Here is a 45,926-nt window from a genome sequence, read left to right as displayed (position 1 = left end):
AGGTAAACAGCGGCTCTACAATATAAAGACGTTTATAGCTCTTTATAGAAAAAAGCATCCTGTAGAGAGTATACCTACGTTTAAAACCATCTATTCTTATATACGTCAAGGTCTATTGTCTATCAAACCCCATGACTTACCTGTCATGTATCGTTTAAAACCAAGAAAAAACCATCACAGTAACCCTAAAGGCAAAAACAAAAGAATCCTAGGCACCAGCATCACCGATCGTCCACAGGAGGTCTTATCAAGAGAAACATTCGGACACTGGGAAGCTGATCTGGTTAAAGGGAAGAAAACGAAAAATGAACCGGCAATCATTACCTTGGTAGAGAGAAAAACACGCTACGCCATTACTAAGAAAATCAGCGACTATAAAAGTCTCACGGTTAAGGATGCCTTTGAAGAAATTCTAGCAGTTAACCCTGGTCTATTTGCTTCTATCACTTTTGATAATGGTTCAGAGTTCTCATTAATGTCTGAACTCAATACAGATGTTTATTTTTGTCATGCTTACGCATCCTGGGAACGGGGCTCTAATGAAAACTTTAATAAACTATTGAGGGAGTTCATCCCTAAAGGAAAATCCATCCATCTATTTTCAGAAATGGATATCGAACAAGCCGCTCAGGCAATCAATAGAAGGATTAGAGAAGTAATTGGACTACGCTCATCAGAAGAGTATTTTCAACAGTGTAGTATTTAAAATTTTTTCCCCTAGGGGAAAAAGTATAGAGATTTAAGTTCATCGAATCATGAAACAGAAAGTGTTGCATTTAGCTTTACAACTCAAGAATATAGAGAATATATAGAAAAAAATTAGAAACGAAATCTAAATTTTCTTTATCCCCTTTGTTTAGTCATTCTGTCTGGTTAATTTATTGCTGGAGTAGCTACTGAGACCGCCAGATTGTTCGCTCAGCATATCTAAAGGTCTGAGTACGACATTTTAATTCAAAAAGTGCTCACTCAGACATCTGCCGTCCCCGAGTACGACATTTTATTCCAAATACTGCTCACTCAGACATCTGCCGTCCCCGAGTACGACATCATACGCTCATAATAGGAATGCTCGTTCGACTCGTAGATAATTAAAAATGAGTAAACAATAAGAAGGACGACATATTTGTTTCCGTCATAATCTCTACGAGCGAAGTGGCTAAGAACATTTTTTACGACAATAACCTAAGACGAAAAGAGTTCTTCGATGACAATCACTTTCGAGGGACTCTTACATACACTAATTCAGAACTAAAAAAAGACTCCAGAAGCAAGCTTCTGGAGTCTTCCAATTTTAAATCAGTTAATGTTTAAAATTTAAATTATTCAATGATGCTTGTTACAACACCAGCACCAACAGTACGTCCACCTTCACGAATAGTGAATTTAGTACCATCTACAACCGCGATTGGAGCGATTAGAGAAACTGTCATTTCTGTGTTGTCGCCAGGCATAACCATTTCAGTACCTTCTGGTAACTCGATAACACCAGTTACGTCAGTTGTACGGAAAAAGAATTGTGGGCGGTAGTTTGAGAAGAATGGAGTGTGACGTCCACCCTCTTCTTTAGATAGAACATAAACTTCAGCGCTGAACTTTGTATGTGGTGTAATTGAACCTGGTTTAGCTAATACTTGTCCACGTTCGATATCGTCACGTGACATACCACGTAACAATGCACCAATGTTGTCGCCTGCTTCAGCGTAGTCTAATAATTTACGGAACATTTCTACACCAGTAACAGTTGTTTTAGCAGTATCTTTGATACCGATAACTTCAACTTCGTCACCAACAGAAACTTGTCCAGACTCTACACGACCAGTTGCAACTGTTCCACGACCAGTGATTGAGAATACGTCCTCAACTGGCATCATGAATGGACGGTCAGCGTCACGTTCAGGAGCTGGAATGTAGTTGTCTACTTCTTCCATTAATTCAAGAATTTTTTCTTCGTACTCTTCAACGCCTTCTAGAGCTTTAAGAGCTGATCCAGCAACAACAGGAATGTCATCACCTGGGAAGTCGTATTCTGATAATAGGTCACGAACTTCCATTTCAACTAATTCTAGTAACTCTTCATCGTCAACCATATCTACTTTGTTCATGAATACAACAATGTAAGGTACGCCAACTTGACGAGATAGTAAGATGTGCTCACGTGTTTGTGGCATTGGGCCATCAGCAGCAGAAACTACCAAGATAGCTCCGTCCATTTGAGCAGCACCAGTGATCATGTTTTTAACGTAGTCCGCGTGTCCTGGGCAGTCAACGTGTGCATAGTGACGTGTATCAGTTTCGTACTCTACGTGAGATGTAGAAATTGTGATTCCACGCTCTTTCTCTTCTGCAGCTCCATCAATACTGTCGTATGCTTGAGCTTGAGCGTAACCTTTCTTAGCAAGTACAGTAGTAATTGCAGCAGTTAAAGTTGTTTTACCATGGTCAACGTGACCAATAGTACCAATGTTCATATGTTGTTTCGAACGGTCGAATTTTTCTTTAGCCATTTTAAACATTTCCTCCTTAGGGTTTTGTTCTAATTTTTTTAAATAGAAAGAGATTTCCTCTTCTTATTTTTACTCATTCATTATACCGATAGACCGATATAAAATCAATTTATATAGTAGAGCGTTGCGCCCACAATGTTCATTACAATAAGCACTGTGCGCGTGACTTAATGGATACTCTCCAATTAAGCTTTTCCACCATTTTTCTTGATAATTTCTTCAGCAATGCTCTTAGGCACTTGATCATAGTGATCAAATTGCATTGTAAATGTTCCGCGTCCTTGCGTTGCAGAACGTAATGCTGTTGCGTAACCAAACATTTCTGATAAAGGAATGAAACCTTTAACGATTGTTGTGTTACCACGCTGAGTAGATCCTTCGATATTTCCTCGACGTGCAGAGATATGACCCATGATATCACCCATGTAATCTTCAGGAACTGTTACTTCAACAGCCATTAAAGGTTCAAGGATAACCGCACCGGCTTTTTTAGCAGCGTTTTTAAGTGACATAGAAGCCGCAACTTTAAATGCTGTCTCGTTTGAGTCAACATCGTGGTAAGAACCGTCATAAAGTTTTGCTTTAACGTCAACTAACGGATAACCAGCTAACACACCATTTTCAAGTGATGCTTCAAGACCAGATTTAACCGCAGGAATATATTCACGAGGAACAACCCCACCGACGATAGCATCTTCAAATTCAAAGCCTGCTCCTTCTTCATTCGGTTCGAATTCGATCCATACGTGACCGTATTGACCTTTACCACCGGATTGACGAACGAACTTACCTTCAGATTCAACTTTTTCAGTGAATGTTTCACGGTAAGAAACTTGAGGAGCTCCAACGTTAGCTTCAACTTTGAATTCACGTTTCAAACGGTCAACGATGATATCTAAGTGTAATTCACCCATACCAGCGATGATAACTTCGCCTGTTTCGTGATCTGTTTCAGCACGGAAAGTTGGATCTTCTTCAGCTAATTTTTGAAGGGCAAGTCCCATTTTATCTTGGTCAGCTTTAGATTTAGGCTCGATTGCTACTTGAATAACTGGCTCAGGGAATTCCATTGATTCCAGGATAACCGGTGTGTCCAAGTCACATAATGTGTCACCTGTAGACGTATTTTTCAATCCGACTGCAGCAGCGATATCTCCAGAGAACACTTCCGAAATCTCTTGACGAGAGTTTGCGTGCATCTGCAAGATACGACCGACACGTTCACGAGAATCTTTTGTAGCGTTCAAGATGTAAGAACCGGATTCCAATGTACCAGAATACGAACGGAAGAAAGTCAAACGACCAACATACGGGTCTGTCATAACTTTAAAGGCTAAAGCAGCAAAGGGTTGATCATCGCCAGCTTCAACTTTTATTTCTGCTTCCGGATCATTCTGTTCATGTCCAACGATTGCGCGAACATCAAGCGGAGAAGGCAGATAGTCAACAACAGCGTCAAGCAGTAATTGAACACCTTTGTTTTTGAAAGCTGATCCAACGAGGACTGGGTAGAATTCTACGCTTAGCGTTGCTTTACGGATACCGTCTTTCAACTGCTCAGCAGAAATCTCTTCGCCTTCAAGGTATTGCATCATGAGATCTTCATCCATTTCAGCAACAGCTTCAACAAGTTTTGTATGCCATTCTTCAGCTAATTCTCTATAATCTTCAGGGATCTCAACGATTTCCGTTTCAGTTCCTAGATCGTTACTATACATAACAGCATTCATGTCAACTAAGTCAATGATACCTGTGAAGTTATCTTCAGCACCGATTGGTAGTTGAATAGGATGTGCATTGGCTTGCAGACGATCATGTAATGTTTCATTAGCATGTAAAAAGTCTGCTCCAAGTTTATCCATTTTATTTACAAATACAACACGGGGTACGCCATAAGTTGTTGCTTGACGCCATACCGTTTCTGTTTGTGGTTCAACACCTGATTGTGCATCCAGTACAGCTACCGCTCCATCAAGCACACGGAGTGAACGTTCAACTTCAACTGTGAAGTCTACGTGTCCAGGGGTATCGATAATGTTTACACGGTGGTCATTCCACTGAGCTGTTGTAGCAGCTGACGTGATGGTAATTCCACGTTCTTGTTCTTGCTCCATCCAGTCCATTTGTGACGCACCTTCGTGAGTTTCACCAATTTTATGGATTCGGCCAGTGTAATAAAGGATACGCTCGGTCGTTGTTGTTTTACCAGCATCGATATGCGCCATGATTCCTATATTACGTGTTTGTCTTAGAGGAAATTTTCTCTTGGCCACTAATCATTACACCTCTCTTAAATAAATTCACTTCATAATTTCTTATAAAGACGGATATTGTTTCAAATTAATGATTCATACTGACTTTTATACAAAAGCCTAGCTTAATCATCTTACCAACGGTAGTGGGCAAATGCTTTGTTCGCTTCTGCCATACGGTGGACTTCTTCACGTTTACGGACAGCAGCACCAGTATTGTTCGCTGCATCCATAACTTCTTTAGCTAAGCGGTCGACCATGGTATTTTCACCACGAAGACGAGCGTAATTAACTAACCAACGCAGTGCTAATGTTGTACGACGATCAGGACGCACTTCAACAGGCACTTGGTAGTTAGAACCCCCTACACGACGAGCTTTAACTTCTAATACAGGCATAATATTTTTAAGTGCTTGTTCAAACACTTCCATCGGATCATTACCTGTTTGTTCTTTAATTTGATCAAATGCATCATACAAAATCGAAGATGCTTTCCCACGTTTACCATCAACCATCAAACGGTTAATCAAACGGGAAACCAATTTACTATTGTACATTGGATCTGGTAAAACATCACGTTTTGCAACAGGACCTTTACGAGGCATTCAAATTCCTCCTTTCAAGAGATAGTTATTTCATAAATTATATTATTTTGGTCGTTTAGTACCGTATTTAGAACGGCTTTGTTTACGATCAGTTACTCCAGCAGTATCAAGTGCACCACGAACGATGTGGTAACGTACACCCGGCAAGTCTTTTACTTTACCGCCACGGATAAGTACAACACTGTGTTCTTGCAAGTTGTGTCCTTCTCCTGGGATGTATGCTGTAACTTCGATCATGTTTGACAAGCGTACACGAGCATATTTACGTAACGCTGAGTTAGGTTTTTTAGGTGTCATTGTTCCAACACGCGTACAAACACCACGTTTTTGTGGAGAATATACCGTTGTTTGCTTACGTTTCTGAGTGTTATAACCTTTATTCAAAGCTGGTGACTCAGATTTACTTTCTCTTGATTTACGAGGTTTACGGATCAATTGATTCATTGTAGGCATTTAATGTGTCCTCCCTTCATTTTTTGCTTATATTACTTATGCATTTCTAGACCCACACATCCAGGTGGTTCATTTAAAAGTAAAAAGAATGTTCGCACACAAAATGCGAATTTCTATACCTTTTTTTAAATACCTGAACATATAGTTATATTTGGCTATTGTGTGCCAGTCAGAACGACTGTTAAAGCTTATGAATTGAGTATCATTAGACAGTAATCTGTACACAAAAGCACCTATAGCATAATATCACGAGTAATTTTTATAGTCAACAGTATACTTGAATTTTTTTAAAATAAACAGAAGCAGAGAGCAGCAAATGCTGCTCCGTCCTTCTATTTAACCTTTTTATTGTTTCGTATTTTCTGCCTGACTTTTTTCATCATTGATACTATAGACATTTTCACTTACAACGCCAACTTTTTTGGGCTCCATGTCATTATAAACTTTCATGCCTGTTCCTGCTGGAATAGACTTACCAATAATAACATTCTCTTTCAATCCGATTAACGGATCATTTTTCCCTCTAATAGCAGCATCTGTAAGAACACGTGTCGTCTCTTGGAACGAAGCAGCGGACAAGAAACTATTTGTTTCAAGCGATGCTTTTGTTATTCCCAATAGTACTGGACGTGCTGTCGCTGGGTTTCCACCAGACAATAGTGTCTTTTTGTTTGCTTGTTTGAAGTCATCGATATCGATAAGGCTACCTGGTAGAATACTTGTGTTACCTGGATCAAGTACTCTAACTTTTTGTAGCATTTGTCTTACCATTACCTCAATATGCTTATCACCGATTTCTACACCTTGTGAACGGTAGGCATACTGTACTTCTTTAAGAAGATAGTTTTGAAGTTTGATAACGTCACTAACAGCTAATAGTTGCTTCGGATCGATAGACCCTTCATTAAAGGCATCTCCACGCTCTACAAAGCTTCCTTCTTCAACACGCATACGCGCATTGATTGGTAGTGTGTAGGTACGTGTATCTGTTGCACCTTTAACGGTTACTTCTTTAATTCTTTCGCCAGGTTTTTCATCAATACCTATAACTTCCCCAGTGACCTCAGTGATCACGGCTTGTCCTTTAGGATGTCTGGCTTCGAATATTTCCTGAACACGTGGAAGACCTTGAGTAATATCATCTCCGGCTACCCCACCTGTATGGAACGTACGCATTGTCAACTGGGTACCAGGCTCTCCGATAGATTGCGCTGCAATTGTTCCAACAGCTTCTCCAACTTCAACTTCACGGCCTGTTGCCAAGTTACGTCCATAACACTTCTTACATACGCCGTGTTTAGCGTTACATGTGAAGGCAGAACGAATCGTTACTTCTTCGATACCTGAGTCGACTATAACTTTAGCCAAGTCTTCAGTTATCAACTCATTCTCTGAAACAATAATTTCTTTTGTTTCTGGATGTTTAACTGTTTTACGTGCATATCTTCCGATAATACGCTCTTCTAGAGGTTCAATAACATCATTGCTATCCTCTATAGCTCGAACGAGTAAACCACGTTTAGTTCCACAATCTTCATTACGAATAATGACATCTTGTGCGACATCAACTAGACGACGAGTTAGGTATCCGGAGTCCGCTGTTTTAAGAGCCGTATCCGTCATTCCTTTACGCGCACCGTGAGTTGAGATAAACATTTCCAAAACTGACAAACCTTCACGGAAGTTCGATGTAATCGGCAATTCCATGATACGTCCACTTGGCGCAGCCATTAATCCACGCATACCAGCTAACTGAGTAAAGTTTGAGATGTTACCACGTGCACCAGAGTCACTCATCATAAAGATGTTGTTATGACTATCAAGCGAGGTCATCAAGTGATCTTGGATAGTGTCTTTAGTCTTGGTCCACACTTCAATAACAGCTGTATAGCGCTCTTCTTCAGTAATCAGACCACGACGGTGTGATGCATTGATTCGGTCAACTTGCTTGTGAGCCTCATCAAGGATGTGCTCTTTTTCTTTAAGGTTAGAAATATCTGAAATCCCAACAGTAATACCTGATCGGGTTGAATATTTATAGCCTAGATTTTTCATTTTATCAAGCATTTTAGAAGTTTCTGTTACCTGGTATCGCTTGAAGACTTCAGCGATGATATTCCCTAAGTTTTTCTTTTTGAACGGCTCTACAATTGGCATGTCACTGATATGTTTTTTGATATCAGTACCATAAGACACAAAGTACTTATCAGGTGTCTGTTTTTCCAAGTTTTCTTGAGTTGGTTCATTCAGATACGGGAATTCTTCAGGCATAATTTCATTGAAAATTAATTTCCCAACAGTTGTTACTAAGAAACGCTCTTGTTGTTCTTTTGTAAATGGCTTATGCGGCAAGGATGATGCATGAACCGCCACACGCGAGTGCAAATGAACATAGCCTGTCTGATAGGCTTGGATAGCTTCAGACGTGCTTGAAAATACCATGCCTTCACCGATTTTCTCTTCAACTTCCATTGTTAGGTAATAGTTACCTAACACCATGTCTTGAGAAGGTGTTACAACAGGTTTACCATCTTTAGGGTTCAAGATGTTCTGTGCACCAAGCATCAAAATACGTGCTTCTGCTTGAGCTTCATCACTTAACGGTACGTGAACAGCCATTTGATCTCCATCAAAGTCCGCATTATACGCTTCACAGACTAATGGGTGTAATCTGATTGCTTTTCCTTCAACAAGGATCGGCTCAAACGCTTGAATACCCAATCTGTGTAAAGTAGGTGCACGGTTAAGAAGTACCGGGTGTTCACGAATAACATCTTCTAATACAGCCCAAACCTCTTCATCCATACGTTCAACTTTACGCTTAGCATTTTTGATATTATTAGCAATTTCTCTCGCTACTAACTCTCGCATGACAAAAGGTTTAAATAATTCGATCGCCATTTCTTTAGGCAGACCACATTGATACATTTTCAGTGTTGGACCAACAACGATAACGGAACGACCAGAATAGTCAACACGTTTACCGAGTAAGTTTTGACGGAATCGTCCTTGTTTACCTTTAAGCATGTGCGAAAGTGATTTAAGTGGACGGTTACCCGGTCCAGTTACAGCACGTCCACGACGGCCATTGTCTACTAATGCATCCACAGCTTCCTGAAGCATACGTTTTTCGTTTTGAACAATGATATGCGGTGCATTCAAGTCCAATAAACGTTTCAAACGATTGTTACGGTTAATAACACGGCGGTACAAATCATTCAAGTCACTTGTAGCAAAACGGCCACCTTCTAATTGAACCATTGGTCTTAGTTCAGGAGGAATAATTGGTACAACATCCATAACCATCCACGTTGGATCGTTACCTGAATTTCTGAATGCTTCCAGAATGTCTAGACGTCTAATAGCTCGTGTACGTTTCTGACCTGTAGCGGTTTGAAGTAACTCTTTTAATTCGTTAACTTCTTCCATCAAGTCTACAGTATCTAATAAAGATTTTATCGCTTCCGCACCAATATCAGCTTGGAATTTATTTCCATACTGTGCACGACGTTCTCGGTATTCTCTTTCTGTCATCAACTGTTTCTTTTCCAATGGCGTGTCACCTGGATCAATAACCACGTAAGAAGCAAAATAAATAATTTCTTCCAATGCGCGTGGAGACATATCCAAAATGAGTCCCATTCGACTTGGTATACCTTTGAAGTACCAAATATGTGTGACTGGCGCTGCAAGTTCCAAGTGGCCCATGCGTTCACGACGAACTTTAGACTTTGTTACTTCTACACCACAACGGTCACAAACGATACCTTTATAGTGGACACGCTTATACTTACCACAAGCACATTCGTAGTCTTTAGATGGTCCAAATATTCTTTCACAGAATAAGCCATCTTTTTCTGGTTTCAGTGTTCGATAATTAATTGTTTCGGGTTTTTTAACTTCTCCGTAAGACCAACTGCGGATCTTATCAGGTGAAGCCAATCCGATCTGAATACTTTCAAATTTATTTACATCGATCAAAGGGGCTACCTCCCTTTTGTAGATTATGAAGCTGCCCTATTGCTTCACGTGTCTATTACTCTTATATATGAAATCAACAAGGAGCTGATGTACACACCATACTCCTGTTAAATTTCATTACTTTATTCTTGTTCTTGTCCTTCTTTTTCTAACTGCTCTTCTTGTGCTTCTTCTTCAGCTTTTTTTCGTGCTTCTTCTGCACGTTTTTCATCTTGCTCTTTTTTCATTTTTTCTAAAGAGTCAATGTTTCCAAAGTCATCATCTTCATCTGTATCTTGAAGATCGATTGCTTCTTTATTTGCATCAAGAACTTTTAGATCTAATCCTAATGATTGAAGCTCTTTAACAAGAACACGGAAAGATTCAGGTACGCCAGGTTTTGGAATGGCATCACCTTTGACGATAGCTTCGTATGTTTTCACACGTCCAACAACGTCATCTGATTTATACGTTAATATTTCCTGTAGAGAATAAGCTGCACCGTAAGCCTCAAGTGCCCACACTTCCATCTCACCAAATCGCTGTCCACCAAATTGTGCTTTACCACCGAGCGGCTGCTGAGTAACAAGCGAATAAGGTCCAGTAGAACGTGCGTGTAATTTATCGTCGACCATGTGAGCAAGTTTAATATAGTACATAACCCCAACGGATACTTTGTTGTCAAACTCTTCACCTGTACGTCCATCATAAAGAACTGTTTTCGCATCATCATCCATGCCTGCTTCTTTGATGGTTTCCCAGACATCTTCATCTGTTGCTCCATCAAATACTGGTGTTGCAATGTGAATACCTAATTGACGTGCAGCCATTCCCATATGAAGTTCGATAACTTGTCCAATATTCATACGTGATGGTACACCTAATGGGTTCAACATAATATCAACAGGTGTTCCATCTGGCATAAATGGCATGTCTTCTTCAGGTAAAATCAATGAAACAACACCTTTGTTACCGTGTCGTCCAGCAAGTTTATCACCGACATTGATCTTACGTTTTTGAACAATAAACACACGAACAAGATAGTTGACTCCTGGAGATAATTCGTCTCCGGACTCACGTGTAAAGATTTTAACATCGTGAACGATTCCGCCGCCACCGTGTGGTACACGGAGAGACGTGTCTCTTACTTCACGTGCTTTTTCACCAAAGATTGCGTGGAGCAGTTTTTCTTCTGCAGAAAGTTCGGATACTCCTTTTGGCGTTACTTTACCTACTAAGATATCTCCATCTTGAACTTCAGCTCCGATACGAATAATGCCTCGGTCATCCAAGTTTTTAAGCGCATCATCACCGACGTTCGGTAATTCACGTGTGATTTCTTCAGGTCCTAGTTTTGTATCTCTTGCTTCTGATTCATATTCTTCGATGTGGATCGATGTATAAACATCATCTTTAACTAAACGTTCACTCATGATGATCGCATCTTCAAAGTTATAACCATCAAATGTCGTAAAGGCAATTAATGGGTTTTTTCCGATAGCCATTTCTCCATTTTCCATGGATGGTCCATCAGCAAGGATATCTCCTTTTTCAACGACTTCACCATGGTGTACAAGTGAGCGCTGGTTATATGAAGTACCTGCGTTCGAACGTTTAAATTTAGCTACGAGATATTTGTCCAAGGCGCCATCTTCACGTCTAACGCGAATTTCTTTTGCATCAACGTATTCAACAGTACCTGGGTGTTTCGCAATGATTGAAGCTCCAGAGTCACGCGCAGCCGTGTGTTCAATCCCGGTTCCAACAAGAGGTGCCTCAGGTTGAATCAACGGAACCGCTTGACGCTGCATGTTCGCACCCATCAACGCACGGTTTGAGTCATCGTTTTCAAGGAATGGGATACTGGCTGTTGCTACAGAAACAACTTGTTTCGGTGAAACGTCCATGTAGTCCACTTTGGATACTTCAAGCTCTTCGTTATTATTTTTAGTTCTGGCAAGTACCATGTCATTTACAAAGCTACCGTCTTCATTCAAAGGAGCGTTAGCTTGAGCAACAACGTAGAGATCCTCTTCGTCTGCTGTTAGATAATCAATTTTTTCTGTAACGCGACCCGTTTCCTTATCTACTTCACGGTAAGGTGTTTCGATAAAGCCAAATTCATTTATTTTTGCATAGGTTGACAAACTGTTAATCAATCCGATGTTTGGTCCCTCAGGCGTTTCAATCGGACACATACGGCCATAGTGAGAATAGTGAACATCTCGTACTTCATAACCCGCACGGTCTCGTGTTAATCCACCAGGTCCAAGTGCAGATAGACGTCGTTTGTGTGTCAACTCACCAAGCGGATTTGTTTGATCCATGAATTGAGACAATTGAGATGAGCCAAAGAATTCTTTGATTGACGCAACAACCGGACGAATATTGACTAACTGTTGTGGTGTTGTTGTAGATGTGTCTTGAATCGACATACGCTCACGTACAACTCGTTCCATTCGAGATAGACCAATACGGAACTGATTCTGTAATAGTTCTCCAACAGAACGGATACGTCTATTTCCTAAGTGGTCGATATCGTCTGTTTCGCCAATACCTTCTTGAAGGTTGAAGAAGTAACTCATCGATGCAATCATATCTGCAGGGATGATGTATTTAGCTTCTCTATCAGGATGCCCATTACCAATAACATGAACAATACGATCGTTATCTTGTGGAGAATAAACTTTTACAAGTTGTAGTTCGATAGGCTCAGGAACGACCCCGTCATCTGATGGTTGAAGCGTTAAAGAATTAAGCCCATTATCTAGATGAGGGCCTAATTCATTCATAACTTCACGCGTGATAAGCGTCCCTTCTTTAGCTAGTAATTCTCCCGTTTCACCATCAACGAGTGATTCAGCTAAAGTAAGTCCCATTAGACGATTTTTCAAGTCTAATTTTTTATTCATTTTATAACGACCCACGCGAGCAAGATCATAACGTTTAGGGTCAAAGAAACGCGTTGTCAGCAAGCTACGTGAAGAGTCAGCTGTTTTAGGCTCTCCCGGACGTAGACGCTCGTAAACATCTTTCAGCGCTTCTTCTACACGAGAATCTGATAAGTTTTTATGAACATCTTTCTCCAAGGTTGCACTTAAGCTTTCATTGGATCCAAATATATCTAAAATCTCATCATCCGAACCAAATCCTAATGCACGAACCAATACACTTAGCGGTATTTTACGCGTACGGTCAATACGCACATTCGATAGTCCTTTAGAATCTGTTTCATACTCCAACCAAGCCCCACGGTTAGGAATAACGGTAGAACCAAATCCTTCCATACCATTCTTTTCATCTTTAGGGCTGAAATAAACCCCCGGAGAACGCACAAGTTGCGATACAATAACACGTTCAGAACCGTTTATAATAAATGTACCTTGTTCAGTCATCAATGGGAAGTCTCCAAAGAACACTTCTTGCTCTTTCACTTCACCTGTATCTCTAACGATTAAACGTAACTTTACATATAAAGGTGCGGAATAGTTTGCGTCATGTTGTCTTGCTTCGTCTACAGTATACTTTGGCTCCTGAAACTGATAGTCAGTAAACTCCAGTGCCAGATTTCCAGAAAAGTCTTCAACAGGAGAGATATCTTTAAACATATCTTTAAGTCCCTCTTCTAGGAACCAATCATATGAATTTGTCTGAATTTCAATTAAGTTTGGAAGTTCTAATACTTCACTGATTCGTGAATAACTTCTACGTGTACGGTGCTTGCCGTATTTCACATTTTGGCCTGCCAACCTCTTCACCCCTCATTATTAATCACTAGTCGTCATATTCAAAAGCTCATAGTCATTTAATCAGATAAATGTTCTTGCTTTTTGTTTGTTACATTTATGTTACAAATGTTAACATCTGATTAAAAAGCAGGGATTTTCCCTGTTTTTGACCAAAAAAAATACAAAAGATCAGTGAAAGATACAGTCGTATTCATCACACATTCTTTTGTTTAGCTTCAGAAATCCCGTACGGACAATATTTCGCACGTATTTCATTTTCATACTTTGTTTAGCGTCTATTAAGTTTACAGTGTGGCGCAAGAAAAGTCAAGGATACTTTTACTTGTTTTTATAATCAAGTTATTGATTGAGGCGGATAGCAATCGCATGGGCGATTGCTTACATTATTGAAAATCTTTTCTGGTTTCTTTGTACTGTTGGCTTTTAGATATTCTTTCTGCTCTTATATTTAGACAAGTCCATATTATTTGCGGTTTGCGTTTCCTTCGTGCTGCTTTCTATTCTCTGAAGGGCACGCATTCACTACTTGACTGCCCTTCGTGGTGCTTTTTATTCTCTGAAGGGCACGCATTCACTACTTGACTGCCCTTCACGGCGCTTTCTATTCTCTGAAGGGCACGTATTCACTACTTGACTGCCCTTCACGTCACTTTCTATTCTCTGAAGGGCACGCATTCACTACTTGACTGCCCTTCGTGGCGCTTTCTATTCTCTGAAGGGCACGCATTCACTACTTGACTGCCCTTCACGGCGCTTTCTATTCTCTGAAGGGCACGCATTCATCACTTGACTGATCAAAGTTTTCAAACTTCTCCATACAAAAAGATCCCCAGCTCAATAGCTGGAGACCCTTTCGATTAGCCCATCAGAACGATTTATTTTTTAGATTGCAAAACCCAGTATCCTTTGTCTAATGCAATGCGTTCTACATTACCAAATGTATCGATCATTTTCTGCTTCGCGCTCGGTGCACCTTGTTTCTTTTGAATGACAATTATAAGAACGCCATCTTCAGCTAAATATCTGTAAGACTCTGAGATGATTTCATGTACAACTTTTTTTCCTGCCCGAATTGGCGGATTAGAAATTATTGCTCCGAAATCTTTTTCTTTAATCTCTTCGTATATCGAAGACATATAAATATTTACATTATTGATTCCATTTTCTAAAGCATTTTTACGGGCGAGATCCAAGGCACGTTCATTTACATCTACCATATGAACAGTAAGGTTAGGGTATGCCTTTGCTAATGACAAGCCTACTGGTCCGTACCCACACCCCATATCTAGAAGTTTTTCATTCGGAAATATAGATGGATCTATGGATTCAATCATTACCTTCGAACCATAATCTACTCGTTCTTTTGAAAAAACCCCTGAATCTGTCGTTAATTTTAATTTATTATTCTTTAAGGTTATCTCAAATTCTTTTTCATTTTTCTTTGCATTTGGATTGGATGTAAAGTAGTGATCAGTCATTATACGATGCCTCTTTTCATTGATACTTCCTTCCAAGTATACTACGCAAGCGAGCTCATCACAACAAGATAGATAACGCACTAAAGAATAGTCATTTTCTTAATTAGCTGTTTCAAAATCCGCTTCAAGGTTAGTGCCCTCTTTTGGAAGAGTCTTGTACTCTGGCTCATATTGTGCTTCTTCTTGTGGCAGAATTTGATTTAAAAGAATTCCTGTCATAGCACTCAAAGCAGTTCCGGATAAGGCTAATATTCCAGCGATGTCAAACACCGCATTCCCAAGCCCTATAACAAGCATTGAACTAGCTATGACTAAGTTTCTTGACTGATTAAAATCTACCTTGTCCTCAATCATGACCTTCAAACCGTTACTAGCAATAACCCCATAAAGGAGTATGGACATTCCCCCAAGAACGGGAACTGGGATTGTTGAAATCAGTGCGGTGAATTTCCCCATAAAACTCAAGCCCACAGCAATGATCGCTGCATTCCTAATAACTGATGTGGATGCAATACGTGTCATACCGATGATTCCTGTATTCTCTCCGTAAGTCGTATTAGCCGGTCCTCCGAAGAAGGCTGACACAACGGTCGCTGCTCCGTCTCCAATTAGCGTGCGTGAAAGCCCTGGCTCTTTCAAGAAGGAACGATTACAGATTTTTCCAAGTACTGAATGATCTCCTATATGTTCAGCCACTGTAACAAGAACGATCGGTAGTAAAGCAAAACTTTCTGGTCCTAAATAGAAATCATAACTTTGGAATGTTTGCGTTTTAAACGGAAGGAATAGTTCCGGCAGTGCAAACCAATTCGCTTCTCTTACTGCTGTAAAATCCACAATACCAAGTACCGCCGCCAAAAGATAGCCTCCAATTATGGCGACAAGAAACGGTATTATTTTTAAAAACCCTTTTGCTTTGGTGTTTATAAAGGCTGCAATCAGAAACGTCGTCACAGATACAAGGATGACTCGCCAATCTGAATTAGCCACAAAACCGGCATTTTGGACTGCGTTCGCTGCTAGACCCAAACCAATAACCATAATCATCGGACCAATGACTATCGGGGGTAAGAGTTTATCTATCCAAGACACCCCTACCAAGTGTACAATACCTGAGATGATAACATATAGTAACCCCACCATAATCAAGCCTGATTGCGCAGCGCTTACATCACCACCCATTTGATCAATTGCGATTTGCATAGCAGCAATGTAAGCGAATGAAGACCCAAGATACACAGGTACTTTCGCTTTTGTTGCAATTTGATAGATAAGCGTTCCTATCCCACTAGCCAAAAGTGCCACTGAAACCGGCATTCCTAAAAGTACCGGCACCAATATCGTTGCTCCAAACATTGCAAATACATGTTGAAGACTTAAAAAAGCTCCCTTAAGAAATGGTGGTCTATCCTCTACTTCTAATATAAGCGGTTGTTGTTCTATTGCCATTTTTCATCATCCCTCTTCCTTATTTTTAGGCATAAAAAAATGCCCTTTTCTTTACGCAAAAAGGACCTTTAGATAAGATGGAAGTTAACGACAATAGGATGCACGCCTTTGGATCATACCAAAACTTTAAACGTCTCCTAAATTTTTTAACTATATGAAATTTTCCATCCTTTTCTACCTCACGGGATAGAATTAAAGGAATTTTGCTTCTGTTCATTCTACCAAGTGTTCCGTACAGAAGCAAGAGAATATTCATGATTTTCAGACATACTCTTAATATAAGATTAAATTACCTACATTTATTAAAAAACGAGACGTAATATAAGGTCAAATAAAATGTTACGCTGATTTTTTAGCTCTTTTGTAATTTAAATGAGCAGAAACATTGGCAACGAGACCTAAAGAAATCGACAGCACCATTAAACTTGTTCCTCCATAACTAATAAAAGGAAAGGTGAGACCTGTAATAGGCATCAACCCGACAACGCCCATAAGATTGATTGACGATTGTATTAAAAACATAGATGCTACTCCGATACAGAGCAATGAGTTGAAGGCATTCTTAGACCTTATGGCTATCAATATCATCCGAGAAACCATCAAAGTGAACACCGAGAAAAGAACTAACAAGCCCAACAGCCCTAATTCTTCTCCAATAATCGATATAATAAAATCAGTGTATGGAAACGGAAGATAACCTGTTTTCTGCACACTATCACCAAAACCTACACCGAATAGTCCTCCTCGACTCAAGGCATAATAAGAATTCACTAATTGCAGCCCTGCTCCTTCTGCTAAAGCGAACGGATCCCAAAATCCTAAAAAACGTTCATAACGGTATTCATCAAGAAAGAACAATTTCGTCCCAAAGGTTTCTATCATTTTGGTTAAACCAGCAAGACTAGCAATGCCAAAAAATCCGAAGCCTGCACCAAGCTTGGGTGATACACCACTTGCAAAAATCATGATTGCGGCAATGATGACAATAATAAACGAAGACCCTGTATCAGGTTGAATATAAATCGAAAGAACAATACCCACCACTAATATTAAAGGCGCAACAATTGCTTTAAAGAAATCATTGTTAATGAGTTTCTGCTTTTTTGACAGAATATAAGCTAGGTACCAAATCACCATAAATTTAGTTAATTCTGCAGGTTGAATATTAATAAAAGGTGTTTCTATCCATCGTTTTGCTCCATAAATTTCTCTCCCAAACATAAGAAGAAGTACAAGCGAGAAAAAAGTTAACGCCGTGCCAAACATGACTAATTTTTTGTTCCTCATTAACTTAAGAGGAAAGAAAAAGGCCACGGTAAACATCACATAAGAAAGAGCTACAAAGATAGCTTGCCTGGGTAAATAGTAATGCGGGTTATCATACATACTAAGCGCACTATAGCTACTCGCACTGTATATCATAATAATACTGAATAGTGTCAACATAAAATAGGGCACGATTAGTAATTTATCAACGTATTTTATTCTCTCTCTTATCATAGTATTATTCCTTTCATGCAGACTTTATGTTGTTCCCGGGTGAAAGTCTTCTCCTTCACCTGAAAAGAAGTACGATTTGTGATGGAAACGCATAGACATAATCAAACCAATCCCCATCATATTTCCTAATAATGATGATCCCCCTTGAGAAATAAATGGCAATGGAATACCAGTAACAGGGAGCAAGCCGATATTCATACCGATATTTTCAAGCACGTGGAAAACAATCATCATAATAACGCCTGTTGCGATGTACGTATAAAATTCATTTTTCGTATCATATACAACTTTGACCATATGGTAGACCAGTACAAAATATATAAAAATCAAGAAGGCCCCTCCAGCAAAGCCGAAATTCTCACCTATTGTTGTAAAAATCATATCAGACTCTCTTACCGGAACATAAACTTCACTTGTACCAAACCCTTTACCGAAAACACCGCCTGACCCGATAGATTTAAAGGCCTGCGTTACTTGATAGGTTGCATCAGACGATCCCTCATGCGGTCTTAACCATGTATTAATTCGGTCAAATTGATAAGGACTAAATAACCCCGTCTCCAAAAGAAAATCTTGGTTATAAACAGCTAACAAGATTAATGTAATCCCAATTGTTGAAACAACTATAAATATAGGAAGCAGAATCTGCCACTTAATCCCCGATAATAGGATAATACCAATTAATATAGCAAGGTATACCAAGCCCGTCCCTAGGTCATTCTGCATAAACACGAGGAGAATAGGTATTGATGCATATAACATCAGTTTCCCCATTAAAAGAAAATCGCTCGTATAATCCCTCACGTCGTATGTGCTATTATGCTTTGTTACTACTTTAGCTAAAATAAGGATATACGGAATCTTGACAAATTCAGACGGTTGAATCGTTCCCAGTGGTCCTAAGCGTATCCAAGATTTCCCTCCGGTTCGAAGCGCCAAATTTCGGTCATAAATAAAAAGTGTGAGTATCAGCATAATGATCCCTGCAATATATAAATACGTTGTCATTTTCCATAATTGCTCTGAATCAAATTGCATGATAACAAAAACCGCTATCGATCCAATGCCGTACCACATAATTTGTTTTATCGTCATACTCAAAGAGCCATCTTGAATCAATACACTTGTAGAATACAGCGATGCAATACTGAGTATCGCCAACAGCATAACTGATAAAATAATACCATAATCGACGCGCTGAGGATATTTATCATCATTCATATAATTCTTCCTTTCATAAGTAAAACATAACATTCTGGTAAGCAGTTAGGTAAAAAACCTATACAATGATATATTTTATCAGATATTCTGTCCAATTCATATATTATAACGAAATTGACACAAAAGTGTAGGAGTACGAGTATGCTTTTTTATGATAAGGATTTTTAGAAAGCTATTTAAGAGGTTTTTTTATAAATAAATACTTCCAAATAAAATTTAACAACAAATAAGAAGAGTCCCTTAAGTTTAAGGGACTCTTCTTATTTGTTTATAGTAATTTATTCCAATACTTCTCCATTTGTTTCAATAACTTTCTTATACCAGAAGTAACTATCTTTTTTATAGCGTTTCAATTCTTTTTTGTCCAATTCATCGCGGTCTACATAAACGAATCCATAACGTTTTTGATAACCATTTAGCCAACTTAAGAGATCAGTATAGCTCCAAGTACAATATCCGATAACATTTACACCATCAGTAATCGTTTCTTGTATTGCTTTTATATGATTTTTCAAATAATCAATTCTGTAAAGATCATGTATAGAACCATCTTCTTCTAAGTCATCGTATGCACCTAAGCCATTCTCAGTAATAAGAATCGGCAGCTGATACCGACTAGCTATACGTCGCATGGCTATTCTTAAACCAGTCGAATCAATATTCCAGTCCCAGTCGGTTTTTTCTACAAATTCATTTTCTACTGATTTATAAAGCCCAGGCACTCCGTTAGCTTCACTGGTTCCTTTCTTGCCAGATGTATTCATTTTACCAGCGCCTACTCCATCCAAGTGGTTGGCTTCAACCGTAATTGTCTGATAGTAGTTAAGACCCATAAAATCTGGTTTACCTGCTTTTAAAAGTTCAGAATCGCCAGGCTCAAATTCAGGTGCAAGACCCTGTGTTTTTAGATATTTCCAAACAACAGATGGATACTCTCCTCGGACATAAATGTCCATCCATAGGTGGGCATTAAATGCTTCATTATTTTCGGCAGCAAGTTGGTTTAGCGGCTGACTATTTAACGCATACGTGGGACCATATGCAAAACTCGGACCAATCTTTCCTTGCATATCTAATTCTCTGAATCGTTTAATAACTGATGCATTCGCTAGATGTGCAATGTGATTGGCAGCATACATACGTTTTTCATCTTTAACATTTGGTGGATGTGCAGCCATACGATATCCTAGTGTGATAAAAATATTCTGCTCATTTAGGCTAACCCAGTAGTTTACTTTATTGTTGTAACGTTTAAACAGAATTTCAGCATAGCGAGTAAAATCTTCAATTACTTGACGGCTTTCCCAGCCCATATATTTATCCTGTAAAGCTTGTGGGATATCCCAATGATAAAGTGTCACGATAGGCTCAATGTCATATTTCAATAATTCATCAATTAAATTATCATAAAACTGAAGTCCTTTTTCGTTAACTTCTCCATCACCATCAGGAATTATACGTGACCAGGCTATTGAAAAACGATAGGCTCTAAGGCCTTGCTCCGCCATTAACTTAACATCTTCTTTATAGCGATGATAATGATCAACAGCTACTTCACCAGTGCTCCCTTTAAAGGTCTTTCCTGGTATTTGAACAAATTTATCCCAGACAGACTTTTTCTTACCATCTTCTTCCATTGCCCCTTCGACTTGATAAGCAGCAGATGCAGATCCCCATAAAAAATCTTTAGGGAACGCATCATAATGTGTATGAAACATTGACTCACTCCTAGACCATATTTTAATATGCTATTCTTTTAATTGCACAGATATACGTATTGTTCTTGCTAAAATTCATCAACAAACTTTAAAAGATATTTATAATCATATCTTAAAAATACTAGGTGTACTCTTTAAAGTGATTACTCCTCGGGTGCTCTTCTATTCATTTAACCCATTTTGAGCAATAACATTTTGATACCATCTAAACGATTTCTTCTTGTAGCGCTCTAAAGTACCATTGCCCTGATTATCTTTATCCACATAGATGAATCCATATCGTTTTTCCATTTCACCTGTTCCAAAACTTACAATATCAATAACTCCCCACGGGGTATAGCCTATCAAATCAACACCATCACTATTAATTGCTTCTTGCATCGCTTTGATATGCTCCTCTAAATATTCAATACGATAGTCATCTTGAATCGAACCATCGTCTTCTATTTCGTCATAAGCTCCCATTCCATTTTCAACTATGAATAAGGGCTTATTATAGCGCTGATGCAGCATATTCAGAGTATACCTTAAGCCATCAGGATCAATTTGCCAACCCCAGTCATTGGCTCTGAGATATGGATTTTTTACTATTTTAGCTTTAGGAAAATCCCTGACGGACTCCCCTTCTACTTCATCCAGTGTTGTAACAGCTACAGACATATAATAGCTAAATCCAATATAGTCAACCGTTCCCTCTTTTAGGACTTCTAATTCCTCTTTAGTATAACTGATACTAAAGTTCTTTTTCTCCCACAAGCTTAGGGCATAATTTGGAATTTCACCTCGAACATGTATATCACTAAAGAAGAAACGTCTTTCCATTACTTTCTTTGCTGCCAGACTATCTTTAGGATGGGAAGTATATGGGTACACAGGGACCATAGCCATCATACAACCGATTTGAAAATTAGGATTAATTTCCTTTCCTAATTTAACTACTTTTGCACTGGCGATTAGTTCATTAAGGCCTGCCTGAATAGTAACTTCTTCTTTATTATCGCCCTCTTCAAAGATAACCGCGGAATTAGTCCAAACAAGTAAGTCATCAAAGGTATCCATTTGATTATTAATTTCATTGAAAGTCATCCAATACTTCACCTTATTTTTATAGCGGTGCATGACTGTTTCAGCAAAGCGAACAAAGTAGTCTATCAATTGCTTGTTTCTGAAACCTCCATATTTTTTGTATAAAGCATACGGAATTTCAAAATGAGATAATGTAATAACGGGTTCAAGATCATTTTTTAATAATTCATCAAACAGCTCATCATAAAACTTCAAAATCAGCTTCGTTAGGTGATTCGTCGTCTCCATTTGGAAAGATCCTTGCCCAATTTATGGATGTTCTAAAAGCTTTTAACCCTAGCTCTTTGAATAACTTAATATCCTCTTTATAATTACTATAAAAATCAATCGCTTCATGATTAGGATAGTAAAGACCTTCCTCAAGTCCTTCGGTTATTTTACGAGCAACTTTCTGATTCCCAGCAGTTAATACATCCGCTGTTGAGAGTCCTTTACCATCCCTGTTATAAGCTCCTTCTATTTGATGCGCCGCAACGGCACCTCCCCATAAAAATGATTTTGGAAATGTTCCTTTTGAATCAATCATATTCCACACCTCGATTATTAGTTTAGAAAACATCTTTCATGAATAAAAATTTGAAGTCATTAACTATAAAATATATTTTACTCTGTTGTGCAATTCATTCTCCTAAAGTCTATTACTAAGCTATTTCTGCCTGTTCTTGATCCACTAGTTTTTTATCATACACTTTTATGAATGGGTAATATATTAAGAATGCTGATGCTGCTGCGATAATCGCTACAACAGCTGCCATCCAATCTCCACCGGTTCCTATAAATGCGCCCACGCCTACTGGTGAAGGCCATGGCATTAAAGCTATTAGTGGATTAATAATCTCAAATGAAATCGCAAAATATGCAATTGAAGCACTTACCATAGGTGCAAGGAAAAATGGTATTGCTAGAAACGGGTTATAAATAATTGGTAGCCCAAAAATCAATGGCTCATTTATATTGAACAATGCTGGAATCATAGCAGCTTTACCAATAGCCTGCAGTTGTTTTGACTTAGCTAAGAATGCTATAAAGAATGTCATTAATAGTGTCGCCCCAGAACCGCCAAGTGTAACAAATGCATTATTGAACTCACCTGCTAATGGTATGTTAGCCCCTGCAGCATTCGCAGCTAAATTAGCTAACGTAATAGGAGTAATCAAAGCAAATATAATATTCGCACCATGAATCCCCACTAACCAAAGTGCATGTACTATGAAATAAATAACCATCACACCAAGCCAAGTATTTGTCAAATCTGTAACAAAACCAAATGGAACTTGAATTATGCGAAAGATATCAGTATTTAATACAACTAAAATGCCATTCATTACAAGTATGACAAACGCTACGAAGAATGCCGGAATCAGTGCTGTAAAGGCTCTTGATACTCCCGCAGGTACTTCTTCAGGTAATTTAATAATCCATTTTCTTACAACACATAGTTTATAAAGATTTACTGCTATAATAGCCATTACAATGCCTACAAATATCCCAGTCGTTCCTAACCTTTCAAGTCCGTTTCCGCCTACACGCCAGCCACCAACTATATTAAGTTCTTCAGTTAATTCAGTCACTCGATTGACTGCACCATTTTCAAACACAAGTTCTGGGATCGTCATAAAGAAAGCAAACATGGATAGTAGCGCACCATTTAATCCGCTAATATTTACATCATCTTCTTCTGCAATAATTTGAGAATATTCATACCCCAAACTCACATTAAAGTATAGTGCCAGCAATCCCATAGTTGTCGCATTTGCTAGCATGTATAAATCACTGAATTTAAAGAAAGTAGCATTAAAGAAGTTCTCTAAAAAAGGAAATGTTAGTGGTAATACATTAAATACCAAGAACATTGATCCTACTATCGTGAAAGGTATAGTAGCCATTCCTGCCCCCATAATACCTCTTACTACTTTTAATTGAGCTATTTTTCCTAGTGGTCCCATTAAATATTTTTCCATTAATTGAAAAAATTTATTATTTTCATTTTCCATTTAATTCACTCACCTTTAATGATTTTTTGAAATCCATATACGTTTTATACCCTTTATCTCTATCATTTTCTAAAGCAGTTATTTTACGTAAACCAAATAGACCAATAACTATTCCTAAACCTAATATGCTACTCATACCTAAAATACCGTATGAATTTATATTTAAAAATGGAAACATCACACTAAATATTTGTGACTGAAACGTAGATGTTATGAGCAATAGATTTAGAATTAACTGCACAATATAATATACTTTTGTATTTTTTAATTCTATTGTTTTATTCACATCATAAAGTATTAAAAATTCTTTTATTGGAAATATTGCACCGATTATCATTAATAAGGGAATGACTAATGATATATTTTTAGCAGGTATCATAAATATAAACCAGTTTAAATTAGCAAAGAAAAAGAGTGCTAAGGAATATCGCAAAAATATAAAACGATTAAATCTCATATTTTTTATAGCCGTTTTCTTTCTTATATCCACTATTAGTTCACCTTCTCAATTTTTTTATACATCATGAGCATCTCTAATGCGACCTCTCTTAAAGTCATTGTTGTCATTAAGTGATCTTGAGCATGTACCATAATAACTTCCATATTAATTTTTGAACCGCCAGCATAATTATGAAGTAACTCCGTTTGTATATTATGTGCTTTAATCAAACTTTCATTTGCTTCTTCTAATTTATCTTCAGCTTCTACAAATCGATAGTCACGCATCGCTTTAAAACCTTCGTGCACTAATGTTCTAGCATCTCCACTATTTAAAATTATATTAAAGGCAACTTCTTGTATTTCCTCTGACTCCACTTTCAAAACCCCTTCTCTATGTTAGTAATTTAACTAGTTTCTTTTTAAATTCTTTAAAATCTTTAACAGATACCAACTCATTAAGGTACTCATCATTCTCAATAATTGGAAGTATGCTCTTGCTGACTTCATCAAGCTCATTATTTCCAAGCCTGTCGGGTAGAATGAGTAGCGTCAACTTAACCTCTTTACTTGCATCATCCCAACTAATTCCTTTAGGCGTTATTATTACCCCTACCCTAGGTATATCCCCGACACCTTCAAGGGGATGAGGTACAGCAACATACTCAGAGAACACAACGGTACTAAAATTTTCTCTTAACTTTAGTTGATTAATCAAAAAACTCTTAGAAACACTTGAATCTAATTGAATACTCTTCTCAACCAGAATATCTAATGCTTCATTTTTACTATTAATGGTATTTGAAATATAAAATAAATCAGGACTAAAATATTTCTTTATTAAGTAATCTAATCGATTATTTTCATCCGACACCTTAATATTCTGTGATAGAACGGGTACTGTACGGCTAGCAAATGATTCATTAATTAATTTTATATCAGCTTCATTTAGTAAAACACTGACATTAACAACAGGTATATTGAATACAACATTTGATAAATCTATGGATGAAACGATTAGATCTATGCCCTCTAAAACTTCATCACAAATTTCATAATAGCTAATTACCTTAACAATATTAAGTTTAGTTCCTAGCTCATGTTCTAAACGCACTTTAAGCATTTGCGAACTCCCTAAACCGGTTGCACATATGACTAACGTATTTTTCTTTTCCCTCGATGTTGTTCTCTCTAGTGCAGCAATTATATGAAGAGATAGATAAGCCCACTCATCTTCGGAAACATCATAATCCTTTAATAGTGACATTTGAGAAAAGTAATGTTTTGTTAATTCAAGTTCATTATTATAATTAGACTGTATCTCTTTTAAAACTGGATTAGTAAGCTTGTTATTATTTCTAAGTCTCTCCAAAAACGGTGAAAAGTGATCCAGCAATCCATTTATCAGAACACTATCATCCATTAAAGATATCCCTGTATCTCTTTTTACCATTTCAAGAACAAATTTAATTTCTTTCTGTATAAATTCTGTTCTCTTATCAACATTTATAAATGAACTTTTGGAACTTTTATTTTTCAAGTGAAGAGCAATATTTTTTATTTCTTCATGCGGTAGTTCTATATCTGAACTCTTTCTCAAACGAATAACAATTCGCTCAGCAGTAGTATATTCAGTTTTATATTTATGAAAGTCAAATTCCTGATTAAAATTTATCTGATACCCTTCTTTTATTCTTTGTAAGGCTAAGGAGATATGTGTGACAATATTTAGCATCACTGTATCATTTAATTTTAATTTAGCATTCCTACATTCATCTAGGACAATCAGAAGAATTTCTTCTGGGCTAATGGTTGTTAATAATGTTGATATCTCTCCTAGACTCTTTAGATTATTTTGTAGACGCTCCAAAAAAAAGTAATTCATTATAAAATGCCGTTTATTTTGTTCCCTACCTTCTATTGATGCCCCTTTCTTTTTACTATTTTTTAGAGATAATTCATATCGACCTAGCTTTTTATTAATATTTTGAATATCATTGATTAGTGTTGATTGTGAAATAGCTAAATCCCTTTGAATATCATCTAAAAATAACATTTCATTTTCAAGACAGATTTTTTTCAATATATAGTATTGGCGATCTGATGAACTTTCTATATAATTAATACTTTTCTTTTCTCTAGATTCTCTTTTTCTTGTTTGATAGAAATACTTAAAAGTTTCTTCATTTTGAATATCTAATTTAAAACCATGTCCTGGGACCGATCTAATTTGAACTATTTTTTATCCAATGTTTGATTTAACTGTTTAATATATTTTCGTGCCGTTTTTTCAGTGACCTTGAGTTCTTTCGCAATATCTTTGCTTGTTAAATAAATATCTTGATTTTTGTAGAATTGGTCTATGATCATAATCTCTTTTTGATTTAGCACAATTATCGAATCCTTTTAGATATTATCTTCTATTAACTTAGCCATTTTTTCAATACCCATCGTAATTGGAACGTAAGCTTGAGGCGGAATATTAACAATAGGCTTGCCTTTTTTGTTTGCAGCCTTTTCAAGGCTACTAAAATACATTCTAGTTTGTGGACTAACTAAATATAAATCAAACTCATCTTTTTCAATCATTTTAGTCCCTTGTGACTGGCTCGTTGCATCTAACTCAATATTTTCCCCTTTTTCCTTAAGATAGTCTGTTGTTTTTTTTGCAATAAGAGATGATGACATTCCACCTGCACAAATTATTAATGCTTTTTTCATTGTTTTTTCCTCCTTATGTTTTCTAAACTAAATATAATATAAAACGGTTACAAAATATAGATAAGGATTTTACGTTACGCAACGGTCATTTCTTATCTGTTGAGGATCTCAATATCAATCTACTACCTTTATTAATAGGTCTTCCTTCTATAAAAGTAATTTTTCACTTTTAAATTTATCATGCTTGCTACATTCATATTCCATACTTTTATACCAGCTGATTTTAGGCTATGGTTAATAGTGTAAAAAAACAAAAAACCCCTTCACCATAAAGAGTATCTTTACAGCGAAGGGGTTTTTATAGTTAAATTAAATTATTTAACTTCTACAGAAGCGCCTGCTTCTTCTAATTTACTTTGTAATTCTTCTGCTTCTTCTTTAGAAACATTTTCTTTAACGGGTGCTGGTGCGCCGTCTACTAATGCTTTAGCTTCTTTCAAGCCAAGACCTGTAGCTTCACGAACTGCTTTGATAACTTTGATTTTTGCTGAACCTGCGCTTGTTAATTCAACAGTAAATTCTGTTTGTTCTGCTTCTGCAGCTGCGCCAGCTCCTGCTGCTGCTACTGGAGCTGCAGCTTCAACGCCGAATTCTTCTTCGATCGCACTTACTAAGTCGTTTAATTCTACGACAGTTGACTCTTTCAAGTCAGCAATGATTTTTTCAATATCTAATGCCATTTTTGTTTTCCTCCATTTGTAATTTAAATTAGTTTAGTTTTAGCTTGCCATACCACTGAATAGCAGTATGTCCGTTGAGTCGACTGCTTTATGCAGCTTCCTCTTCTTTTTTCTCTGCAACAGCTTTGATTGCCAAGGCTGTGTTTCTGACAGGTGCTTGAAGTACAGATAATAGCATAGAAAGGAGTCCGTCTCTGCTTGGTAGTGTAGCAATTTTGTTGATTTGTTCAACGCTTGCCACTTTACCTTCCAATACGCCGCCTTTAATTTCTAAAGCTTCTGCATCTTTAGCAAATTCTGCAATGATTTTTGCAGGTGCTACGACTTCTTCGTTACTGAATGCGACAGCAGTAGGTCCTTTGAAGACATCTACTAAATCGTTTAATTCAGCTGCTTGTGCGGCACGACGAAGCATAGTGTTTTTCAATACACGCATTTCAACGCCTGCATCACGTAATTGTTTACGTAATTCAGTTGCTTGATCCACTGTTAAACCACGGTAATCCACGACTACAACAGCTTCTGCGTCTTGAAATTTTTTCGTAATATCATTGACGATTTCTTCTTTTTTTGCAATGACATTTGCTTTACTCATTGATGTTTCACCTCCTGATCGATTGAAATGAGGATTTCATTTTATGTTTTATATTCAATAGAATTTACTCCATAAAAAAACCCCATGTCACCGTAGACATAGAGGGATCATAGTTGATTAATGTAATCACATGTGTCCTCGGTATGGTATTAAGGCCTAAGCCACATACTGTCTTCGGTATTATCCGGTAATAGTAAGCTATTACCATCATTCATCAATGCATATTTAATTTAAGTTATTTCCTTAACCTGCATAAGTATAGCAAGCCATAGTTCGCAGGTCAAGAGAAATTTTAACTTTTTTTATTTAATGACTGTTGAAGGGTCTACTTTAACACCAGGGCCAAATGTGCTAGCCACTGCCATGTTTTTAATGTAAACACCTTTAGAACTTGCAGGTTTAGCTTTTACAATAACGTCATGTAATGCAGCTAAGTTTTCTTGAAGCTTTTCAATTTCAAATGATACTTTACCAATTGGCACATGTACATTTGATTGACGGTCAACACGGTAAGTGACTTGACCAGCTTTAATATCGTTAACTGCTTTAGCTACGTCTGGTGTAACTGTTCCTGTTTTAGGGTTAGGCATTAAACCTTTAGGTCCTAAGACACGTCCAAGTTTACCTACTTCAGCCATCATATCAGGTGCAGCAACAACAACGTCAAAATCTAACCAGCCGCCTTGAACTTTCTCTACAAGGTCGCTATCGCCAACAACGTCTGCTCCTGCTTCTTCAGCAGCTTTAGCAGCATCGCCTTTTGCGAAAACAATAACTGTTTGAGATTTACCTGTACCGTGAGGCAATACCATTGCGCCACGCAATTGTTGATCTGCTTGTTTAGGATCGACACCAAGTCTATAAGCTACTTCAACGCTCGCGTCAAAGTTAGCGGAGTCGATTTCTTTAACTAATTCTAATGCTTCAGTTGCATTGTATTTATTTTCTCTGTCTACTTTTTCCAAAGCAGCTAAGAATTTTTTACTCTTTTTCGCCATGTTTTTTTCCTCCTTATTGTGGTGTTAACGGTTTGACCTCCCACTTAATCTCCGCACGCAACCGACTGATTAGTCGATTGTATTATATATATCAATCAAAACTACTTTGATTGACTGGATGCGGAGTCAGCAAGTATTAAGTCTGTCAAATTAACCTTTGACAGTGAATCCCATACTACGTGCTGTACCTTCAACCATGCGCATTGCTGCTTCAACGTCAGCTGCGTTTAGGTCTTCCATTTTTGTTTCAGCAATTTCTCTTACTTGGTCGCTTGTTACAGTTGCCACTTTTTTAGTGTTTGGTTCGCCTGAACCAGACTCAACGCCAGCTGCTTTTTTAAGCAATACTGCTGCAGGTGGAGTTTTAGTGATAAATGTGAATGAACGATCTTCATAAACGGAAATAACTACTGGAATAATCATACCAGCTTGGTCAGCTGTACGAGCGTTAAACTCTTTACAGAATCCCATAATGTTTACCTGAGCTTGTCCTAATGCAGGTCCTACTGGGGGTGCTGGATTAGCTTTCCCTGCAGGTATTTGCAATTTCACGACATTAACTACTTTTTTTGCCACGAGACATACCTCCTTGATTTGTGTCCGTGAGTGGTTAAATGAGGTTTCAATTTTCCTCTCCCACTATGTTTCTACGCCTCTACATAATAGAATGTATACGGCGCACTGATATATACTATCACATTTCGTTTGTTATTGCAATATAAAAATTAGTCAATTTTAGATACTTGACCATAATCCAGCTCTGCACTTGTTTCTCTTCCGAACATTTCGATAGATGCTTTGATTTTTCCTTTTTCTGTTTCAAGGGCAGTCACATTACCTTCCATACCCGCAAACGCGCCTTCATTAATTTGAATACGCTCACCAATTTCAAGGTCCATCTCAACTTTACGTGGATTAATCCCCATACTACGAAGAATTTGGTCCACTTCATCTGGTAGTAATGGCGAAGGCTTACTTCCTGCACCGTGCGATCCAACAAAGCCTGTTACTCCTGGTGTGTTTCTAACGATATACCAGGCTTCATCTGACATAATCATTTCAACTAAAACATAACCTGGGAAGGTTTTTTCTACTTCAGTCTTTGTTTTGCCGTCTTTTTCTGTTGTTTTTTCTTCTTCAGGTATCAAGACCTGCAAGATATTATCTTCCATCTTCATACTCTGTGCGCGTGAATCAAGGTTCTGTTTCACTTTGTTTTCATATCCTGAATAGGTTTGTAGTACGTACCATGCTTGTGAACTTTCTAATTCTTCCATTGTAGACTCCTTTTTAAGTCTTATTTTTGTGTATTAAAAAAACCTTCTTCACATGCAGTGAAAGAGAAGGTTTTCTCTTGGTTCTCGTATTATATTATAGCACGAAGGGCCTTTAATTTCTACTGCTTTCGCATTTTGTCATACTAGAGTCAATAAAAAGGTGATGGCAGAGTCAACGGCATAAAAGAAAACGCCAAAGAATGCCATTACTCCAAATACGGTCAATGTATTTTTTTTCATTGTCTTTTTATTTGGCCAGGTCGTTTCTTTCAGCTCGTGTTTGACTTCGCCTAAAAATGTTTTAACTTTACTCATAAATCGATCCCGCTCCTTTTACTACGTGATTACTATTTTGTTTCACGGTGTAGTGTATGTTTTTTACAATAACGACAATATTTTTTTATTTCAAGTCTTTCTGTACGGACTTTATCACTCACGTCTTTTGTATAATTTCTAGAGCCACAATCAGTACAAGCTAATGCTAATTTTTTCTTCATCATATTTCCTCGTTTCTCTTATTACTCCGTTTGATAAATATCAGGCAATATCCTATTAAGATTAGCATTTATATTAAAAACTGTCAATTCAGTCTATTCTGCTTTTTCGAACGAGTCATCACTGATACTTACCTTCTCACTGATGTTTTCTGAGGTGTATACTTTTCTATCTTTGGTCACGTATATAATATCGACGCCGGCCATTTCATTAATATAGGTCAACCCTTTTTCAACCCCCATCGCAAAAGCCGCTGTTGCGATAGCGTCGCCATCCATGGCATTATCCGCTATAATACTAATACCTGAGATGTTATTGTCAAAAGGATAGCCTGTTTCCGGGTCCAACAAGTGATGGTAAGATTTACCGTCTTCCTCAAAGTTTCTCTCATATATACCTGATGTGACTATAGCAGAATCAGCTAGTTCAACCAGCCCCATGATCTCTCCACGTTCAGTAAAAGGATCCTGAATACCAACACGCCAAGGTTCTGTTTCTCCACGTGTACTGTTACCTACTACGACAATGTCTCCCCCTAAGTCAATAATGGCTGTATTGACTCCTTCTTTTTTTAAAATACGAGCCGCTTCATCTGTAATGTACCCCTTAGCGATACCTCCCAGGTCAACCTTCATTCCTTCTTCTTTTAAGAAGATTGTTTGTTTTTCCTCGTCTAGTTCAACTAAGCTGTAATCTACAACGTCTAAAACATCATTCAATTTGTCCTCATCGGGAACAGCTGCATTTTCCTGGCCTATATTCCACAAGCTGGTCATTGCTCCGATTGTTGGATCAAATGCCCCTTCAGATTCTTCTGCATAATAAAGGGCGCGTTCCATAACATGAAAGACTTCTTCAGATACTTCTACAGGTGCAATTCCTGCTTGACGGTTAACTTCAGAAATTTCTGAATCTTCTTTCTGCATGGCAAACCAATCATCAAGCTGAGTCACTCGTTCAAATGCTTTATCCAAAGCATCTTCGCTGTTTTCATTATATACTTTTATATTCGCAATAGTACCAAGTAAAAATTCTGTCCGCTCAATCGGTTCATCGGCCAAATCTCTAGGGTTTTCCTTAGCACAGGCAGTTAAAATGAGAAGTAGTACGGTTAAACTCATTAAAGTTAACGTTATTTTTTTATGCTTTTTCATTTTCATTGTCCTTCCAAATCATTTACTCTGTACATACTACAACAAAAGTGCTATTCTGTCTATATTTTCACAAGATAAGATTTGGTATAATAAATCTTTAATTAGTCTAGCTAGTTCATACAATCTATGGCAAACTATAACTATTGCAAACAAGTACATTAGAAAAGGATTTTATTATGAATCGCACACAAAAAATGATCTATATTTCACTGCTTTCTGCCCAGGCCGTTATTTTAGGTCTAATCGAGCGGGGCATTCCCTTTCCATTTGCTTTTGCGCCTGGTGCTAAGCTCGGGATTGCCAATTTAATTATTATTGTCGCTATCTATACCCTTCCTTTTAAGGATAGTCTGAAAGTCGTTGTGATGCGTTTACTTATGACAACCTTACTAGGCGGTACACTTTCCACATTTTTATACAGTACAGCAGGGGCCCTTTTGAGTTACCTTGGTATGTTGTTCGTTAAATTTGCCGGCGGAAAACGCGTCAGTATTATTGGTGTCAGCGCAACAGGTGGAATCCTTCATAACTTGGGCCAGCTCCTTGTGGCGAGTTCTATCGCACAGACTTGGACCGTCCTCCTATATCTCCCTGTTCTCTCTTTTATGGGGATCCTTTCAGGCATAGCCATTGGTATTGCTGCTAACTTTTTAATGGATCATGTCTCAACGATCCAGCGTTTTAGACAGGAACATGATGGCACAAAGAGCTCAAAGCGTAAGAAAAAAGCTAGCAACACCCTTTCATGACACACAAAAAAGCCTCGAGAGGCTTTTTTGTTTGAAGAGAAACTTTTCAACGAATACTGAAATTATAAATGATTGCTCTATTGTGGACTCTTACAAGAAGTGTTGACGGTATTTATCAGTACAACGATGCTTTGCGTTCATCACTTGTTTTTTTGTACACCTTAATTTATCTGCAATCATATCAAAGGGGTAGCCTAAATAGCAATATAGACAAACCTCTTTCTCGAAATCAGATAGATAACGTATGTACTCTTCCATCGTTTCATTTACAATGGGTTGATCCTCAGGTTGTATTGATCCTGTTTCTGCCATTAGTTGATACCCCTTTTCTTCTAAGGTTCCTTCCAAAGATAAAGATTCTTTAAACGATTTTCTTTTCAAGGCATTATTTCTTCTAATCAATCCTTTGAAATGATTATCAAGACTCAAAGAAAAAAATTGGTTAAAGCTCATACCTTTGCTTGGATTAAACTTTTTTATCGACTCCACTAAAATCAAACAAGCTTCCTGATATAAGTCATCTTGTTCATAACCTTTAATAAAACGTCGATAAACAGCCTTTTTTAATAATCTTTCGCTTCTTTCTATTATTTCTGGGAAAACTGTTCTATCTCCCGATTGAAAGAGTTGTATAAATTCGTCAATAACCGGATCACTTATATCTTTGAATACCTTCTTTTGTATCATTTTTTCATTTTCTTGATTATCTTTCATCCTTTCTTCTCCTTCTGTATATTGTATTTAACAATAACAGAACAGTTACATTTATATTTACTTCTTGTATTCTTTGAAAGCGTTTCAATTAATTATACTGACATTTAAAATAAAAAGTCACTATTTTTTTGTGATTGTGAGCAAATTCTAATAAATATATATAAAAAAAGACTATCAACGATACGAATTGTCGTCTAATAGTCTACTTTTTATTTACTTTTTTATTTTTTTTGTGATTTCTTTACCATATCATAATACAAAGCCTCTAAACGTTTCCGATCTTTGTCTTTCAGAGGGGAGTTGCGTGAGGGGTTCTGCATGCGGTAAAGCGTACTGTCGAGTGCAATATTCTTTTTCGTACGTTTAACGTCTTTGAAGAGTTCGTTGGCTGATTTTCTTGTGGCGCCACGTTGGAAAATTATCCATTGTTCAGCTAAGTCGGATGTTGCGACTTGTACATGGGTAATTAAGTGGTTTTCTTCCCCGACCGCTTTTTCTATATAACTGTCAGCTGTTTCTCCTTCACTTGTAAAAATCACAGCTACCTCATATTTATCATAGCGCTGGGCAATACCTGGTACGAGCTGTGCATCAAACACAATACGTATTTCAATACCCTCATACTTGGCATAATTACTGAGTTCGTGCAGTAAATAATCTCTCGCAGCAGCCATTTTATCCATGCGTTTAAGCTTTACCAACTCAGGCCAAGCCCCAATCATATTATAGCCATCAACGAATAGTAACTCTTTTTTCACTTAACTCCCCTCCTTTCATTTTTATTTCTTTGGTTTTATAATGCATTTCTTTTTCTTAAAACCTCATACATTAACAAACCAGAAGCAACACCAGCATTTAAACTCTGTACATCTCCAACCATTGGAATAGACAAGGTTTCATCCACTTTTTCCTTAACTAAACGTGAAATCCCTTTGCCTTCACTGCCGATGACTAGGCCTACTGGTGAAGAAACATCCCAGTAACGGTAGTCCTTCCCTTTCATATCAGTACCAAAAAGCCATAGTCCGCGGTCTTTCAGTTCATCAATCGTCTGGGCCATATTGGTTACTCGAGCAACCAGCACGTGTTCAATCGCACCCGCTGAAGCCTTAGCTACTGTTGAGGTCAAACCTACTGCTCTACGCTTCGGAATAATGACGCCATGGGCTCCACTCGCATCGGCTGATCTGAGTATTGATCCTAGATTATGTGGGTCTTCAATCCCATCCAAGAGCAGAAAGAATGGTTCTTCATTTTTTTCTTCAGCTTTTTTAAACAAGTCATCTATAGAGGCATAGTTAACAGGGCTGGAAGCTAAAACAAGCCCTTGGTGGTTGCCTCCATCAGATAAGTTGTCGAGTTTTGTTTTAGGAACAAAGGATAATTGTACTTTACGTTTTTTTGCTTCAGTCAGTACTTTGTTTATTTTATTATCCGTCAAACCGTCTTGTACAAATAATTTATTTACATCCCTATCTGATCGAAGTGTTTCAAGTACGGGATTTCTACCATAGACCATTTCATCTTCAGCAAATTCTGTTTGATCAGCCTTGTTCTTCATTTTTTCATTATTATTTGGTCTTTTGTGTATTGCCATATTATCTCTCCTTTCTCTTTACTGTTTTTCAATTTCCCTAATGCACCAAGCTATCAGTTCATCCACGCGTTCTGATTTTCCGGTTAAATATAAAAAGCCAAATAGCGCTTCAAAACCAGTTGACTGACTATATGTTTTTGTATCAGCATTTTTAGCTTTCGTATAACTCTTGGCATTACGTCCACGCTTATAATACGTTGTTTCTTCTTCAGTAAGCAGTTCCTGGCCCAGCATACTTTCCACGAGGTAGGCCTGAGCTTTAGCTGATACATAAGCTGTTGCCGAAACATGCAGGCGCTTTGGTTTCGTTTTCCCTGTATAAATAAGATGCTCACGAATAGCTTGCTCATAAACAGCATCTCCCATATATGCTAAAGCTAAGCCATTTAATTGTTTTGGATCAACGGTTCGACTCATCTTATTCACCTCGTTTCCAACGTACACCTTGAGCAGTGTCTTCAAGTATAATGTTCTGCTCTTTCAAAAGGTCTCTAATTTCGTCAGCACGCTTAAAGTCATGCGCTAGTCGAGCCTCTTTTCTTTCCTTGATCAAATTTTCAATATCCGTATCCAACAAATCATGCGTTGCTTCAATTGTTATACCAAAGACATACATAAATTCTTCTATCAGTTGCATGGCAAACTCAATAACCACTTTAGATACGGTTGATTCTTTAAGATAACGGTTAAGGAAGCGGACAAGGTCATAAACGATTGTGATCCCATTTTGTGACTGGAAGTCATCATCCATATGACTGATAAATGATTCTTTAAGTGACTCCAGTTCATTCATTTTATCATTATCTGATTCGATTGCGGGCTCTGCTTGTTTTAATCGATGTGAGGCGTTGAAATAAGCCGTCTCAATACGACTAAGGTTTGTCTTAGCTTCTTCTATGGCGTCAAGCGAATAATTGATTGGACGACGATAATGAGCTGTTGACATAAAGAATCGTAAGGCTTTCGGGTCATGTTGCTTGCGTAGCTCTTTAACGAGCACAACATTCCCGATAGATTTACTCATCTTTTCTTCATCCATCGTTACAAAACCATTATGCATCCAATAATTAGCAAACGTTTGATGTGTTTTAGCTTCCGTCTGAGCAATTTCGTTTTCATGGTGTGGGAAAGCAAGATCTTGTCCGCCAGCATGTATATCAATGGTATCACCCAGATATTTCGTAGCCATTACTGAACACTCAATGTGCCAACCCGGCCTTCCTTTTCCCCAAGGGGCTTCCCAACTGATTTCATCTGCTTTAGCAGATTTCCACAAAGCAAAGTCTAAGGGGTCTTCCTTTTTATTTGTTTCATTACCCAGTCTATTGCTGGCACCTGACTCTAAATCATCCAAAGAAATACGACTGAGCTCTCCATATTTTTCAAAGCGACGGGTACGGTAATAAACGTCTCCTTGCGCTTCGTAGGCATAGCCGTTATCAATCAGCGCCTTTACGAACGCAATGATTTCAGGAATATTATCCATCACACGTGGCGCATGGGTTGGTTTTTTTACTTCTAGCGCTTGTGTGTCTGCATAAAATGCTTCTATAAATTTATCAGCCACTTCTGGTGCTGTCTTTCCAAGCTCTTTGGCTGCGTTTATAATTTTGTCATCCACATCTGTAAAATTGGAGACATAATCTACATTATATCCTCTATAAGTAAGGTAGCGACGAATCGTGTCGAATGCAACGGTACTTCTTGCATTCCCAATATGAATATAATTGTAGACCGTTGGGCCACAAACATACATTTTCACTTTGCCTTCTTCCAGCGGAATAAACGTTTCCTTTTTCCGTGTCAATGTATTATAAATGTGTATCATAGTAGAAGACTCCTTTATATATGATTTTAACGATCAAAATGAATACCATTTATCAAAAAGATAGCCATACAACCATTTAAGAGAAATACAGGTTGCATGGCTTTAACCTTCTAAACAGTTTTATGCCTTAAAAGGATTTAATTAAATCTTGCGCTTTGTTAATATTTCCAATGGCTTTTTCTCTTCCCAACAATTCGATTGTGTCGTTTAGTTGAGGCCCGTGTTCGTGTCCGGAAACCGCTACACGGATAGGCATAAAGAGATTCTTCCCTTTGATTCCTGTTTCTTTTTGGACAGCCTTGATAGCTTTTTTAATTTCTCCTGCTTCAAAAGGTTCAACTGTTCTAAGTTGTTCAGTAAAGGCATCAAGAACGGTTGGTACCGTTTCTCCTTTTAATACATCTTGCGCTTGCTCTGACCACTCGATTTTATCTTCAAAAAACAAACTGGCTAATTGAGTAATCTGTGCAGCATAGCTCATCTGCTCTTGATATAAGCCAACTAATTTCGTGACCCACTGGCTTTCTTCTTCAGTAGGATTAGCTTTGACGTACCCTGCTTCTACAAGATGTGGTGTTGCTTTCAGGGTCAATTCGTCAAGGTCCATATTTTTCATGTATTGATTGCTGATCCATTCCAATTTACCTGCATCGAAGGCAGCTGGTGACGTGCCTAAGCGATTATGATCAAACATTTCAACAAATGACTCTTTGGAGAATAATTCATCTTCGCCGACAGGAGACCAGCCTAATAACGTGATAAAATTGAATAAAGCTTCAGAAGAGTAGCCTAGTTCACGATACTGTTCAATAAACTGTAAAATTGTTTCGTCTCGTTTACTTAATTTCTTACCTGTTTCAGCATTGATAATCAAAGTCATATGCCCAAAACGTGGGGGTTCCCAACCAAATGCATTATATACCATTATTTGTTTAGGTGTATTGGCAATATGGTCGTCTCCTCTTAGGACATGAGAGATTTTCATGTAATGGTCGTCTACTGTTACAGCAAAGTTATACGTGGGCATGCCATCACGTTTACGAATAACCCAGTCGCCACCAATTGAATCCGATTCAAAAGTAATATCACCTTTTACCATATCGTCGAATGTATATGTTCCACCTTTTGGTATACGAAAACGAATAACAGGTGTGATGCCTTCTTCTTGCTTAGCTTTTTGTTCTGAAGCAGACAAATGGGCACACTTTCCGTTATAATGTGGCATTTCTCCACGAGCTCTTTGTGCTTCACGCTCTGCTTCAAGTTCCTCACTTGTGCAATAACATTTGTAAGCATGACCGCTTGTTAAGAGCTGATCGATAAGTGGGTCGTAGATATCTTTACGCTCTGATTGACGGTAAGGGCCATAGGGGCCACCCACATCTGAACTTTCATCCCAGTCTATACCCAACCATTTCAAGTTGTTTAGTTGACTCGTTTCTCCTGTCTCAACTTGTCTTTTTCTATCTGTATCTTCAATACGGATGATAAAATCTCCGCCGTGGTGACGGGCAAATAAATAATTGAATAATGCTGTACGTGCATTCCCGATGTGTAAATGTCCCGTCGGGCTTGGTGCATAACGTACGCGGACTTTTTCTGTCATAATTGATTACTCCTTATCCTGTTCATTCATTTTATAGTCTTAGTAGTATAAACTTACCATTATTTCACTTAATCTTCTACCATAATTGATTAATGCATTACCTTTAAACTTAATCGTTCAACATCTTGAAACTATTCATTTATCGATTTCAAACCAATAAAAATATTCTTTCTAGACGAACGGTTCCATTATAAATGACTCAGAAAAGTAAATTTAGATTGTTCTGTTTTGAGACTATTTTAATCTATCAGTGAGATAATTGCTTATGGTTATTTAACGATTTTTTTTCATTTGATAATTTAGCAAATATCATACGTCCCGCATTTGTTTGAAGCGAGCTTGTCACTATTACATCAACAGTTTCGTTGACGTGATGCTTCCCTTCTTCTACAACAACCATCGTACCGTCATCAAGATAAGCCACACCCTGACTACGTTCAGTACCATGCTTAACAACCATAACTGTCATTTCTTCGCCAGGTATGACGACAGGTTTTACGGCGTTAGCTAATTCATTGATATTTAACACATGGATATTTTGGAACTCCGCCACTTTATTTAAATTGAAGTCATTAGTAATAACCATACCATCCAATTTTTTCGCCAGATGAACCAACTTCAAATCAACTTCTTCTGTCTCTGGAATATCGCTATCATCCATTTCAAGTGCAATACTTTTTTCTTTTTGTAGCGCATTTAAAATATCTAGTCCACGTCGCCCTCTCACGCGTTTAAGACTATCTGATGAATCCGCAATGTATTGTAACTCTTTTAGTACATAATGAGAGACAACGAGAACTCCTTCTAGAAATCCAGTTCTAACAACATCTAAAATACGTCCATCGATAATTGTACTGGTGTCTAGAACTTTATATTTACGAAAGGTCTCTCCTTCTTTTCTTTCCAAAACATCACTGTTTTCTTGTGTTTCTGTTTTAGGTACAAACAATCGTCGAATTTCTTCTCTTCTTGATGTTCCCAGCTGAAAACCACCGTAGGCTAAGATAACGGTTAATATGAACGGTAATACATCGCTTATAAAAATAATATTCAGAGCATTTAAGCCATAACTAAATAATAAAGCAAGAATAAGTCCAATAATCGCACCAATGCTTCCGAACATAAGATAGGTCGTACTCATTTCGCTGAATATTTTTTCAATTTTTACTAACCCTTTTTTTATAGGTGTTACTGTAGATAATGACACGATATAAAATATCCCTGCACCTAAAACCATGCCGATAATTGGATTCATCAACCACGTGGGCGCCTCACTCCAGTTGGAGATAAGTCCTGGAAAGACGTTATAGCCTAAGCTACCTCCAACGAGTACAAATGTGAGTAAGATTACTTTCTTTACCATTTACTCCCTCCTCTTTGTCTATAAATTCTCTTACACTTTATCAGTATACCAACCTTAACTGCAAATACGAAAGTATCCACCTTTTTTTATATAAACGCTTTTTTTATCGCTTCAGATAAGGTTGTACACCCAATCACTTCAATTTTGTCAGGCATTTCCCATCCATCTTTATTATTTTTTGGTATAAATACCCGTTTGAATCCTAATTTAGCTGCTTCTTTAACACGTTGTTCAATTTTAGAAACGCTTCGTATTTCACCCGTCAAACCAATTTCTCCAATAAAGCAGTCAGTTGGACGCGTTTCTTTTTCCTTGTAACTTGATGCGATACTAATAGCAATAGATAAATCAATCGCAGGTTCATCCAGTCTTACGCCACCCGCTGCTTTAAGGTAGGCATCCTGGTTTTGAAGTAACAAGCCTGCACGCTTTTCAAGCACTGCCATGATCAGAGAAACACGGGAATAGTCCAAACCGCTGGATGTTCGTTTGGCATTGCCAAATACCGTTGGAGAAATCAGCGACTGAATTTCAACAAGCATCGGTCGCGTTCCTTCCATAGCTGCCACAACTGCCGAACCCGTTGCTCCAGCTAGTCGTTCTTCTAAAAAGAGCTGCGATGGGTTCAAAACTTCTTTCAATCCACCATTACGCATCTCAAATATACCAATTTCATTTGTTGAGCCAAATCGATTTTTGACTGCTCGTAAAATCCTAAAGGTATGATGCTGCTCTCCTTCAAAATACAATACTGTGTCTACCATATGTTCTAGCATTCGTGGTCCAGCGATTGCCCCTTCTTTAGTGACGTGACCGACAATAAAGATGGCAATTTCATTCATTTTAGCTATCTGCATAAGCGTGGATGTTGATTCCCTAACTTGCGACACACTTCCAGAAGCACTATCGATTTTCACATGGTGCATGGTTTGAATCGAGTCAATGATTACATAATCCGGTTTCAGCTTTTCGATGGTTCCTTGTATAGCACTGATTTCAGTCTCCGCATATAAATAAAAATCTGTTCCCCGTAACTCTAAGCGTTCTGCCCTCATTTTAATTTGAGCCGCACTTTCTTCACCTGAAACATAAAGTACTTTTCCACCTTGTTGATTTAACTGGGCAGAAACTTGTAGGAGTAGGGTTGATTTACCAATACCTGGGTCTCCACCAATAAGGACAAGGGATCCTGGAACAACGCCACCACCTAAAACACGGTTAAATTCAGCCATTTTAGTTTTAACTCGTTCTTCTTTTTCAATCGTTATATCTGTTATGGGTTCTGCTTTAGATGCTTTTCCTGACATTGTCACGCGACTTCGACTATCAGATTGATCAGGTAGTTTTTCTTCAACCATCTGATTCCACGTCCCACAACTCGGACACTTCCCGAGATATTTTGGAGACTCATAGCCACAATTCTGACAGACAAATACGGTTGCTTTCTTTTTTGCCAATTCATAGACCCCTTTAGCTTAGATATTGGTATATATTGTATATTTTTGAATGTCAAAAATAAATCTTAACTCTTTCATTTTCCGGATGAACCGAAGCCACCTGTACGCTGATCAAAAAATTTCTCTTCCTTGTCTGCGACTTCATACTTTGAAAAAATACCTTGAGCAATCCGTTCCCCCTTGGCAATCTCTAAGTCATCCATACCATAGTTAATGACTTGAACAAAAATTTCTCCTTCATTGTTGTCATTATTATAATAATCCGAATCAATTATCCCAATACCGTTGGGTACGGCTAATTGGCGCTTCATTGGATTACTAGAACGATTAGCTAGAAGTAAGTACTCATTCTCAGGCATATAAGCTTTGATCCCTGTAGGTATGAGTGTTGATTTCATTGGTTCAGATTGAGTCTTTCCCTGTAATGCTTTGAATACGGACGGGACGATGATATCCTTTGCAGCCATTAAATCATAACCTGCTGATCCTTTTGTTGCACGCTTTGGTAAAGTTATTTCCATATCTTTATATTTTGATACAATTTCAAATCCTCTTACTTTAGACATTATACGCTTCGCACTTAGAAAACATGCGAATTAGCCTCCCTTTTTAACCATCTTTATAATACTTCCATTTTACACTAAATCCACTCCAACATAAATGCGTATTATAAAAAACCTCTCTGATATAATTGTATATCAGAGAGGTTTTGCGCAAGAACACTCTAGCGTTGATTAAATCAACGAATGACATTTGTTGATTCTGGATCGAAAAAGTGTGATTTACCCATTTCAAAGGCTAATTCCACTACTTCACCAGGTTTATGATAATCTCGTGCATCAACACGTGCGATGTATTCGATATCGCCTAATTGTGAATAAAGCATTGTTTCAGCTCCTAGTAATTCAGAGACAGTAACTTTTGATTTCACTATTGATGTCGGTGAGGCTTCTAAAGCTACTTGTTCACTTTTAATATCTTCAGGACGAATACCAAAAATTAATTTCGATCCATCTTTATACCCTTTTTCATGAAGTAATTTCACTTTACCTTCAGGCACCTCTATATCTAATCCGTCTGAATTCGTTATGTGATTGCCTTTAAGAGTGACGTCAAAGAAGTTCATAGCAGGCGATCCTATAAATCCACCAACAAAAACATTGACTGGAGAATCATAGACTTCTTTGGGTGTGCCAATCTGTTGGATGAAGCCATCTTTCAAAATAACAATACGATCCGCCATCGTCATTGCTTCTGTCTGATCGTGGGTAACGTAAATAGACGTTGTATTTAAACGTTGATGTAATTTAGCTATCTCCGCACGCATCGCCACTCTAAGTTTTGCATCTAAGTTTGATAAAGGTTCATCCATTAAAAAGACTTTAGCATCACGAACAATTGCACGTCCTAAGGCTACACGCTGACGTTGTCCACCAGATAACGCCGCAGGTTTTCGGTCCAATAAGGGGGTTAAACCTAAAATATCAGCTGCATTATCAACACGTTTTTTTATTTCATCTTTTTTATATTTACGTAATTTGAGACCAAAAGCCATATTATCAAATACAGTCATATGTGGGTACAAGGCGTAGTTTTGAAATACCATCGCGATATCCCGATCTTTGGGAGCAACGTCATTCATCATTTTATCACCAATCCACAATTCTCCATCAGTGATTTCTTCCAAGCCAGCAATCATTCGAAGAGTTGTTGATTTCCCACATCCGGAAGGTCCAACAAACACGATAAACTCGCGATCTTTAACACGCATATCAAAATCTTGGACTGCAAAATCATCTGCATTATCATAACGTTTATAAATATTTTTCATTGCCATTTCTACCATAGGTAAAAACACCCTTCTTTAATAAATTTATTTAGTCAATCTTCAGTGATTAAAGCTTCATCTGATACTTCTTATTATATTGAAAACACTTTCTTCGCGCTATGTAAACGTGACCAAAATCATTATGGCTATCTTGTGCATAGTGCTGAAGGAATGACTTAAGCGTCATTTTAATATGGAATCTAAGGAAAACTGATCAGTCTCTGATTAATTTTCCTATCAGACATTCAAGCGTGACACTCCTCAGAGCTCTTTGGATTATTCATAATAAATGTACTATACTAATATAAACACTCTATTAAGGGGAGTCGTTTCATTGTAGTTTACAAACTACCCCATGCCCACTTAATTGACAACACTGCTTATTCTATTTAGAATAAGCAGTTTAGTTTTATAAATCATTCAAATATACTATCATTATTTAATTCAGTCGGAGGGAAGATAAATGACTTACACTTTTTTGAAACCTTTTTCCTTTCAAAAGAATATAACCCTAAAAAATAAAATTCTAATGGCTCCTATGACAACGAGTTCAAGCACAACAGAAGGTGAAATAACTGATGAAGAACTGATCTATTATTTGGTAAGAGCAAATGGTCCAGGTGCAGTTATCACAGCTTGTGCATACATATCGTCAGAAGGCCAGGCTTTTCCAAATGGTATGAGTATTGCAAAAGACACGCACATTGAAGGGCTGAGTAAATTAGCGAAAACAATAAAACTGCAGGGCGCAAAGGCGATTTTACAAATTTACCATGGTGGCCGAATGAGCCAGACTAAATTTAACGGTGGCAGACAGCCTGTGTGCCCTTCCCCCATCCGTGCAGAAAGAAAATGGGCTGATACTCCAAAAGAGCTCACAGACGGTGGGATAAACATTCTTATACATCAGTTTGGATCTGCCGTTAAGCGAGCGATCAAAGCAGGCTTTGATGGTGTTGAACTTCACGGCGCAAACACTTATCTTATGCAGCAGTTTTTTTCACCACACTCAAATCAACGAAAAGATAGATGGGGAGGATCATTGAAAAATCGTGTTGCCTTCCCAATAGAAGTTGTAAAGCATTGTCAGGAGATCATCGAAAAGCACTCTGATCGACCTTTTCTTCTTGGTTATCGGTTTTCACCAGAAGAAATCGAAAAGCCTGGAATAAGAATTGAAGACACTTTTTTTCTAATTGATTGCTTGATAAATGAAAATATCGATTATCTTCATTTATCCGTTAATTACTATTATCAACCATCATTAGTCGGGTTTCGCAATTATCAACACCAGATTCCAAAATCAATCGGTGAATATATAAATAACAGAGTCCCTTTAATTAGTGTAGGTTCGATTAAAACGCCAGATGATGCTGAAAAAGCTCTAGAATATTCGCAATTAGTTTCTCTGGGAAAGCAATTGCTTGTAGATCCTCAATGGGTACAAAAAGTTGAAAATGGAAAAAAAGATTCAATACACAGCTATTTAAAGAAAAATGAAAGAGTGTCTTATTATATTCCTGATTCACTATGGAAAACACTCTTGTCTATGCCTAAATGGATTCCCTATCGCGAATAAGTTACCCAAGACAGACCTTACCTTGAAGAATAACAAATGATATAATGGAGGAAATATATATGAATATTAAAATAACAGATAAAGCGGTTTTTTGGTTTGAAAACGAGATGGCATTAGAGCCAGGTGATGGGGTTCACTTTTATGGAAAAGTATATGGAAACACAGAAGTTCATGACGGTTTCTCAGTTGGAATGAATGCTGAGAAACCAGAGGGAAACCTATTAGGAAAAAAAGAAATTAATGGTATCACTTACTTTACAAGTAAAGAAGATGACTGGTTTTTTAATAGATATGACTTAGTTGTTGATTTTGATGATAAAAAAGAAGAGCCCATTTATCATTTTAATAGTAGTGAGTAAATGTAAAGAACAGGCGCATTTCAAATGAAATGCGCCTGTTCTTATTTTTTTATGAGAAATGAGCATATAAAAACTCCGCAAGCAGGGCTCGAACCTGCGACATCATGATTAACAGTCATGCGCTCTACCAACTGAGCTATTGCGGAATTATAGCCTATTTTAATAAAAAAAAAGAGCTGCACGGCAACGTCCTGCTTTCACAAAGGGAAACCCTTCACTATCCTCGGCGCTGGGAAGCTTAACGGCTGTGTTCGAAATGGGAACAGGTGGATCCTTCCCGCCATCGTCACCGCACAGTGACTCTTCTTTAATTGATGAGAACCTTGTTCTCTCAAAACTGGATCGTTGATTCATGTACACACAAAGTTTTTTAACAACACCGCATCTTTACCCTTAATCCAACATTAATGTGGTTAAGTCCTCGACCGATTAGTACTGGTCCGCTCCACATATCACTATGCTTCCACTTCCAGCCTATCTACCTGATAATCTTTCAGGGGTCTTACTTCCTTAAAG

39 protein-coding genes, 1 tRNA gene, 2 rRNA genes, 1 pseudogene and 1 other annotated feature are annotated in these 45,926 nt (G+C 37.8%); of the genes and pseudogenes, 4 read left to right on the top strand and 39 right to left on the bottom strand.

Going from position 1 to position 45,926, the window contains the following annotated elements; translation table 11 throughout:
- A partial coding sequence (locus tag BMX83_RS04385) for an IS30 family transposase (RefSeq protein ID WP_091633900.1) occupies window positions 1–706 on the top strand: 706 nt, incomplete at its 5' end.
- 616 nt (window positions 707–1,322) lie between these two features.
- Here the strand turns inward: BMX83_RS04385 and tuf are convergent.
- From tuf to BMX83_RS04255, 26 genes and pseudogenes are all read right to left on the bottom strand, one after another.
- On the bottom strand, window positions 1,323–2,507 hold the full coding sequence (gene tuf, locus BMX83_RS04380; protein WP_091633897.1) for an elongation factor Tu: 1,185 nt from the start codon (window positions 2,505–2,507) through the stop codon (window positions 1,323–1,325).
- Between the two features lie 185 nt (window positions 2,508–2,692).
- Complete coding sequence (gene fusA, locus BMX83_RS04375) at window positions 2,693–4,780, bottom strand: elongation factor G (RefSeq protein WP_091633896.1); 2,088 nt, start codon at window positions 4,778–4,780, stop codon at window positions 2,693–2,695.
- A gap of 113 nt (window positions 4,781–4,893) precedes the next feature.
- Window positions 4,894–5,364 carry a 30S ribosomal protein S7 gene (rpsG, locus tag BMX83_RS04370; RefSeq protein WP_091633892.1) on the bottom strand — a complete coding sequence of 157 codons (471 nt, stop codon included), beginning with the start codon at window positions 5,362–5,364 and terminating at the stop codon, window positions 4,894–4,896.
- Window positions 5,365–5,406: 42 nt separating this feature from the next.
- On the bottom strand, window positions 5,407–5,817 hold the full coding sequence (rpsL, locus tag BMX83_RS04365; protein ID WP_091633890.1) for a 30S ribosomal protein S12: 411 nt from the start codon (window positions 5,815–5,817) through the stop codon (window positions 5,407–5,409).
- A 345-nt stretch (window positions 5,818–6,162) separates the two neighbouring features.
- Complete coding sequence (gene rpoC / locus BMX83_RS04360) at window positions 6,163–9,798, bottom strand: DNA-directed RNA polymerase subunit beta' (protein WP_091633886.1); 3,636 nt, start codon at window positions 9,796–9,798, stop codon at window positions 6,163–6,165.
- A gap of 122 nt (window positions 9,799–9,920) precedes the next feature.
- The gene (gene rpoB / locus BMX83_RS04355) at window positions 9,921–13,535 is read right to left on the bottom strand and encodes a DNA-directed RNA polymerase subunit beta (RefSeq protein ID WP_091633884.1); all 3,615 of its coding nucleotides are present in this window, start codon (window positions 13,533–13,535) and stop codon (window positions 9,921–9,923) included.
- A gap of 866 nt (window positions 13,536–14,401) precedes the next feature.
- The gene (locus BMX83_RS04350) at window positions 14,402–15,004 is read right to left on the bottom strand and encodes a class I SAM-dependent methyltransferase (RefSeq protein WP_091633881.1); all 603 of its coding nucleotides are present in this window, start codon (window positions 15,002–15,004) and stop codon (window positions 14,402–14,404) included.
- Window positions 15,005–15,103: 99 nt separating this feature from the next.
- Window positions 15,104–16,453: a uracil-xanthine permease family protein gene (locus BMX83_RS04345; RefSeq protein WP_091633878.1), complete on the bottom strand. Its 1,350-nt coding sequence runs from the start codon at window positions 16,451–16,453 to the stop codon at window positions 15,104–15,106.
- A 339-nt stretch (window positions 16,454–16,792) separates the two neighbouring features.
- Window positions 16,793–17,953, bottom strand: coding sequence for an FtsW/RodA/SpoVE family cell cycle protein (locus BMX83_RS04340; protein ID WP_091633876.1), 1,161 nt, complete (start codon window positions 17,951–17,953; stop codon window positions 16,793–16,795).
- Window positions 17,954–17,977: 24 nt separating this feature from the next.
- Complete coding sequence (locus tag BMX83_RS04335; RefSeq protein ID WP_091633873.1) at window positions 17,978–19,174, bottom strand: FtsW/RodA/SpoVE family cell cycle protein; 1,197 nt, start codon at window positions 19,172–19,174, stop codon at window positions 17,978–17,980.
- Between the two features lie 278 nt (window positions 19,175–19,452).
- Window positions 19,453–20,892 carry a glycoside hydrolase family 1 protein gene (locus BMX83_RS04330; RefSeq protein ID WP_091633870.1) on the bottom strand — a complete coding sequence of 480 codons (1,440 nt, stop codon included), beginning with the start codon at window positions 20,890–20,892 and terminating at the stop codon, window positions 19,453–19,455.
- Between the two features lie 162 nt (window positions 20,893–21,054).
- Window positions 21,055–22,504: pseudogene (locus BMX83_RS04325) on the bottom strand (6-phospho-beta-glucosidase).
- A gap of 115 nt (window positions 22,505–22,619) precedes the next feature.
- Window positions 22,620–23,972: a PTS cellobiose transporter subunit IIC gene (gene celB / locus BMX83_RS04320; RefSeq protein WP_091633867.1), complete on the bottom strand. Its 1,353-nt coding sequence runs from the start codon at window positions 23,970–23,972 to the stop codon at window positions 22,620–22,622.
- Window positions 23,962–24,462, bottom strand: a complete 501-nt coding sequence (locus tag BMX83_RS04315) for a hypothetical protein (RefSeq protein ID WP_091633865.1) — start codon at window positions 24,460–24,462, stop codon at window positions 23,962–23,964. The genes celB and BMX83_RS04315 overlap by 11 nt, the downstream gene beginning before the upstream one ends.
- 2 nt (window positions 24,463–24,464) lie before the next feature.
- Window positions 24,465–24,788, bottom strand: coding sequence for a PTS cellobiose transporter subunit IIA (locus BMX83_RS04310; protein WP_091633862.1), 324 nt, complete (start codon window positions 24,786–24,788; stop codon window positions 24,465–24,467).
- Window positions 24,789–24,804: 16 nt separating this feature from the next.
- Window positions 24,805–26,526, bottom strand: a complete 1,722-nt coding sequence (locus tag BMX83_RS04305; protein WP_281242036.1) for a BglG family transcription antiterminator — start codon at window positions 26,524–26,526, stop codon at window positions 24,805–24,807.
- A 119-nt stretch (window positions 26,527–26,645) separates the two neighbouring features.
- Window positions 26,646–26,801 (bottom strand): HTH domain-containing protein, encoded by a 156-nt coding sequence (locus BMX83_RS04300; RefSeq protein WP_091633857.1) that lies wholly within the window; start codon window positions 26,799–26,801, stop codon window positions 26,646–26,648.
- Window positions 26,802–26,816: 15 nt separating this feature from the next.
- Window positions 26,817–27,131 (bottom strand): PTS cellobiose transporter subunit IIB, encoded by a 315-nt coding sequence (locus BMX83_RS04295; protein ID WP_091633854.1) that lies wholly within the window; start codon window positions 27,129–27,131, stop codon window positions 26,817–26,819.
- 314 nt (window positions 27,132–27,445) lie between these two features.
- Entirely contained in the window at window positions 27,446–27,811 is a 366-nt protein-coding gene (gene rplL, locus BMX83_RS04290) for a 50S ribosomal protein L7/L12 (RefSeq protein ID WP_091633852.1), read from the bottom strand.
- An 88-nt stretch (window positions 27,812–27,899) separates the two neighbouring features.
- On the bottom strand, window positions 27,900–28,406 hold the full coding sequence (gene rplJ, locus BMX83_RS04285) for a 50S ribosomal protein L10 (protein ID WP_091633850.1): 507 nt from the start codon (window positions 28,404–28,406) through the stop codon (window positions 27,900–27,902).
- Between the two features lie 64 nt (window positions 28,407–28,470).
- Window positions 28,471–28,602, bottom strand: a sequence feature (ribosomal protein L10 leader region).
- Window positions 28,603–28,708: 106 nt separating this feature from the next.
- A complete protein-coding gene (rplA, locus tag BMX83_RS04280) occupies window positions 28,709–29,404 on the bottom strand; it encodes a 50S ribosomal protein L1 (RefSeq protein ID WP_091633846.1) in 696 nt (231 codons plus the stop codon).
- A gap of 150 nt (window positions 29,405–29,554) precedes the next feature.
- Window positions 29,555–29,980 (bottom strand): 50S ribosomal protein L11, encoded by a 426-nt coding sequence (gene rplK, locus BMX83_RS04275; RefSeq protein ID WP_091633843.1) that lies wholly within the window; start codon window positions 29,978–29,980, stop codon window positions 29,555–29,557.
- A 149-nt stretch (window positions 29,981–30,129) separates the two neighbouring features.
- Window positions 30,130–30,681: a transcription termination/antitermination protein NusG gene (gene nusG, locus BMX83_RS04270; RefSeq protein ID WP_091633840.1), complete on the bottom strand. Its 552-nt coding sequence runs from the start codon at window positions 30,679–30,681 to the stop codon at window positions 30,130–30,132.
- Between the two features lie 138 nt (window positions 30,682–30,819).
- Window positions 30,820–30,996, bottom strand: a complete 177-nt coding sequence (gene secE / locus BMX83_RS04265; protein ID WP_091633837.1) for a preprotein translocase subunit SecE — start codon at window positions 30,994–30,996, stop codon at window positions 30,820–30,822.
- Between the two features lie 32 nt (window positions 30,997–31,028).
- Complete coding sequence (gene rpmG, locus BMX83_RS04260; RefSeq protein ID WP_091633835.1) at window positions 31,029–31,181, bottom strand: 50S ribosomal protein L33; 153 nt, start codon at window positions 31,179–31,181, stop codon at window positions 31,029–31,031.
- A gap of 90 nt (window positions 31,182–31,271) precedes the next feature.
- Window positions 31,272–32,330, bottom strand: coding sequence for an FAD:protein FMN transferase (locus BMX83_RS04255; protein ID WP_091633832.1), 1,059 nt, complete (start codon window positions 32,328–32,330; stop codon window positions 31,272–31,274).
- Window positions 32,331–32,506: 176 nt separating this feature from the next.
- Between BMX83_RS04255 and BMX83_RS04250 the strand changes: the two genes are divergently transcribed.
- Entirely contained in the window at window positions 32,507–33,079 is a 573-nt protein-coding gene (locus tag BMX83_RS04250; RefSeq protein ID WP_091633829.1) for a Gx transporter family protein, read from the top strand.
- A gap of 90 nt (window positions 33,080–33,169) precedes the next feature.
- Here the strand turns inward: BMX83_RS04250 and BMX83_RS04245 are convergent, their stop codons facing one another.
- The 10 genes from BMX83_RS04245 to BMX83_RS04200 all read right to left on the bottom strand — a co-directional run bounded on the left by BMX83_RS04245 (window position 33,170) and on the right by BMX83_RS04200 (window position 43,490).
- Entirely contained in the window at window positions 33,170–33,793 is a 624-nt protein-coding gene (locus BMX83_RS04245; protein ID WP_091633826.1) for a sigma-70 family RNA polymerase sigma factor, read from the bottom strand.
- A gap of 221 nt (window positions 33,794–34,014) precedes the next feature.
- On the bottom strand, window positions 34,015–34,551 hold the full coding sequence (locus tag BMX83_RS04240) for an NYN domain-containing protein (protein ID WP_091633823.1): 537 nt from the start codon (window positions 34,549–34,551) through the stop codon (window positions 34,015–34,017).
- A gap of 35 nt (window positions 34,552–34,586) precedes the next feature.
- Window positions 34,587–35,354, bottom strand: coding sequence for a 23S rRNA (guanosine(2251)-2'-O)-methyltransferase RlmB (gene rlmB, locus BMX83_RS04235; RefSeq protein WP_245746626.1), 768 nt, complete (start codon window positions 35,352–35,354; stop codon window positions 34,587–34,589).
- 54 nt (window positions 35,355–35,408) lie between these two features.
- Window positions 35,409–35,807 (bottom strand): Mini-ribonuclease 3, encoded by a 399-nt coding sequence (locus BMX83_RS04230; protein WP_091633818.1) that lies wholly within the window; start codon window positions 35,805–35,807, stop codon window positions 35,409–35,411.
- A 1-nt stretch (window position 35,808) separates the two neighbouring features.
- Window positions 35,809–37,218: a cysteine--tRNA ligase gene (gene cysS, locus BMX83_RS04225; protein WP_091633815.1), complete on the bottom strand. Its 1,410-nt coding sequence runs from the start codon at window positions 37,216–37,218 to the stop codon at window positions 35,809–35,811.
- Window positions 37,219–37,345: 127 nt separating this feature from the next.
- Window positions 37,346–38,824, bottom strand: a complete 1,479-nt coding sequence (gene gltX, locus BMX83_RS04220) for a glutamate--tRNA ligase (RefSeq protein ID WP_091633813.1) — start codon at window positions 38,822–38,824, stop codon at window positions 37,346–37,348.
- A 247-nt stretch (window positions 38,825–39,071) separates the two neighbouring features.
- The gene (locus BMX83_RS04215; protein ID WP_091633810.1) at window positions 39,072–40,187 is read right to left on the bottom strand and encodes a PIN/TRAM domain-containing protein; all 1,116 of its coding nucleotides are present in this window, start codon (window positions 40,185–40,187) and stop codon (window positions 39,072–39,074) included.
- 86 nt (window positions 40,188–40,273) lie between these two features.
- A complete protein-coding gene (gene radA, locus BMX83_RS04210; RefSeq protein ID WP_091633808.1) occupies window positions 40,274–41,644 on the bottom strand; it encodes a DNA repair protein RadA in 1,371 nt (456 codons plus the stop codon).
- A gap of 74 nt (window positions 41,645–41,718) precedes the next feature.
- A complete protein-coding gene (gene dut / locus BMX83_RS04205) occupies window positions 41,719–42,210 on the bottom strand; it encodes a dUTP diphosphatase (protein ID WP_091633805.1) in 492 nt (163 codons plus the stop codon).
- Window positions 42,211–42,383: 173 nt separating this feature from the next.
- A complete protein-coding gene (locus BMX83_RS04200) occupies window positions 42,384–43,490 on the bottom strand; it encodes an ABC transporter ATP-binding protein (protein ID WP_091633803.1) in 1,107 nt (368 codons plus the stop codon).
- Window positions 43,491–43,935: 445 nt separating this feature from the next.
- Here BMX83_RS04200 and BMX83_RS04195 point away from each other — a divergent pair, with 445 nt between their 5' ends.
- Entirely contained in the window at window positions 43,936–45,051 is a 1,116-nt protein-coding gene (locus tag BMX83_RS04195) for an NADH-dependent flavin oxidoreductase (RefSeq protein WP_091633800.1), read from the top strand.
- 59 nt (window positions 45,052–45,110) lie between these two features.
- Complete coding sequence (locus BMX83_RS04190) at window positions 45,111–45,410, top strand: HesB/YadR/YfhF family protein (protein WP_091633797.1); 300 nt, start codon at window positions 45,111–45,113, stop codon at window positions 45,408–45,410.
- Between the two features lie 73 nt (window positions 45,411–45,483).
- Here BMX83_RS04190 and BMX83_RS04185 read toward each other — a convergent pair.
- The 3 genes from BMX83_RS04185 to BMX83_RS04175 all read right to left on the bottom strand — a co-directional run.
- Window positions 45,484–45,556 (bottom strand) — tRNA-Asn (locus BMX83_RS04185).
- 32 nt (window positions 45,557–45,588) lie between these two features.
- Window positions 45,589–45,704 (bottom strand): 5S ribosomal RNA (gene rrf, locus BMX83_RS04180).
- Window positions 45,705–45,819: 115 nt separating this feature from the next.
- Window positions 45,820–45,926 (bottom strand): 23S ribosomal RNA (locus BMX83_RS04175); the annotation flags it as partial.

This window comes from Alkalibacterium gilvum (assembly GCF_900109085.1).
In the GTDB taxonomy this organism is placed as follows: domain Bacteria; phylum Bacillota; class Bacilli; order Lactobacillales; family Carnobacteriaceae_A; genus Alkalibacterium; species Alkalibacterium gilvum.
The sequence above is the reverse complement of the archived record's forward strand: the minus strand, read 5'-3'. Positions and strand labels throughout refer to the sequence as shown.

Bases quoted from the DNA above. Each gene is read 5' to 3' on its own strand.
- tuf (WP_091633897.1), bottom strand. From the start codon at position 2,507: ATGGCTAAAGAAAAATTCGACCGTTCGAAACAACATATGAACATTGGT.
- rpsG (WP_091633892.1), bottom strand. From the start codon at position 5,364: ATGCCTCGTAAAGGTCCTGTTGCAAAACGTGATGTTTTACCAGATCCA.
- rpsL (WP_091633890.1), bottom strand. From the start codon at position 5,817: ATGCCTACAATGAATCAATTGATCCGTAAACCTCGTAAATCAAGAGAA.
- BMX83_RS04350 (WP_091633881.1), bottom strand. From the start codon at position 15,004: ATGACTGATCACTACTTTACATCCAATCCAAATGCAAAGAAAAATGAA.
- BMX83_RS04345 (WP_091633878.1), bottom strand. From the start codon at position 16,453: ATGGCAATAGAACAACAACCGCTTATATTAGAAGTAGAGGATAGACCA.
- BMX83_RS04340 (WP_091633876.1), bottom strand. From the start codon at position 17,953: ATGATAAGAGAGAGAATAAAATACGTTGATAAATTACTAATCGTGCCC.
- BMX83_RS04335 (WP_091633873.1), bottom strand. From the start codon at position 19,174: ATGAATGATGATAAATATCCTCAGCGCGTCGATTATGGTATTATTTTA.
- BMX83_RS04330 (WP_091633870.1), bottom strand. From the start codon at position 20,892: ATGTTTCATACACATTATGATGCGTTCCCTAAAGATTTTTTATGGGGA.
- celB (WP_091633867.1), bottom strand. From the start codon at position 23,972: ATGGAAAATGAAAATAATAAATTTTTTCAATTAATGGAAAAATATTTA.
- BMX83_RS04295 (WP_091633854.1), bottom strand. From the start codon at position 27,131: ATGAAAAAAGCATTAATAATTTGTGCAGGTGGAATGTCATCATCTCTT.
- rplL (WP_091633852.1), bottom strand. From the start codon at position 27,811: ATGGCATTAGATATTGAAAAAATCATTGCTGACTTGAAAGAGTCAACT.
- rplJ (WP_091633850.1), bottom strand. From the start codon at position 28,406: ATGAGTAAAGCAAATGTCATTGCAAAAAAAGAAGAAATCGTCAATGAT.
- rplA (WP_091633846.1), bottom strand. From the start codon at position 29,404: ATGGCGAAAAAGAGTAAAAAATTCTTAGCTGCTTTGGAAAAAGTAGAC.
- nusG (WP_091633840.1), bottom strand. From the start codon at position 30,681: ATGGAAGAATTAGAAAGTTCACAAGCATGGTACGTACTACAAACCTAT.
- secE (WP_091633837.1), bottom strand. From the start codon at position 30,996: ATGAGTAAAGTTAAAACATTTTTAGGCGAAGTCAAACACGAGCTGAAA.
- rpmG (WP_091633835.1), bottom strand. From the start codon at position 31,181: ATGATGAAGAAAAAATTAGCATTAGCTTGTACTGATTGTGGCTCTAGA.
- BMX83_RS04255 (WP_091633832.1), bottom strand. From the start codon at position 32,330: ATGAAAAAGCATAAAAAAATAACGTTAACTTTAATGAGTTTAACCGTA.
- BMX83_RS04250 (WP_091633829.1), top strand. From the start codon at position 32,507: ATGAATCGCACACAAAAAATGATCTATATTTCACTGCTTTCTGCCCAG.
- BMX83_RS04245 (WP_091633826.1), bottom strand. From the start codon at position 33,793: ATGAAAGATAATCAAGAAAATGAAAAAATGATACAAAAGAAGGTATTC.
- rlmB (WP_245746626.1), bottom strand. From the start codon at position 35,354: ATGAAGAACAAGGCTGATCAAACAGAATTTGCTGAAGATGAAATGGTC.
- BMX83_RS04230 (WP_091633818.1), bottom strand. From the start codon at position 35,807: ATGAGTCGAACCGTTGATCCAAAACAATTAAATGGCTTAGCTTTAGCA.
- cysS (WP_091633815.1), bottom strand. From the start codon at position 37,218: ATGATACACATTTATAATACATTGACACGGAAAAAGGAAACGTTTATT.
- gltX (WP_091633813.1), bottom strand. From the start codon at position 38,824: ATGACAGAAAAAGTCCGCGTACGTTATGCACCAAGCCCGACGGGACAT.
- BMX83_RS04215 (WP_091633810.1), bottom strand. From the start codon at position 40,187: ATGGTAAAGAAAGTAATCTTACTCACATTTGTACTCGTTGGAGGTAGC.
- dut (WP_091633805.1), bottom strand. From the start codon at position 42,210: ATGTCTAAAGTAAGAGGATTTGAAATTGTATCAAAATATAAAGATATG.
- BMX83_RS04200 (WP_091633803.1), bottom strand. From the start codon at position 43,490: ATGGTAGAAATGGCAATGAAAAATATTTATAAACGTTATGATAATGCA.
- BMX83_RS04195 (WP_091633800.1), top strand. From the start codon at position 43,936: ATGACTTACACTTTTTTGAAACCTTTTTCCTTTCAAAAGAATATAACC.
- BMX83_RS04190 (WP_091633797.1), top strand. From the start codon at position 45,111: ATGAATATTAAAATAACAGATAAAGCGGTTTTTTGGTTTGAAAACGAG.